This is a genomic window from Sphingorhabdus sp., assembly GCF_050921905.1.
Taxonomy (GTDB): Bacteria; Pseudomonadota; Alphaproteobacteria; order Sphingomonadales; family Sphingomonadaceae; genus Sphingorhabdus_B.
The window spans coordinates 2,601,117-2,656,595 of sequence record NZ_CP050888.1; the positions used below are offsets into that span (position 1 = coordinate 2,601,117).

At 55.8% G+C, this 55,479-nt stretch carries 57 protein-coding genes, 1 tRNA gene, 3 pseudogenes and 1 riboswitch (2 of these 62 running past the window's edge); of the genes and pseudogenes, 34 read left to right on the top strand and 27 right to left on the bottom strand.

Annotation, left to right across the window (positions count from 1 at the left end):
- A protein-coding gene (locus HEQ18_RS12650; RefSeq protein WP_432814979.1) for a TonB-dependent receptor crosses the window boundary here: on the bottom strand, positions 1–82 show its start. 2,549 nt of this gene lie to the left of the window's left edge; 82 of the gene's 2,631 nt are visible here — the first part of the coding sequence; its start codon is at positions 80–82; its stop codon lies beyond the left edge, outside the window.
- A 159-nt stretch (positions 83–241) separates the two neighbouring features.
- On the opposite strand from HEQ18_RS12650, the pseudogene HEQ18_RS12655 reads away from it, so the two are divergent.
- The 5 genes and pseudogenes from HEQ18_RS12655 to HEQ18_RS12675 form a co-directional block, all read left to right on the top strand.
- Positions 242–406: pseudogene (locus HEQ18_RS12655) on the top strand (LacI family DNA-binding transcriptional regulator); the annotation flags it as partial.
- Between the two features lie 48 nt (positions 407–454).
- Complete coding sequence (locus HEQ18_RS12660; RefSeq protein ID WP_397606134.1) at positions 455–1,264, top strand: substrate-binding domain-containing protein; 810 nt, start codon at positions 455–457, stop codon at positions 1,262–1,264.
- Positions 1,264–1,998, top strand: coding sequence for an alpha/beta fold hydrolase (locus HEQ18_RS12665; RefSeq protein WP_397606131.1), 735 nt, complete (start codon positions 1,264–1,266; stop codon positions 1,996–1,998). The genes HEQ18_RS12660 and HEQ18_RS12665 overlap by 1 nt, the downstream gene beginning before the upstream one ends.
- On the top strand, positions 1,998–3,149 hold the full coding sequence (locus HEQ18_RS12670; protein WP_397606130.1) for a cobalamin-independent methionine synthase II family protein: 1,152 nt from the start codon (positions 1,998–2,000) through the stop codon (positions 3,147–3,149). Before HEQ18_RS12665 ends, HEQ18_RS12670 begins: the two co-directional genes overlap by 1 nt.
- Positions 3,146–3,892: an HpcH/HpaI aldolase family protein gene (locus HEQ18_RS12675; protein ID WP_432814980.1), complete on the top strand. Its 747-nt coding sequence runs from the start codon at positions 3,146–3,148 to the stop codon at positions 3,890–3,892. Before HEQ18_RS12670 ends, HEQ18_RS12675 begins: the two co-directional genes overlap by 4 nt.
- Here the strand turns inward: HEQ18_RS12675 and HEQ18_RS12680 are convergent.
- Together HEQ18_RS12680 and HEQ18_RS12685 are read right to left on the bottom strand one after the other, a co-directional pair.
- A pseudogene (locus tag HEQ18_RS12680) lies at positions 3,889–4,068 on the bottom strand (IS630 family transposase); the annotation flags it as partial. The gene HEQ18_RS12675 and the pseudogene HEQ18_RS12680 overlap by 4 nt on opposite strands.
- Positions 4,069–4,142: 74 nt before the next feature.
- Positions 4,143–4,319 (bottom strand): annotated as a pseudogene (locus tag HEQ18_RS12685) (IS3 family transposase); the annotation flags it as partial.
- Positions 4,320–4,477: 158 nt separating this feature from the next.
- Between HEQ18_RS12685 and HEQ18_RS12690 the strand changes: the two are divergent.
- Complete coding sequence (locus tag HEQ18_RS12690) at positions 4,478–5,389, top strand: SDR family oxidoreductase (RefSeq protein ID WP_432814981.1); 912 nt, start codon at positions 4,478–4,480, stop codon at positions 5,387–5,389.
- Positions 5,389–6,426 carry an alkene reductase gene (locus HEQ18_RS12695; protein WP_397606127.1) on the top strand — a complete coding sequence of 346 codons (1,038 nt, stop codon included), beginning with the start codon at positions 5,389–5,391 and terminating at the stop codon, positions 6,424–6,426. Before HEQ18_RS12690 ends, HEQ18_RS12695 begins: the two co-directional genes overlap by 1 nt.
- Before the next feature lie 191 nt (positions 6,427–6,617).
- Here the strand turns inward: HEQ18_RS12695 and dcd are convergent, their stop codons facing one another.
- From dcd to HEQ18_RS12715, 4 genes are all read right to left on the bottom strand, one after another.
- A complete protein-coding gene (dcd, locus tag HEQ18_RS12700; RefSeq protein WP_397606126.1) occupies positions 6,618–7,172 on the bottom strand; it encodes a dCTP deaminase in 555 nt (184 codons plus the stop codon).
- Positions 7,173–7,274: 102 nt separating this feature from the next.
- Complete coding sequence (locus HEQ18_RS12705) at positions 7,275–7,706, bottom strand: cytidine deaminase (protein ID WP_432814982.1); 432 nt, start codon at positions 7,704–7,706, stop codon at positions 7,275–7,277.
- A complete protein-coding gene (locus HEQ18_RS12710) occupies positions 7,703–8,389 on the bottom strand; it encodes a glycoside hydrolase family 25 protein (RefSeq protein ID WP_432814983.1) in 687 nt (228 codons plus the stop codon). The genes HEQ18_RS12705 and HEQ18_RS12710 overlap by 4 nt, the downstream gene beginning before the upstream one ends.
- 86 nt (positions 8,390–8,475) lie before the next feature.
- Complete coding sequence (locus HEQ18_RS12715) at positions 8,476–8,958, bottom strand: UPF0262 family protein (protein ID WP_397579658.1); 483 nt, start codon at positions 8,956–8,958, stop codon at positions 8,476–8,478.
- Between the two features lie 148 nt (positions 8,959–9,106).
- On the opposite strand from HEQ18_RS12715, the gene HEQ18_RS12720 reads away from it, so the two are divergent.
- A complete protein-coding gene (locus HEQ18_RS12720) occupies positions 9,107–10,591 on the top strand; it encodes a replicative DNA helicase (RefSeq protein ID WP_432814984.1) in 1,485 nt (494 codons plus the stop codon).
- Between the two features lie 54 nt (positions 10,592–10,645).
- Here HEQ18_RS12720 and ubiG read toward each other — a convergent pair whose 3' ends face one another.
- On the bottom strand, positions 10,646–11,395 hold the full coding sequence (gene ubiG / locus HEQ18_RS12725; protein ID WP_397606122.1) for a bifunctional 2-polyprenyl-6-hydroxyphenol methylase/3-demethylubiquinol 3-O-methyltransferase UbiG: 750 nt from the start codon (positions 11,393–11,395) through the stop codon (positions 10,646–10,648).
- Positions 11,396–11,449: 54 nt separating this feature from the next.
- On the opposite strand from ubiG, the gene HEQ18_RS12730 reads away from it, so the two are divergent.
- The 4 genes from HEQ18_RS12730 (at position 11,450) to HEQ18_RS12745 (ending at position 16,082) form a co-directional block, all read left to right on the top strand.
- Positions 11,450–12,706 carry an aspartate kinase gene (locus HEQ18_RS12730; protein ID WP_432814985.1) on the top strand — a complete coding sequence of 419 codons (1,257 nt, stop codon included), beginning with the start codon at positions 11,450–11,452 and terminating at the stop codon, positions 12,704–12,706.
- A gap of 123 nt (positions 12,707–12,829) precedes the next feature.
- Entirely contained in the window at positions 12,830–13,828 is a 999-nt protein-coding gene (locus HEQ18_RS12735) for an NAD(P)H-dependent flavin oxidoreductase (RefSeq protein ID WP_397606119.1), read from the top strand.
- A gap of 239 nt (positions 13,829–14,067) precedes the next feature.
- Entirely contained in the window at positions 14,068–14,541 is a 474-nt protein-coding gene (locus HEQ18_RS12740) for a PH domain-containing protein (protein WP_432814986.1), read from the top strand.
- Positions 14,538–16,082, top strand: coding sequence for a PH domain-containing protein (locus tag HEQ18_RS12745; protein ID WP_432814987.1), 1,545 nt, complete (start codon positions 14,538–14,540; stop codon positions 16,080–16,082). The genes HEQ18_RS12740 and HEQ18_RS12745 overlap by 4 nt, the downstream gene beginning before the upstream one ends.
- Before the next feature lie 11 nt (positions 16,083–16,093).
- Here HEQ18_RS12745 and HEQ18_RS12750 read toward each other — a convergent pair whose 3' ends face one another.
- The 5 genes from HEQ18_RS12750 to HEQ18_RS12770 are packed head-to-tail and all read right to left on the bottom strand — an operon-like array spanning position 16,094 to position 21,660.
- Positions 16,094–17,245 carry an alkaline phosphatase D family protein gene (locus HEQ18_RS12750; RefSeq protein ID WP_432814988.1) on the bottom strand — a complete coding sequence of 384 codons (1,152 nt, stop codon included), beginning with the start codon at positions 17,243–17,245 and terminating at the stop codon, positions 16,094–16,096.
- Positions 17,242–18,018, bottom strand: coding sequence for an ABC transporter ATP-binding protein (locus HEQ18_RS12755; protein WP_432814989.1), 777 nt, complete (start codon positions 18,016–18,018; stop codon positions 17,242–17,244). Before HEQ18_RS12755 ends, HEQ18_RS12750 begins: the two co-directional genes overlap by 4 nt.
- A complete protein-coding gene (locus HEQ18_RS12760; RefSeq protein ID WP_432814990.1) occupies positions 18,015–18,980 on the bottom strand; it encodes a FecCD family ABC transporter permease in 966 nt (321 codons plus the stop codon). Before HEQ18_RS12760 ends, HEQ18_RS12755 begins: the two co-directional genes overlap by 4 nt.
- Positions 18,977–19,813: an ABC transporter substrate-binding protein gene (locus tag HEQ18_RS12765; RefSeq protein WP_432814991.1), complete on the bottom strand. Its 837-nt coding sequence runs from the start codon at positions 19,811–19,813 to the stop codon at positions 18,977–18,979. Before HEQ18_RS12765 ends, HEQ18_RS12760 begins: the two co-directional genes overlap by 4 nt.
- Positions 19,813–21,660, bottom strand: coding sequence for a TonB-dependent receptor plug domain-containing protein (locus HEQ18_RS12770; RefSeq protein WP_432814992.1), 1,848 nt, complete (start codon positions 21,658–21,660; stop codon positions 19,813–19,815). The genes HEQ18_RS12765 and HEQ18_RS12770 overlap by 1 nt, the downstream gene beginning before the upstream one ends.
- An 84-nt stretch (positions 21,661–21,744) precedes the next feature.
- A riboswitch (cobalamin riboswitch) is annotated at positions 21,745–21,943 on the bottom strand.
- Positions 21,944–22,190: 247 nt separating this feature from the next.
- Here HEQ18_RS12770 and HEQ18_RS12775 point away from each other — a divergent pair.
- Positions 22,191–22,880: an NYN domain-containing protein gene (locus tag HEQ18_RS12775; RefSeq protein ID WP_432814993.1), complete on the top strand. Its 690-nt coding sequence runs from the start codon at positions 22,191–22,193 to the stop codon at positions 22,878–22,880.
- A 28-nt stretch (positions 22,881–22,908) separates the two neighbouring features.
- Here HEQ18_RS12775 and HEQ18_RS12780 read toward each other — a convergent pair whose 3' ends face one another.
- Genes HEQ18_RS12780 through HEQ18_RS12790 form a run of 3 tightly spaced genes read right to left on the bottom strand, consistent with a single transcriptional unit; the run spans position 22,909 to position 26,233 of the window.
- On the bottom strand, positions 22,909–23,505 hold the full coding sequence (locus HEQ18_RS12780; protein ID WP_432814994.1) for a GNAT family N-acetyltransferase: 597 nt from the start codon (positions 23,503–23,505) through the stop codon (positions 22,909–22,911).
- A 2-nt stretch (positions 23,506–23,507) separates the two neighbouring features.
- Positions 23,508–25,751: a molybdopterin cofactor-binding domain-containing protein gene (locus HEQ18_RS12785; protein WP_432814995.1), complete on the bottom strand. Its 2,244-nt coding sequence runs from the start codon at positions 25,749–25,751 to the stop codon at positions 23,508–23,510.
- Entirely contained in the window at positions 25,751–26,233 is a 483-nt protein-coding gene (locus HEQ18_RS12790; RefSeq protein WP_397606313.1) for a (2Fe-2S)-binding protein, read from the bottom strand. The genes HEQ18_RS12785 and HEQ18_RS12790 overlap by 1 nt, the downstream gene beginning before the upstream one ends.
- A 69-nt stretch (positions 26,234–26,302) precedes the next feature.
- On the opposite strand from HEQ18_RS12790, the gene HEQ18_RS12795 reads away from it, so the two are divergent.
- Positions 26,303–27,241 carry an XdhC family protein gene (locus HEQ18_RS12795; RefSeq protein WP_432814996.1) on the top strand — a complete coding sequence of 313 codons (939 nt, stop codon included), beginning with the start codon at positions 26,303–26,305 and terminating at the stop codon, positions 27,239–27,241.
- Positions 27,214–27,834, top strand: coding sequence for a nucleotidyltransferase family protein (locus tag HEQ18_RS12800; RefSeq protein ID WP_432814997.1), 621 nt, complete (start codon positions 27,214–27,216; stop codon positions 27,832–27,834). Before HEQ18_RS12795 ends, HEQ18_RS12800 begins: the two co-directional genes overlap by 28 nt.
- A 421-nt stretch (positions 27,835–28,255) precedes the next feature.
- On the opposite strand, the gene HEQ18_RS12805 is transcribed toward HEQ18_RS12800, so the two are convergent.
- Both HEQ18_RS12805 and HEQ18_RS12810 read right to left on the bottom strand, forming a co-directional pair.
- Positions 28,256–29,875 (bottom strand): phytoene desaturase family protein, encoded by a 1,620-nt coding sequence (locus HEQ18_RS12805; protein WP_432814998.1) that lies wholly within the window; start codon positions 29,873–29,875, stop codon positions 28,256–28,258.
- Positions 29,872–31,032 (bottom strand): aromatic ring-hydroxylating oxygenase subunit alpha, encoded by a 1,161-nt coding sequence (locus tag HEQ18_RS12810; protein ID WP_432814999.1) that lies wholly within the window; start codon positions 31,030–31,032, stop codon positions 29,872–29,874. The genes HEQ18_RS12805 and HEQ18_RS12810 overlap by 4 nt, the downstream gene beginning before the upstream one ends.
- 36 nt (positions 31,033–31,068) lie before the next feature.
- On the opposite strand from HEQ18_RS12810, the gene HEQ18_RS12815 reads away from it, so the two are divergent.
- From HEQ18_RS12815 to HEQ18_RS12850, 8 genes are all read left to right on the top strand, one after another.
- Positions 31,069–31,665 carry a TetR family transcriptional regulator C-terminal domain-containing protein gene (locus tag HEQ18_RS12815; protein ID WP_432815000.1) on the top strand — a complete coding sequence of 199 codons (597 nt, stop codon included), beginning with the start codon at positions 31,069–31,071 and terminating at the stop codon, positions 31,663–31,665.
- A 17-nt stretch (positions 31,666–31,682) separates the two neighbouring features.
- Positions 31,683–32,492: a tryptophan 2,3-dioxygenase gene (locus tag HEQ18_RS12820; protein WP_397606197.1), complete on the top strand. Its 810-nt coding sequence runs from the start codon at positions 31,683–31,685 to the stop codon at positions 32,490–32,492.
- A 103-nt stretch (positions 32,493–32,595) separates the two neighbouring features.
- A complete protein-coding gene (locus HEQ18_RS12825) occupies positions 32,596–34,221 on the top strand; it encodes an alkaline phosphatase D family protein (RefSeq protein WP_432815001.1) in 1,626 nt (541 codons plus the stop codon).
- A gap of 88 nt (positions 34,222–34,309) precedes the next feature.
- Positions 34,310–35,428: an acyl-CoA dehydrogenase family protein gene (locus tag HEQ18_RS12830; protein ID WP_432815002.1), complete on the top strand. Its 1,119-nt coding sequence runs from the start codon at positions 34,310–34,312 to the stop codon at positions 35,426–35,428.
- A 300-nt stretch (positions 35,429–35,728) separates the two neighbouring features.
- Entirely contained in the window at positions 35,729–36,289 is a 561-nt protein-coding gene (locus HEQ18_RS12835) for a hypothetical protein (RefSeq protein WP_432815003.1), read from the top strand.
- 203 nt (positions 36,290–36,492) lie between these two features.
- The gene (locus tag HEQ18_RS12840) at positions 36,493–36,720 is read left to right on the top strand and encodes a hypothetical protein (RefSeq protein ID WP_432815004.1); all 228 of its coding nucleotides are present in this window, start codon (positions 36,493–36,495) and stop codon (positions 36,718–36,720) included.
- A 30-nt stretch (positions 36,721–36,750) separates the two neighbouring features.
- Positions 36,751–37,287: a heme NO-binding domain-containing protein gene (locus tag HEQ18_RS12845; protein WP_432815005.1), complete on the top strand. Its 537-nt coding sequence runs from the start codon at positions 36,751–36,753 to the stop codon at positions 37,285–37,287.
- A gap of 132 nt (positions 37,288–37,419) precedes the next feature.
- A complete protein-coding gene (locus tag HEQ18_RS12850) occupies positions 37,420–38,850 on the top strand; it encodes an ATP-binding protein (RefSeq protein ID WP_432815006.1) in 1,431 nt (476 codons plus the stop codon).
- Between the two features lie 33 nt (positions 38,851–38,883).
- Here the strand turns inward: HEQ18_RS12850 and HEQ18_RS12855 are convergent, their stop codons facing one another.
- The 4 genes from HEQ18_RS12855 to HEQ18_RS12870 all read right to left on the bottom strand — a co-directional run bounded on the left by HEQ18_RS12855 (position 38,884) and on the right by HEQ18_RS12870 (position 42,854).
- A complete protein-coding gene (locus HEQ18_RS12855; RefSeq protein ID WP_432815007.1) occupies positions 38,884–39,756 on the bottom strand; it encodes a response regulator in 873 nt (290 codons plus the stop codon).
- A 580-nt stretch (positions 39,757–40,336) separates the two neighbouring features.
- Positions 40,337–40,546, bottom strand: coding sequence for an STAS-like domain-containing protein (locus HEQ18_RS12860; RefSeq protein ID WP_432815008.1), 210 nt, complete (start codon positions 40,544–40,546; stop codon positions 40,337–40,339).
- 295 nt (positions 40,547–40,841) lie between these two features.
- Positions 40,842–41,918, bottom strand: a complete 1,077-nt coding sequence (locus tag HEQ18_RS12865) for an IS5 family transposase (RefSeq protein ID WP_432814106.1) — start codon at positions 41,916–41,918, stop codon at positions 40,842–40,844.
- 27 nt (positions 41,919–41,945) lie between these two features.
- Positions 41,946–42,854: a hypothetical protein gene (locus HEQ18_RS12870; RefSeq protein WP_432815009.1), complete on the bottom strand. Its 909-nt coding sequence runs from the start codon at positions 42,852–42,854 to the stop codon at positions 41,946–41,948.
- Between the two features lie 411 nt (positions 42,855–43,265).
- Between HEQ18_RS12870 and HEQ18_RS12875 the strand changes: the two genes are divergently transcribed.
- The 6 genes from HEQ18_RS12875 (at position 43,266) to HEQ18_RS12900 (ending at position 48,135) form a co-directional block, all read left to right on the top strand.
- The gene (locus HEQ18_RS12875; protein WP_432815010.1) at positions 43,266–44,369 is read left to right on the top strand and encodes a sensor histidine kinase; all 1,104 of its coding nucleotides are present in this window, start codon (positions 43,266–43,268) and stop codon (positions 44,367–44,369) included.
- 17 nt (positions 44,370–44,386) lie between these two features.
- Complete coding sequence (locus tag HEQ18_RS12880) at positions 44,387–44,845, top strand: response regulator (protein WP_432815011.1); 459 nt, start codon at positions 44,387–44,389, stop codon at positions 44,843–44,845.
- Between the two features lie 143 nt (positions 44,846–44,988).
- Positions 44,989–45,156, top strand: a complete 168-nt coding sequence (locus tag HEQ18_RS12885) for a hypothetical protein (protein WP_432815012.1) — start codon at positions 44,989–44,991, stop codon at positions 45,154–45,156.
- 21 nt (positions 45,157–45,177) lie between these two features.
- On the top strand, positions 45,178–45,798 hold the full coding sequence (locus HEQ18_RS12890) for a type IV toxin-antitoxin system AbiEi family antitoxin domain-containing protein (protein ID WP_432815013.1): 621 nt from the start codon (positions 45,178–45,180) through the stop codon (positions 45,796–45,798).
- Positions 45,791–46,657 carry a nucleotidyl transferase AbiEii/AbiGii toxin family protein gene (locus HEQ18_RS12895; RefSeq protein ID WP_432815014.1) on the top strand — a complete coding sequence of 289 codons (867 nt, stop codon included), beginning with the start codon at positions 45,791–45,793 and terminating at the stop codon, positions 46,655–46,657. The genes HEQ18_RS12890 and HEQ18_RS12895 overlap by 8 nt, the downstream gene beginning before the upstream one ends.
- Positions 46,658–47,739: 1,082 nt before the next feature.
- Positions 47,740–48,135 (top strand): hypothetical protein, encoded by a 396-nt coding sequence (locus tag HEQ18_RS12900; RefSeq protein WP_432815015.1) that lies wholly within the window; start codon positions 47,740–47,742, stop codon positions 48,133–48,135.
- On the opposite strand, the gene HEQ18_RS12905 is transcribed toward HEQ18_RS12900, so the two are convergent.
- Positions 48,136–49,199 (bottom strand): IS630 family transposase gene (locus HEQ18_RS12905; protein WP_432815016.1). Its coding sequence is split into 2 segments (ribosomal slippage): positions 48,136–48,705 and positions 48,708–49,199, totalling 1,062 coding nucleotides; the frame shifts between segments, so codons are not numbered across the junction.
- Between the two features lie 112 nt (positions 49,200–49,311).
- Between HEQ18_RS12905 and HEQ18_RS12910 the strand changes: the two genes are divergently transcribed.
- Positions 49,312–49,482 carry a hypothetical protein gene (locus HEQ18_RS12910; RefSeq protein WP_432815017.1) on the top strand — a complete coding sequence of 57 codons (171 nt, stop codon included), beginning with the start codon at positions 49,312–49,314 and terminating at the stop codon, positions 49,480–49,482.
- Positions 49,483–49,672: 190 nt separating this feature from the next.
- Here HEQ18_RS12910 and HEQ18_RS12915 read toward each other — a convergent pair.
- Positions 49,673–49,749, bottom strand: a tRNA-Arg gene (locus HEQ18_RS12915).
- Positions 49,750–50,028: 279 nt separating this feature from the next.
- On the opposite strand from HEQ18_RS12915, the gene HEQ18_RS12920 reads away from it, so the two are divergent.
- The 3 genes from HEQ18_RS12920 to HEQ18_RS12930 are packed head-to-tail and all read left to right on the top strand — an operon-like array spanning position 50,029 to position 52,990.
- Positions 50,029–51,174 (top strand): acyl-CoA dehydrogenase family protein, encoded by a 1,146-nt coding sequence (locus tag HEQ18_RS12920; protein WP_432815018.1) that lies wholly within the window; start codon positions 50,029–50,031, stop codon positions 51,172–51,174.
- Entirely contained in the window at positions 51,171–52,220 is a 1,050-nt protein-coding gene (locus HEQ18_RS12925; protein WP_432815019.1) for an enoyl-CoA hydratase/isomerase family protein, read from the top strand. The genes HEQ18_RS12920 and HEQ18_RS12925 overlap by 4 nt, the downstream gene beginning before the upstream one ends.
- The gene (locus HEQ18_RS12930) at positions 52,217–52,990 is read left to right on the top strand and encodes an enoyl-CoA hydratase (protein WP_432815020.1); all 774 of its coding nucleotides are present in this window, start codon (positions 52,217–52,219) and stop codon (positions 52,988–52,990) included. Before HEQ18_RS12925 ends, HEQ18_RS12930 begins: the two co-directional genes overlap by 4 nt.
- 410 nt (positions 52,991–53,400) lie before the next feature.
- Here HEQ18_RS12930 and HEQ18_RS12935 read toward each other — a convergent pair whose 3' ends face one another.
- The 3 genes from HEQ18_RS12935 to dapB are packed head-to-tail and all read right to left on the bottom strand — an operon-like array spanning position 53,401 to position 55,214.
- A complete protein-coding gene (locus HEQ18_RS12935) occupies positions 53,401–53,790 on the bottom strand; it encodes a hypothetical protein (protein WP_397606215.1) in 390 nt (129 codons plus the stop codon).
- Between the two features lie 12 nt (positions 53,791–53,802).
- Entirely contained in the window at positions 53,803–54,492 is a 690-nt protein-coding gene (gene nth, locus HEQ18_RS12940; RefSeq protein ID WP_397606226.1) for an endonuclease III, read from the bottom strand.
- A complete protein-coding gene (gene dapB, locus HEQ18_RS12945; RefSeq protein WP_432815021.1) occupies positions 54,489–55,214 on the bottom strand; it encodes a 4-hydroxy-tetrahydrodipicolinate reductase in 726 nt (241 codons plus the stop codon). Before dapB ends, nth begins: the two co-directional genes overlap by 4 nt.
- Before the next feature lie 81 nt (positions 55,215–55,295).
- Here dapB and HEQ18_RS12950 point away from each other — a divergent pair, with 81 nt between their 5' ends.
- A protein-coding gene (locus tag HEQ18_RS12950) for an NAD-dependent deacylase (RefSeq protein WP_432815022.1) crosses the window boundary here: on the top strand, positions 55,296–55,479 show its beginning. It continues 524 nt past the right edge of the window; 184 of the gene's 708 nt are visible here — the first part of the coding sequence; its start codon is at positions 55,296–55,298; its stop codon lies off the right edge, out of view.

Genomic DNA, 55,479 nt, shown 5'->3' on the forward strand with positions numbered 1-55,479 from the left:
GTTGCGCCATTGCGGGCGCTGGCAAAAGTAGCGCGATCATCGGCGCTGCGGTCAACATCAGGCTGAGCTTGGTCTTGGTCACGGCAATTTCTCCCCATTTTTAATGCTTGTCGTAAAAAACTCTTATTGTTGAACGCGAAGTTGACTGCGAATGCAAGCTGAAAGTGACTGCGAATGCAAAAGTGGACAATGCGATGTAATTAAGCCACAACTGCCTGCAACGGGATTGAGGAACGACCTAATGACCAGCGCGTCGCACGAACGATCAAAGGGCCGAGCTACATCCTATGATGTCGCGCGACATGCAGGCGTTTCGCAGTCAGCGGTATCTCGTTGTTTTAAAAAAGGCGCGTCGGTCGCGCCGCGGACGCGAGAAAAGATATTGGCGTCTGCAAGGGCGCTGAATTACTATCCCAATGCCATAGCGCAGGGGTTGATCACAAAGCGGTCCAACATGGTCGCAATCATTATCTCCAGTCTAACGAACCTCTATTACCCCGAAGTGCTCTCGGAACTTACCCAACGGCTTTCGGTAAAGGGCATCCGCGTGCTGCTGTTTAGTCTGGCTGCGGAGTCCGAGGTGGATGATGTCCTTGACCAAGTCTGGCGTTACCGTGTGGATGGCGCAATAGTGGCCGCACGACTCAATCCAGGCCAGTTGGCCGCCTTTGCAGATCGCGGTGTGCCAGTGGTTCTGTACAACCGGATTGGCGAAGGGCTTCCTGCCGCCAGCGTCTGCTGCGATTCGACCAGTGGAGAACATGCACTTGTCGAGGGACTGGTAGAAGCGGGACATAGGCAGTTCGGGATCATAGCCGGTCCCTCTGACAGCTATGTCGGCGAGGAACGCGTTCAGGCGGCGCAGAAGCGATTGAGTCAACTTGGCCGGGAAGCAGTCATCGTCCGAGGCAATTACGATTATGAAAGTGGCGATACCTGCTTGCGCGAACTGATGAAGATCACGCGTCGAAAGCTTGATGCTCTGATCTGCGCCAATGATCTGATGGCGATAGGCGCAATTGACTGCGCGCGGATCAATTTCGAAATGGATGTCCCTCGGGAACTGTCAATCGTTGGTTTTGACGGTGTCGGCCCGGCCAAATGGCTTGCCTATCAAGTCACAACCGTACGCCAACCCGTGCGACGGATGACCGAAGCAGCGGTTTCCATGCTGATTGAACGGATCGAGCAGCCCGGAATTCTGCCAGAGCAACGGCTATTCGCGGGTGAATTGCTACCCGGACAGTCTGCGCGGTTAGGTTAATGTTACCACAGACTATCCTACTTCCTGGCAATATGTGCGACCTGCGGCTTTGGCGCGGTGGTGACGAAGCCATCATCAAAACATTGGCTGATCACCGGCTGAGTCCTGTTTTTTATGCCGATTTGACGCAGGATAACAATATCGCCGCAATGGCCGAGCGCGCGCTATCCGCAACCCAAGGTCCGTTGCTGCCGATTGGCTTTTCGATGGGCGCTATTGTTGCAGTCGAAATGGCGGTGCGGGCACCCGAAAGGGTCGCCGGGCTTGTGCTGGCGGGCTACAATGCGACAGCTGATTTACCGGAACGTGCCGCACATCGCCCTGTTCAACAGGCCGAGGTACGCGCTGGTGGAATGGAAAGGGTGTTGGTCGAAGAATTGAAACCCAATTATCTTGCCGCACAAAATCGTACCGACGAGGCGCTGCTGGAATTGCTGCGCGACATGGGGATGGGCCTTGGCGCGGATGTATTCATCCGTCAAAGCGAGGCGCTGCGCTTGCGCGAAGATCGGCGCGCTGCGATTGCCGCGTTTGATGTTCCAGTGCTTTATATGTGCGGCGCAGAAGATGCGTTATGCCCACCCGCTTGGCATCGCAACTGGGCGGATCAGACCAGCAATGCCCGTTTTGAAGAAATTTCCGACGCAGGCCATATGGTGCCGCTTGAAGCGCCCACCAAGTTCTCTGAAATACTCGATCATTGGCTCACACAAAATAGAGAGGAATTTGCCTGATGGCTGATCGCATATTAACGACACATGTCGGCTCACTGCCGCGTTCTGCCGCCGTGACAGACCTCGTCTTTGCACAGGAACGCGGAGAGACAGTGGACGCAGCAACTTTCAACAGCGTCATCGGCGCAGCGGTGGATGATGCCGTCAAACGTCAGGTGGAAAGTGGCGTAGACCTTGTTTCTGACGGCGAGATGTCGAAGATCAGCTACGCCACCTATATCAAGGACCGGATTACGGGTTTTGATGGCGACAGCCCGCGCACGCCGCCCAAGGATCTGGAAATGTTCCCAAGCTTTCTGGAGCGGCAGTCGAAAGGCGGGGGAACACCCACCTATCGCCGTCCCAAATGTGTGGGCCCTATTGCCTTAAAAACACTAGCGCCGCTCGAAGATGATTTGGCGCATATGAAGGCGGCTATGGCGGCATATCGACCTGTTGGTGGCTTCATGAACTCCGCTTCGCCAGGCGTTATCGCGCTGTTCCAGCCCAACGAATATTACCCAACACAAGACGCGTATCTGGAAGCATTGGCAGAGGCAATGCGGCCCGAATATGAAGCCATTGTCGCCGCTGGACTCTACCTGCAACTTGACAGTCCTGATTTGGGCCTTGGCCGACACATGATGTATAAGGACCGCAGCGACGCTGAATATCTCAAATTGATCGGTGGGCATGTCGAGGCGCTTAATCACGCGCTGCGCAATGTGCCAGCGGACCGTGTTCGGATGCATGTATGTTGGGGCAATTATGAAGGTCCGCATTGTTGCGATGTGGAGATGGGTGTCATTCTGCCAACGCTGATGGCCGCAAAACCTGCCGCTTTGCTGTTTGAAACATCGAACCCACGCCATGCCGCGGACTGGAATTATTTTGTCGAAATGGCGGACATCATCCCGGACGACAAAGTTTTGGTCCCCGGCGTGATCGACAGCACCACAAATTTTGTAGAGCATCCCCGCGTGGTCGCAGAACGCATCGAGCGTTATGCCAATATTCTCGGCCGCGAGCGCGTCATTGCAGGCACGGATTGTGGCTTTTCGACCTTTGCAGGGTTCGGCGTGGTCGATCCGGAGATTGTCTGGGCCAAGCTGAAGACATTGGCCGAGGGTGCAGAGTTGGCGAGCCGGAAATTATGGAAACAGGCAGCATGAGCTTTCGCGAACGCTTAGTAGACGGCGAACTGCTCAGTGGGACATGGGTGAAGACCCCGCATCCGCATGTGGTGGAGGTGTTGGCGTTCTCACCACTCGACGTGCTGGTGCTTGATGCCGAACATGCGCCGTTTGATCGGGGCGGCCTTGATCAATGCATATTGGCAGCGCGCGCAGGCGGAAAACCTGTTCTTGTGCGCCCGCCATCGTCGGCACATGAGCAAATCTTGAACGCGCTTGATCTTGGTGCAGATGGCGTGATCCTGCCGCATATCCGGACCGCAGAGGAAGCCGCCAACGCCGTCAAAGCCTGCCACTACACCACCGGCGGGCGCGGCTACGCCGGAAGCTCTAGGGCAGCCGGCTACACCACCAAAGGCATGGCCAAACACCGTGCTGATGCAAAACATGTGGTCGTCATCGCGCAGATCGAGGATGTCGAAGGCGTCGACAATATCAATGCCATCGCGGCGGTAGAGGGCATCGACGCCCTGTTCATCGGCCGCGCCGACCTGACTATCGCCTATGCTGCTGAAACCCCTGACGATGCCGTGGTGGTGGAAGCAGTAGACCGCATCGTTGCAGCGGGCAAAGCGGCGGGGCGGACAACCGGAATGTTCCTGGGCCGCGTCGCAGATGTCCCACAGTGGCGGGACAAGGGAGCGAGCTTGTTTATTTTAGGGTCTGACCATGACTTTTTGTTGCAAGGTGCAGCGCGGTTGGCAGAAGCGGTTAAGGCCTAGTCACCTGAATCCGAAGTTCGGCTCATTGTTTTTTGGCAGAAGCGTCTGACGGAGGCGAGGATTTCGTCTGCGGATTTGACCCATTTGTATGGCGTTGGATTTTTGTTGTGTGCCTTGATGAAAGCGCAGATATCCGCCTCCAGTTCCGCCGTGGACCGATGGACACCGCGTTGCACTGAACAAAATGGCCTCAAACCGCGAAGGTGGATTTAAGTGGTCCTGACCCCAGCAGTCTGCGGTGGTTGAACCAGTCTACCTCGGCCTTCTTCATCCACTCGCGTAGTGTCTGGACCGCGCAGCCGATTTTATCAGCAACCGATACAATCGCTGCCCAGCGTGAGGGGTAACCGCTCTCGTGGTCCAAAACCATGCGCACCGCACGACGGGTGCACACCTCCGGTGAAAATTTGCCCATTGTCTTGTTCATATTAAGCCCTTCTGCTGAGCAGTGAGGGCCTCCGACAATCCCGGGGCGGTTCAATCAGGTCAAATGTGAATATGTTTTAAAAATTGATAACGACAATTGTTTGAAATACATTCCTATGTTAGAATTTCAAAATGTAGAATAGTGAGTGGTAGAGAGTTATGAAGCCCAAAAAAATTCTGGTGACCGGCGGAAAGGGAATGCTTGGTAGTTCAGTAGCGAAGATGTCTTCGCTTTTCCCGCGCTTCGAAGTGCGGGCTTTAGGGCGTGACGAATTGGACGTGACAGACGAAGATGCGGTTATGGCACATGCCGACTGGCTTCAAGATGGATGGATTTTTCACTGCGCGGCAAAAGTAACTGTCGAAGGGTGCGCGCGCGATCCGGAAAATGCCCGCGCCGTTATCGTCGGTGGCACTCGCAATGTGGCGAGGCTTGCTGAAAAATCCGGTGCCCGGCTTCTATATCCCCAGTCTTTTCTTGTTTTCGATGCTGCCACTTGCCCCATTCCGGAAGATGCGCAACCAAAGCCACTGTCGTTATATGGGAATCTCAAATATGAAGCGGAGAATATTGTTGCCGCAATGCTCCCCAATCCGCTGATAATTCGCATGGCAGGCTTTTTCGGTGGCGAGGCTGCAGACAAAAATTTTGTAGGCCGCATAATTCCTGTGATGCATCAAGCGATGATGGATGGCCAGAAGAGCTTTGATGTCGGGGATAGGATATGGCAGCCCACATGGACCGATGATTTGGCCTACAACGCCGTCCATATGATGGACCTTAATGCAACTGGGTATTATCAGATGGCCTGCTTGGGGAGCGCGAGCTTCGCTGAACTTGCCCGCGAAATTGTTTCCGCGCTTGGTTGGAATGAGCGGCTTTCTATTAACACGGTAAGCGCTGCTGCGGTGTCCGGCGACGAACTTGGCAAACGGCCGGACGCAGCCATATTGAGTTGCAAAAGACTTGAGGATGACGGCATGAACCTGCAACGGTCATGGAAAGCCAGTCTGCAAGCCTATTTGCGGCACCCTTACTTTGATGCCTATCGTATAGAGAGCAAACTTTAATGTCATCCCTACTTAAAAAACTGGAAAGCGACTACTTCATTCCACTACGCAACAGGGTCGTGATGTCGGCGATGAGTCGTGGCTTCGCTACGCCGGATCATCACGCAACCGATGATATGTGCACCTATTATGCTCGGCGTGCCAAAGGCGGGGCGGGACTTATCCTAACCGAAGGGACAATTATACACAAAAGCGGAGACGGCTGGAACCAAGCGCCGTATATCTCCAGCGATGCCCATGCCGAGAGCTGGAGGCCGATAGTTGATGCGGTACATGAAGCAGGCGGCGCAATTGCTTGCCAGTTATGGCATTGTGGCCGCATTTCGCATTCGGACTACACGGGAGACGCGCCGGTCAGTTCAACCAATCAGGCTGCTGCAGGCATAAACCGCCAGAACGGCAAACCCTATGGTGAACCACGGGCGCTTGAGGCGACTGAAATGCCGACCATTTATGGCTATTATGTTGACGCCGCAAAGCGCTCCATCGATGTGGGGTTTGATGCCGTCGAATTGCACATCGGCCATGGTTATCTGGCTGACCAGTTTTTAGACGCACGGGTCAATGATAGGACCGATGACTATGGGGGCTCTGTTGAAAACCGCTGCCGCTTTGCGCTAGAACTAGTTACCGAGGTTCTCAAAAACGTACCATCGAACCGGGTGCTTGCGCGGATATCACCATCGCGTTTCATGGGTGGCATTTATGAATGGCCTGATATTGATGAAATGCTGGAATATTTTATCCCGCAATTGTGGCATCTGGGTTTGCGCTCCATTGATGTAAGCTGCGCAAATTCAGACTATTTCGAGACATCGGGGAAGATAATTCGCAAAATCCGTCCGAACTGGCCCGGCATCATTATGGGCGGCGCATCCTTGACGCAGGAACAGGCTGAAGCTGAACTAGATGGAGGCTTTCTCGACTTGGTCACTTGGGGACGGCTTTTCATGGCGAACCCCGATCTGGTGGAAAAGATGGAGAGCGGCACGCCTTGGACTCCCTATGAGGACGCCATGCGAGAGGTACTGAGCTAGAGCGGCGCATTGAAAATGTGAATCATGGTATGATTAGGAATCCTTTTTGAATTACGGTGATGTTGTGGACGGCGCACTGTTGAGTTGATTCGGGCTTTCCGAACCTTCAGGGTGTGATTGTCAAAGATCCACCACCCGAGCCATCCACAACATCACCGTAATTCCAACCACCTAAGTCTTTAAACCCCCAATCACAACTTCGGCAATGTTACCCCGCGCTGGCCCATATATTTGCCTGCACGGTCGGCGTAGCTGGTTTCGCAGGGCTGCTCGCCTTTTAGGAACAGGAACTGGCATGCGCCTTCATTGGCGTAGATTTTGGCGGGCAGGGGCGTTGTGTTGCTGAACTCCAGCGTTACATGTCCTTCCCAGCCGGGTTCCAATGGCGTGACGTTGACGATGATGCCGCAGCGGGCATAAGTGCTTTTGCCAAGGCAGATGACCAGAACATCGCGCGGCACGCGGAAATATTCGACGGTGCGGGCCAAGGCAAAGCTGTTGGGCGGAATGATGCAGACATCGGTCTTGCGGTCCACAAAGCTTTTCGGGTCAAAATCCTTGGGGTCAACGACGGAGCTGTCGACATTGGTGAAAATCTTGAATTCATCGGCTACGCGGGCGTCATAACCATAAGAAGACAGGCCATAGCTGATGCAGCCGTCACGGCGCTGCGCCTCCACAAAGGGTTCAATCATGCCGGTCGCTTGGGCCTGTTCGCGGATCCAGATGTCGGACAATATGGACATAATCACTCCCTGTTAACCGAACCGCTTTTGCCAATTTGCGATGCGCGTGCAAGTGTTCGGCACGAAAAAATTGTGCGTATCTCGCGCGCCCCAAAAAGCGGTTTACTTCAAGCTGGCCGGACCAAAGCCGTGCGGCAGTAATTCGGACAAACGATATGTCGCATAGCCCGTCGCGTGGGCGCAGTGCACCGGAATGTCGGTTTGGGTGAGGTCGGCCACTTCCTTGATAATCTGACGACATCGACCGCAGGGCGTGATCGGGTCTGCGCCAGTTCCGACTTGTCCGGCCAAGCCGCCCGCGACGGCAATTTCGCGGATCGCGCGTAACTGGCCGTCGCTATTGGCTTTAGCAATCGCCACGGTTTCGGCGCATAATGTCATGCCATAGCTGGCATTTTCAAAGTTGCTGCCGGTCACAATCTGGCCATTGTCGAGCAGCAACGCCGCGCCCACATGAAAGTTGGAATAAGGCGCATAAGCGGTCTTGGCCGCGTCGATCGCGGCTTGGACCAGGCGCGTGGTGGTCGCGTTCATTTGCGCACCACGACCCAGCGCACCGCGCCGTCGATGCCGCTTACGCGACGTTGGCTATTGGCGGTCCACATGACCCAGGGCCTTGCGGAATAATCGGGCGAAATGCCGTTGCCTTCAAGCCAGATGTTGCGGTCAATCGACTTGCTCACTTGATATTCCTCTTCGAAGTCCGGCGTTAGTAACAGGATTGCCGGGGTGCCGCTATGCGCCTCAATCTGGTTTAAGAAGGTCGCCAATTCCGCCAAAATCAAGGCCCGGTTCGGGCGGCTGTTGCAGCCTTCGGAAAAATCCATTTGCACCGCAGGGGGCAGCGCGCGGTCGTTGCGGGGCACGCTGGTGATAAACATCGTCGCCTGTTCGGACGCCGAACGGCACAGGTCATAATGATGCAGCGCGCCAAAGCGAATGCCCGCCTCCTGCACCGCCGCCAGATTGGCCTGAAACTGCGGATCGCGGCCGCGTGCGCCCTCGACGGCGGTGATATAAGCGAAATCGACGCCCGTTGCGCCCAATTCCGACCATTGGGGTTGGCCGTTGCTTTCGTTCGCGATGATGCCCTGCACGGGATAGCTATTGCGCGATGGTGCCCAGCCGGTGACATAGCTCCACAGCCCAAAGCCCATAAAAGCTATACCCAGCAGGGGCACGCCCCAGCGGATCAATTTGCGATTTCGCCTTGGCATGCAACCCCGTTTAACGCTTTTGATTCGGCTATATTACTAGGCGCTCTGTCCTTGCGAAGTCGAGAGGTGTTGTGATGCGTTGGACGCTACGCCTTGATGTGTAACACGCAGATCAGCGTAAACAGGCGACGGGCGGTGGCAAAATCTACTTCCACCTTACCGTCAAGCCGCTCCATCAACAGCTCGGCCGCCTCATTATGTACCCCGCGCCGTGCCATATCGATGGTCTCAATTTCCGCCGCGCTGGCCTTGCGAATGGCTTGGTAATAGCTGTCGCAAATAGCGAAATAATCCTTAACCGTGCGCCGAAACCGGCCAAGGCCCAACACCAAGGTTTCGTGCGGCGTCCCGTCTTCACGGCGGATATCGAGGATGAGGCGGCCTTCAGCGACGCTGATGCTCAAATGATATGGCCCCGCATAGCCGTCGCCCATATCGCGCAGCGGTTTGAAGAAATTGTCTTCAATCAGGTCGAAAATGGCGACGCGGCGTTCCTGTTCGATATCGGCGTTGCGCCGCAAGATCGTTACTTCGTCCAATTCAACTTTGATGATGCGCGGGTCCGCCATACAGGCTGTGTTAGCTTCAGATATTTTTGGGGCAAGGGGTTAACGAGATACTGGCAAATGCGTTGTGCAAAATATTGTCCACAGCCATATCCCCGCACTTCTTTTTTGCGCCCCTTGCGCACCGGGACGTGGTAAAGGATAGGGAGCCATGGCCGAACTCATCAGACTTGCCGCAGCGAACGAAGCTGAACCCCAACGCTTGCCGCGCAATATTGAGGCGGAGGCCGCGTTTTTGGGCGCCATCCTCATAGATAATCGCGTGATTGAGGATGTCTCGATCAAGCTGCAACCGGACCATTTTTTTGAACCCCTGCACGGACGGATTTTTGAACATATTCTGCGCCTGATTGACCGCAACATGCTGGTCACGCCGGTCACGCTGAAGCCGTTTTTTGAAGCCGACGAATCGATGCGTGAACTGGGCGGGCCGGGTTATTTGATCAAACTCACAGCCGATGGCGCAGGCTTGATTGGCGCGCGCGACTTTGCCCAGCAGATTTACGATTTGGCACTGCTGCGCGAGCTTGTGACGGTGGGCCGGACTTTGGTCGACAATGCGCTGGACACCAGTGAAAGCGTAGATCCCAAGGGGCAGATTGAAGCGGCGGAAAGCGCGCTGTATAAAGTCGCCGAGGGCGAAGGCGAAACTGGCTCAATGAAGAGCTTCCTGACCGCATCGACCGAGGCCATCCGCAATGTCGAAAAGGCGCTTAATTCGGGCGGCAGCCTTTCGGGTATCACCACCGGCCTCAACAGCATCAACACCAAATGCGGCGGCTTGCACAATTCCGACCTTGTGATTTTGGCCGGACGTCCCGGCATGGGTAAGACATCATTGGCTACCAATATTGCGTTCAATGCCGCACGGCGCTGGGTCCGCGAGCGTGAAGATGGCATTGAAGAGTCCAAGGGCTCCGGTGCAAAAGTCGCCTTTTTCAGCCTCGAAATGTCCGCCGACCAGTTGGCAACACGTATCTTGGCCGAACAATCGGGGATTAGTTCTGAATTGCTGCGTATGGGTAAAATTTCCCGTGAAGACTTCCGCGAGCTGTCGCGCGCGTCCCGCGAATTGCAGGAATTACCGCTTTTCATTGACGATACGCCCGCGCTAACGATTGCCGCATTGCGGACCCGGGCCCGGCGGTTGCAGCGGCGGCACGGAATCGGCCTGATCGTTGTGGACTATTTGCAGCTCTTGCAAGGCTCAAGCCGCGCGAACGACAACCGCGTCAATGAAATTTCTGAGATCAGCCGGGGTTTGAAAACACTGGCGAAAGAATTGAGCATACCCGTCGTTGCGCTGTCGCAGCTTAGCCGTGCGGTCGAACAGCGCGAAGACAAGACGCCGATGTTGTCCGATTTGCGCGAGTCCGGTTCAATCGAGCAGGATGCCGATATGGTATGGTTCGTTTACCGCGAAGATTATTATGAGCTGATGAAAAAACCCGATGAGGGCACACCCGCATTTGAGGCCTGGAACGAAAAAATGGAGCGGATTCACGGTATTGCGGAATTGATTATCTCCAAGCAACGCCATGGCTCGACAGGGCGTGTGCGGATGAAGTTCGAAGCCAAGATTACGCGTTTTAGCGACTTGGCCGATGACCAATATGCCGATGCGGGATATGATTGAGGCGCGTTTGGAACGAAGGTTCATCTAAACAAACCACGCCACCCTGAACTTGCTTCAGGGTCTATGTGTCAGCCGCAACCGCGCACTTAAAATATAATTCAACGCCATATTGTCGCTTAAATGCAGACCAGACATGGGCGAAAAGGCGATGCCTTGCATATCGACCACCTCCAGCCCCGCATCGCCAAGCAAAGCGGTCAGTTCTTCGGGCGTCAGGAACTTGTCCCAATCATGCGTGCCGCGCGGGACTTGGCCGAGGCGTTCGGCGGCCTCCACCAGAAATAGGCGCGACGCTGCTGTGCGGTTGGGCGTTGAGAGCAGCAATAGCCCGCCCGGCCTTAGGTGGCGGACCAATTCGTTGATGAATGCCGCCGGGTCCATAACATGTTCAATGACCTCCATGCAGGTCACAACATCAAACTGGCCAAGGCCTTGCGCCGCGATTTCGCCAGCGCAGTAGTGGATCGTAAGACCAGACAAAGCCACATGCGCTTTTGCCGCCGCAATATTTTCAGGCGCGGCATCAACACCGGTGACGTTCCCGCCAAGCCGCGCGAGCGGTTCGCAGAGCAAACCGGCGCCGCACCCAACATCCAGCACGGTTTTGTCCGCCAATGGATATCGCGCCTTCGCGTCGCCACCAAAATGCGTATCTATCGCGGTCCGGATGAAGCGCAATCGCACGGGGTTTAGTCTATGCAGCATCGCAGAGCTGCCCTTTGGGTCCCACCATTCGGCGGCGAGAGCGCCAAAATGTGCCGCTTCCGCAGCGTTAATTGTCGTGGGCAAGCTTGCGTTTGTCATATCCTATCCCTATCAGGACCCGCGATTGTAATATAGCAATTATTGAAGGTTTTCATGGCGCGTATAGTAATGAAATTTGGCGGCACGTCGATGGCCGGCACCGAACGCATCCGCCGTGTTGCCCAATTGGTCAAGCGGCAGGCCGAACGCGGCGACGAAGTGGCCGTCGTCGTCTCCGCCATGGCTGGCGACACGGATCGCCTCGTCAATTTCTGTCGCGAAGCAAATGCGCTTTATGATCCGGCCGAATATGATGTGGTTGTGGCGGCAGGCGAGCAGATTACCGCTGGCCTGTTGGCGATCACGTTGCAAGCGCTTGGCTGCGAAGCGCGCAGTTGGTTGGGATGGCAAATGCCCATCCATACCGATGATGCCCATGCCAAGGCCCGGATTGGGTCGATTGATACCGGCGATTTGCTGGCGTCGATGCAGTCAGGCAATATCGCGGTCATTCCTGGGTTTCAGGGGCTGACCGACGACAATCGCGTTACCACATTGGGCCGTGGCGGGTCGGATACATCGGCCGTTGCCGTGGCCGCCGCGGTCAAGGCCGACCGCTGCGATATTTATACCGATGTGGATGGCGTCTACACCACCGACCCGCGCATCGTTGCCCGCGCGCGCAAGCTGAAAGCGGTCACCTATGAAGAAATGCTTGAGCTGGCCTCGGTTGGCTCCAAAGTATTGCAAACCCGCTCCGTCGGCCTTGCGATGAAGGAAGGCGTGCGGATTCAAGTGCTGTCCTCCTTCGTTGACGACAGTGCACCCGACGCCGACAGCATCCCCGGCACGATGATCGTGACCGACGCAGAATTGGAGAATAGCCAAGTGGAACGCCAACTGATCACCGGCATCGCGCATGACAAAAATGAGGCCAAAATAACGCTCACCCGCGTCCCCGACCGTCCCGGCGCAGTGGCCAATATCTTCGCGCCATTGGCCGATGCCAACATCAACGTCGACATGATCATTCAAAATGTTGGCCGTGATAAGGGGGAAACCGATGTGACCTTCACTTGCCCGCAAGCCGACCTTGCGCGCTGCACCGACATATTGGAAAACCGCCGCGATGCCATTGGCTATAACCGCCTTATTCCGGACACCAAGGTTGCGAAAATCTCGGTGGTGGGCGTGGGTATGAAAAGCCATGCCGGTGTTGCCGCAACGATGTTCAGCAGCCTTGCGGACCGCAAAATCAACATTCAGGCGATTTCGACATCCGAAATCAAGGTGTCGGTGTTGATTGACGAGGACGAAACCGAACTCGCGGTGCGCGTGCTGCATACGGCTTATGGCTTGGATGCGGCGTGAACCTCGACACGTCGTCGTCACCCCCGCGCAGGCGGGGGCCCAACCCCGACGCTTCCATAATATAGCACAGGAGTTGGATTGCCGCCTTCGCGGCAATGACGATCTATGTACAGAAGGCCTGATATGACTAAACTCCAACATCTCATGCAACGCGGTACGGACTTTTTGGGTTGCGACGTCGCGATTATGTGCGGGGCTATGTCTTGGGTGTCGGAGCGCAATCTTGTGTCGGCCATCTCCAATGCGGGTGGCTTTGGTGTGATTGCGTGTGGCGCCATGACGCCCGCGTTGCTCGATACGGAGATTGCCGCGACGAAGGCGCTTACGCCCAAGCCATTCGGCGTGAACCTGATCACCATGCATCCGCAGATTATGGACCTGATTGCGATATGCGCGCGCCATCAGGTGAGCCATGTGGTGCTGGCTGGGGGGCTGCCGCCCAAGGGCAGTATTGAGGCCATTAAGGATTTTGGCGCGAAGGTTATCTGCTTTGCGCCCGCGCTCACACTTGCGAAGAAATTTGCGCGCTCTGGCGTGGATGCGCTGGTGATTGAGGGCAGTGAGGCGGGCGGGCATATTGGGCCAGTGTCGACGTCCGTCTTGGCGCAGGAAATATTGCCGGAACTTGGCGAGCAATTGCCGATTTTCGTCGCTGGCGGCATTGCGCGGGGCGGCGCGGTGGCAAGCTATCTCGAAATGGGGGCAGCAGGGGTGCAGTTGGGCACGCGGTTCGTTTGCGCGCATGAAAGTATCGCGCACCCCAATTTTAAGGCTGCGTTCCTGCGCGCAAATGCCCGCGATGCGGTTGCAAGTGTGCAGATTGACCCGCGCTTGCCCGTCATTCCCGTGCGGGCGTTGAAGAACAAGGGCACCGAAGAGTTCACCAAAAAACAGGTCGAAGTCGCGGCCATGCTTGATCGTGGCGAAATCGACATGGACACCGCGCAGCTTGAGATCGAGAAATATTGGGCCGGGGCGCTGCGCCGCGCGGTGATTGACGGCGATGTCGAATATGGCTCCGTCATGGCTGGGCAGTCGGTTGGCATGGTCCATGTGGAGCGGCCCGTGGTGGATATCATCGCGAAGCTGGTGGATGAGGCCAACGCCGCACTGGCTAGGTGACAAGAATATCCTCCCGATCTCTAGTCGATGGGGAGGATTTATAGTGTTTTTCCGAAAATTTGGTCGTGAAGTTCCCCTCCCGCAGGCGGGAGGGGAGAAGAATGATGTCAAACGGGCGCGCTCCCGCCCGCGGGAGGGGAGATGCATGTTGGCTAACGGGCGCGCTGGATTTCTCCTGCTGACGTGATGGACAGATAAACCGTCTTGCCAATACAACACAGTGTGCGCATATCAGCGGCATGACCGATGACGCCCCGCTGGAACTTACGCCACTTGATCCTGCATTTATAACGACAAGCCGGATAGCCACCGCGCTTGGCTTGCTGCCATTTGTTGTTGGGGCAGGGGTGTTGGAGTTTGCAAAGCTGCTACCGCCCGGCACCTTTCTTGTACCTGTGCTTTTGGCCTATGCGTTCGTTGCATACACGGTGCCAGCCCGCAAATATCGGCATTGGGGCTATGATATGGGAACGGACCGGCTGCGCGTTGTGCGTGGATATATGTTTTATCGCGACACGATTGTCCCCTTCGGACGCATCCAGCATATCGACGTCGATCAAGGCCCCATCGACCGACGCTATGGCCTTGCCAAGCTGACCGTCCACACGGCGGGTAACCACAATAGCAAGGTAACGCTGCCGGGCTTGGCGCATACCGACGCTCTGGCGATGCGGGAGACCATTCGCGCCGCCATTCGGCAAGATATGCTGTGAACCAAGCTACAGACGACCCTATTGATAGGACAGGGCAGGAAGGCGCGCGGTTGCATATTAGCGGCCTGTTCGTCGGTTTTATTTCGGGGCTGCCGCAACTGCTGCTTCCTTTATTTGCAGCCGTTTTTGGCGCGCGCAAATCAGATAATCCTGCGCTCATTCCCGCCGCGATCGGGGCAGTGCTGATTCTTAGTCTATTCTTCCGCTGGCTAATATGGCTGCGGTTTCGCTATCATGTCGGTGCGGATGATATCCGCGTTGAAAAAGGCCTATTGAACCGCACGGCCCGCTCCATTCCGTATGAACGCATCCAGGATGTGAGCATTGAGCAAAAGCCGCTGGCGCGCGTGATGGGGCTCAGCGAGGTCAAGTTTGAAACAGGTGGCGGCGATGGTGATGACGCGACGTTACGCTTCGTCACCTTGGAGGAGGCGAACCGGTTGCGCGCGTTGATCCGGGCACGCAAGGCTGGCGTAGCGGTGGCGCAAGATGTTGCACCGATGGTCGAGGCGGAAGATGCAGAAACGATCTTCGCTATGGACGGTCAACGCGTCTTTATCCTTGGCCTCTATTCCTTTTCACTCATCATATTTGCGGTTCTGGGCGGGCTTGCCCAGCAGTTTAATTTTCTGCTGCCGTTTGATTATTGGGATTTGAAACGCTGGGCTGGCCTCGCCGAAGAAAGCGGCGTGCGCGTCAACACACTCAATGGCGTCGGCATACTGGGGCAATTGATCCTGGCATTTGGTGCGTTCAGCAGTCTGATTTTCATTGGCTTGGCCTCCGGCGTTGTGCGGACATATCTGCGTGAACATGGCTTTCGCCTGACCCAGACGTCAAAGGGGTTCCGGCGGCAGCGCGGGTTGCTGACGCTTACCGATGTCGCGATGCCCACGCATCGGGTGCAGGCGGCTGTCGTGCAAACTGGCCCAATCCGCAAACGGCGCGGCTGGCATAGCCTAAAATTTGTGAGCCTGGCACAGGATAGCAAGGAAGAAAGCAATTATGTCGCCGCGCCATTGGCCACATTGGATGAGGTGTGGCGCATTGCGGCGGCTGCGGGGATTGACGCACCTGATGGCGACGAACGGCTACGCAATGGCGCAGCTTTACACTGGATAATCCAGTTGCTCCTGCTTGTGCCGCCTTTACTGGTCGCGATGGCCGCACTGATGATTTTTGCAGATACGCCCCTTGCAACGACCTTGTTGCTATTGCTGTTGCTGGTCGTTGCCGCATTGCTGTTGTGGTGTGACTGGCGCAGATATCGCTTTGGGTTAGATGATCAACAATTATACCTTCGGCGCGGCTGGTGGCAGCAGCAATTGACGCTTGCACCGCAAGTGAAGGTGCAAAGCATTGAGATTGCGCAAGGGCCATTGGCACGGCGCTTCGGGCTAGCCTCGCTCAAATTCGGGATAGCCGGGGGCACGCTGGAAATGGTTGCCCTGCCGCTGTCTACCGCGCGGGCCATTCGCACGGCGGTTATGGAAAAGGTCGCAGAGGTCGATTATTCAGCGATCAATCAATCGCGAAGGTGATATATATGGGTTCACGGCCTGACCACCTGAGTTTCAATCACGCTGCCATCATCTTTGCGCAGCGTCATTGTCACCTTTTTTGCTGCCCAATCAATGTCGACCTGACCAAAGTTGGGGATGCCCCAGAACCCGCCCGTGCGGCGTGGGTCGGGTTCCCTTTCGCTGCCATCGCCCTTGCCAAAGGCAAAATTGAGCGAGCTGGATGTGAAATCCCATAATGGCTTGGAAAGGCCGGGGGCGTTGGTCTTGTAAAAACCGCCGCTGTGCCGGTCGCCGGTCAGGAAAATGGCGTTGTTCACGCCCTTTTGTCCGAGCAACGCATAGAGGCGCTCGCGTTCCTTGGGAAAATTGGTCCAGCCTTCGAAATTATGCGCGTCGGTAATCACTTGAGTCGATGAAATGATGAAGCGCACCTCGGCTGGCTTTTCGAGTTCCTGCGCCAACCAGTCCCATTGCGCTTGGCCCAATATCGTCGCCTTGGGGTCCATGTTGGGGATATACCAACCCAGCGTCGGGCCGGGGTCGCGATAGGGCATGGTCGCAAGGTCGGAGCGAAAAAAGCGGCCATCAAGCATGATGAACTGCACGCGTTTGCCCTCTGGTCCGACGATGCGGCTTTCATAGACGCCGGGGCGGGACTTTACTTCGTCCGAAGCACCCCAATAGGTTTCATAGACTTTCTCCGCCCATTCCTTGAACGCAAAAGCGCCGCCAGCGTCATTGGCGCCATAATCATGATCGTCCCATGCCGTCATCATCGGCACGCTGCGACGGAAACGGTCGAACTCGACGCGGCTGTTCAGCTTTCTATAGCTTGCGGCCAAGGTCGGGATATCCGCGCCGTTTGTCGGCCTTATGTCGCCATAGACATTGTCACCGATCAACAAAAACGCCTGTGGCTTTTGCGCGGCAATCACGTCCCAGAATTTCATATCGCGGTTTTCGTTCACGCAACTGCCAAAGGCGAAGCGCGTGATGACCGTATCCGCCGCCAGAGCGGGGTTGGGGGCCGCCTTGGGCAAATTGGCGTTCAGGGTCGCGTAATAAGGCCGAAGCGCCTCCTGCGCGCTCTGCGGGGCAACTGGGGCCATATTGGTCGTCGATGTGACGTTCATGGCGCAGCCGGAGAGCAATAGAGCGATAATCGGGAGGGCATATTTCATGATCTGACCTTGCCTTTGATGAATAGCTGGACTGACCATTTCTCGTCCTTGAAGAGATTCGCGTCAATCCCGTAAACATGCGCCAGGTTGGCCGGCGTGATGACGTCTTCGACGCTGCCCTGCGCGAACAATCTGCCTTCATGCAGCAACAATAGATAGTCGGCAAAGCGCACCGCATGGTGTAAGTCGTGCAGCACCGCGACGACGCCTTTTCCGGCTTCGACCTGCCGCCGCAGCAGGTTCAACATGTCGAGTTGAAAGCCCGGATCAAGGTTCGCGAGTGGTTCATCGGCCAATATCCAATCGGGTTCACCCGCCAGCACACGCGCCAGCAGAACGCGGGCGCGTTCGCCGCCCGAAAGCTGCGTGACCGGACGATAAGCGAAGCCTTCGGTGGTGGTCGCCGACATCGCCGCCAATATGGCCCTGCGGTCGTCTGTGGATGTCCCTGCGCCGCGCATATGGGGAATGCGGCCAAGCGCAACCAAGGCCATTGATGTGATCGCCCAATGCGTTTCTGCGCCTTGTGGCAAAAGGCCGATATGGCGGGCGCGTGCGGTCGGGGCCATGCGGGTGATGTCTGCATCATGCAGGCTGGCGGTCCCCGCGTCGGGCTTCAAAAGGCCTGCGAGGCATCCGAGCAAAGTAGATTTGCCAGCGCCATTAGGGCCAAGAATGACGGTGAGCTTCCCGGCCTCAAATGTTGCGTCAATCCCCTCCAATATGGGCCTTTGACCATAAGAAAAACCAAGATTTCGGACGGTCAGGGTCATGCGGCACCCTTGCGATAGCGCAGCAACAGCAGAAGGAAAAACGGCGCGCCAAGCACAGCCATGGCAATGCCCAGCCGCACTTCGCCGGGGCCGGGGACCAACCGGACAAGGCTATCGGCGGTCAGCGTGAGGATTGCGCCGCCCAGTGCCGATGGCAGCAATATCGTCGATGGCCGTTCCCCATAAATGGCGCGGATGAGGTGCGGGACGATCAGTCCGACAAAGCCGACCACACCCGACACCGCGACCGACGCGCCAACGGCAAGTCCAACGCCAAGCACGATAATCCACTGTAGCCGGAACAGGTTGATGCCAAGGCTTTTTGCGCCATTTTCACCCAAGGTCAGCGCATCCAGCGCGCGGCCCGTGGAGAGCAATAAAGCGACGCCCAGCGCCATGAAGGGCAAAGCGGTCCCAACATCGGCCATCAACCGGTCGGTCAGCGCGCCCATCAGCCAGTTGATGATTTCATTGGCGGCAAAGGGGTTGGGCGCAATGCTGATGACAAAGGCGGTCAGCGCGCCCGCCAAAGTCGACAGCACCATGCCGCCCAAGATGAAGCCAACCGACCCGCCGCCACGCGAAATTACCAGCAATAACAATATGCTAAAACCCGCACCCAGCATGGCGCAGGCGAATAAGCCGAAGGGCAGCAGGTTAAGCCCGACGTAAATCGCAACGACACCGCCAAATGCCGCGCTGGCCGAAACCCCCAACACCGTAGGGTCAGCCAGTGGATTGCGCAGATAGCCCTGTAGCACTGCGCCCGAAAGCCCGAGTACCGCGCCGATACAAAGGCCAAGCAGCGCCCTGGGCAAACGCAGTTCGAGGAAAATCCAGCCATCGGCATTGTCCGCCGCCCATGAATTCGGCCAAATCCAGACCTTCCCCGCCATCAACGACAGCAGGAACGCCGCGACCGTGAGAAGCAGGAGGAGCGATGTTAAGGCGCGCGCATTCATGGCGTATCCTGATGGAAAGTAGCGCGTGTCTTCGACAAGATGGACGACACTTTGATGATCGTCGGACCGCCGCAGAATAACAGCCTGTCGGGGAAATCTATTATGCGTGTGCGACCATCCAAATAAGCCAGCAGCTTTTGCCGTGCGCGCATGTCACGGATATCGGAACCGCTTTTATGCTTTGGCATGAAGATCACCTGTGGCGGGTTGCGCATCAGAGTCTCTAACGGCAGCACCCCCCATGAGGATAGGCCATATTGCGCGCTGGCGTTGCGAAAGCCGTGGCGCGCCAGCAATTCGTCCTGCAACGTGCCTTTACCCGCCACAAACCCACCATTTTGCCAGATAATCGCCGACACAGGCGGTCCGGAAAATGGGGTGCTGGGTAGCGATTCCTGAATGTCGGAAATCAGGGCTTCTCCGGCTTCACGCCTGTCGAGTGCGGCGGCGATTGTCCGGATCTGTTGCATGTCGTCGGCGATGGTTGGCGCGACCCCCAATGCCACGGTTTTAATGCCCGTCCGCGCAAGCACCGCGTTGGTGCCCCCGCTGGCCAGATTTCCGGTGAGCACCATATTGGGCCGCGCCAACAACAATTCCTCTGCGCTGATGCCAATGGCGGGCAATTGCCGCGCCCATGCCATTGGTGCGGACGCGCTATCGGGGTCATGCGAATATATGCTGACGGCGCTAACTTGTCCGGGCAATGCAATTTGCGCCAGCACGGCATCAATGCACGGATTGTTCGACACGACGCCATGCGGCGCAATGACGGGCTGGCTGGCGCATCCGGCCAAGGCAAAAGCCCAAAGGAGGCACCAGCCAAAGCGCATCAGAATTTCGCCCGCACGCCAATGGTCGCATTGCGCCCAAAGCTGTTATAGCCAGCGACCACTGTGTAATCGGCGCCCAGCAGATTATCGATGCGGCTATACACCTCCAACGCGTCGGTTAGCGGCATCGACGCCCGAAGCCCGACCAACGCATAGCTATTAAGGCGCAAACTGTTCGCGGCATCGTCGAAGCTGTCGCCGATGAGAAGCAAGCTGCTTCCGACGGACAAGCCGAAAGGCGTCTGCCAATCTGCGGTGAGGCTCATGCTATGCTGCGGGCGTAATGTCTGCCGCTTGCCGAAATTTGCGCCTGCGCTGCGGTTGATGGCGTCGACGCGCGTATAGCTTGCGCGGATATCAAGATGGTCGGTGGGGTTCAGGTTAAACCCAGCCTCAAGCCCTGTTGCTGTCACCTTGTCGATATTCTCCGATTGGAAACTGATCGACGAAAAAGCAATCAGGTCATTGCTGCGGCGGTTGAAATAAGTCGCGAAAACCTGTGCCTTGCCCTCAATGAATTGATGTTCAACGCCCAGATCGAAATTGCGGGCGGTTTCGGGCTTGAGGTCTGGATTGCCATATGGCGGCTGGCCTTCGGTCAAGCTGGGGGCGCGAAACCCCTCGCCATAGGTCGCGCGGAACATGGTCCGCCCGTCATTGGGCGTAAAGGCCGCATTACCGCCAAGGCTCGTCTGCCCGCCATAATCATTATAGGCATCATGCCGCACGCCCGCCGTTAGCGTCAGGCCGGCGACAGGGCGCAGGATGACTTGACCAAAGCCGCTACCCACATTGTTGCGGGCGACATCAGGTGCAGCGCCTTCAAACGCGGTACTGGCAAAGCTGCGTTCATATTCCGCGCCCGCCACTAAAGTCAGCGCATCGTTTACATCAAACGCCGCATGATATTCGGCACGGTCAATTGCGCCGCGCACGTTGAAATTGTTGAAGCTAAACACAACCGGATCCGTGCCAACGCGCTTTATGTCGGTGCGCGTATAGGCAATCCGGTTTTGCAGCCGTCCATCGAGCAGGTCGAAATTCGCACCGACATAGCCCACAAATTGCCGATTGCGCGACACGGGCAAGCCATTGGCACCAACGCCAAAGGCCGAGTCATATTCGACTGTGGCGCGATTGTAATAGCTGCGGAAATCCAGGTCTAAATTGTCAGCGACATGCACCTTCAACCGGGCATTGCCCGTCAGATTGTCATACCCATCGCGTTCGGTTCCACCCACAAGCGCAGAAATGCCGTCGCTGTTCACAAAAGAGCCGCCGACGCTGCCTTCCAACCGGCCGCTGCTGCCCGCAATATTGGCGTTCACCCTTTTGGTATCATAAGCCCCATATTCAGCCCCGAAGCGGCCTTCAAAGCCGTCCACCGGCGCAATCGATTGGACATTGACGACGCCGCCAATGGCTTGGCTGCCCCAAATGACCGAGTTTGGCCCACGCAGTATTTCCACGCGGCCAATGTTGCCCGTCATCAACGCGCCAAAATCGAATGCGCCATTGGGGCTGGTGAGGTCGTTGATCCGGACGCCGTCGATGAGGACTAAGGTCTGCGCGCTGCTGCCGCCGCGCAAGAAGGCACTGCTCTGGCCGCCAAGGCCGCCGCGTGTGGCGATGCTGACGCCCGGAACGGTTTGCAGAGCCTCGTTTATGGTGGCGCTTTGTAATTGGTCAAGCCGGTCGCGATCGACAATGTCGATGGCTTGTCCGGTTTCAGATCGCGGCTGTGCAAAGCCGCTGGCGGTGACGACAATTTCATCCTCTGCCGTTTGCGCAAAGGCCGTGAACGGCAGCATCGCAAGCGCGGCTGCCGTAGTTTTTAACATTGTCATGGCTTTATCTCCTTCGCATGACGTCCAACAGTATGTCGTCACGCGGAGGAAAACCCCGATTGCGCCAGTGTCCCGCAAGCACAAAGGACAAACCGCAATCAGGCAGGTCTCCTGGCTCCCGGGTCACTGCTTTTGCCCCGCCTTCCCAGTTTTACGGTCACCCGTTTTTCCAGTGGCATTTGGAGCAAAAGCTCGCCGGTTACAGTTGCGGGAACAGCGCCGGATTTCCGCCGGCTTCCCTATTATCCACGCTCTCGCGCAGACCTGGTGCGTGCGGCGGGGTTAGGCGGGTTTTGGATGGAAGGCAAGGGGGAAGGGGTAGTGGGTCAATTTGGAATTGATAGCAGTTTTCGGACTATAACTGCTATCGCAAATCAGCCGCCATTCCTAAATGGTTTGCGCAAAGCATGGAGCCCTACAAAAAGCGTGGACCATATAAAAAGAAAGGCTAAAAACAACAAACCCCGGTCACCGAAGTGCCGGGGCTGGCGATACTGAGAACAGTATTGCGTTGTGGGAGGGCCTCTATCTTGAGTGCTGATGATTGTCAACAAGAAACCGCTATGCGCGCCGCATTTTACATCGACGGTTTCAATTTATATCACCCAATCAAAGAAATGGGGAAGCCATACCTAAAGTGGCTTAATCTCTGGCGATTAGGCGAAATTATATGCGAACCGCATGGCGCGAAGCTGGAAAAAGTAGTTTTATGCACTGCTGTTCCCAAGCACCTGCCTGAAGTGAGAGATCGACACAATACGTTCAATGCCGCGCAACGCGCCCATGGTGTCGAAATTGTTCTTGGTCATCACGTCCACGACGGAGAAAAATGGAATGAAAAGCAGTCTGACATCAATGTGGCATTACATCTGATACTTGATGCGGTGGATGATAAATATGATTTGGCGATGTTGCTTAGTGCTGATTCCGATCAAGCGGCAACTGCGAAAATATTCCGTGAACGCTTCCCGCATAAAAAACTTTTAGGCGTTGCGCCGCCCAATAAAGTCGTCCCAACTAAGGTGCAGCCGCACTGTTTCAAACATTTTAGTTTGTCGATTGCTGCCTTGGAGCGATGCGTTATGCCAGAAGCCGTCAGCGGATTGAAAGGCTACATTCAAAGACCAAAGCAATACACTCCGCCCGTTGAATGGATGCACCCAGATAATCGCCCTAAGGGCAAGCCGCCTAAAATTCCTGCCGGGACAAAATGGCAATAACAATCCAAACCCCACCCCCCGCATGCACTCAATGCCGCGTTTTGCCCGGCCTCTGCATGCCCCAAAATTGGGGGCCTTCGGGGACTTGCCAGCTATGTTTGATGGCAAAGCCAAAGCTTTGGTACAAAGGGATATTATGTTCGTCCGCGGTTTCCAGATAGGCGGGCAGGCCGTCTTGATCTGCGCGCTCTAGCCCTGCGCGGATCGCCGCGCCGCCAAATCCTTTGCCCTGATAATCGGGGTCGCAACCGGCAAAATGCAAATACCAGACAGGTTCTTGCGGCAAATGCTTTTCAATCAAATTGGATATTTCAAGCCCGCGCAAAATCGAGAAGCGCAATTGCTGCAAAAAGGGGAACAACAGCCGTGCGGTGTCGAATAGCGTATCGCGCGCTTGGCCGGGGCCGCGCCATAATGTTACCGCTTCTATGCCGTCGGTGCCGAACACCGCGCCTTTGCGATGTTCGTCGCGCAGGAACAGATGGAAAGCCCCCGTCAGCCGCCGTGCGCGCAATTTGGGGTCGGGGATGACATAGCTCCAGCCGGGCTCATTCTGGAACGCGCGCGCTAACGTTTCGGCAATCTCCAGATTGTCTGTGGGCTTGAGTAATTTCGCGTGCGGCAAAACTATCCCTTTGCCTGCGTCATAATCGGCAGATTGCGGATGCGCTTGCCCGTCGCTGCGAACAAGGCGTTGGCCAAGGCGGGCGCGGCTGGCGGAACGCCGGGTTCGCCAATGCCGCCCATCGGTGCGCCGCTGTTCAGGAAGTGGATATCCTGCACTAAGGGTGATTGCGCCATCGTCAGCAACAGATAATCGTTGAGGTTGCTTTGCTGCACTTTGCCTTTTTCAAGCGTGATGGCCTCGCCAATCGCCGACGACAGGCCCATGATCGTGCCGCCCTCTATCTGCGCCATCGCGGCGTCGGGGTTGACGATGCTGCCTGCGTCGACAACAGTGGTGACCTTGTGCAATTTTGGCATGCCATCTTCGCCAACCGATGCCTCCACGACATGCGCGACGATGGTTTTGAAGCTTTCGACCAAAGCAACGCCGCGTCCGCGTCCGGCAGGAAGTGGCGTGTTCCATCCACTGCGCGCTGCGACTTCGTCGAGAACACGCAAATGCCGTGAATCCGCCTTCAAATGGTTGCGACGGAAAATGACGGGATCTTCGCCTGCGGCATGTGCCAGCTCGTCCATGAAGCTTTCATTGTAAAAGCCTTGCTGCGTCGAATTGACCGACCGCCATGCGCCCGTATTCTGGTTCGAAACATGCGCAAAATGCCGACGCGATACAGCGGGCAGGGTGTAGGGGAATACCGTCTCGTCCTCGGCGCTTTCGGGTTGCGCATAATCATTGCGGTAAGCGGCTATGCGTTTCTTTTCAGTCAACGATGCGGTCAGAACAGCCGAACTTTGCGGGCGATATGCGCCTTGCGCGACTTCTTCCTCCCGGCTCCAGATCAGCTTGACCGGATAGGGCAACTGCATGGCAAGCTGCGTCACTTGGCTAACGATTTCCATATACATGGGCAAGCGGCGGCCAAAGCTGCCACCGATGATCATGGGGTGAAAGGTAACATTATCGGCATCAAGGCCCGAAACCTCAACCGCCATCATTTTGGTGGCCAACGGGTCTTGCATCCCGCCCCAAATATCGAGCTTACCGTCCTTAAATTGCGCGGTCAGCGCAAAGGGCTCCATCATCGCATGGTGCAAGAACGGCACCTGATATTTGGCTTCTATGGGCTTATCACCAAGGCCGGCTTGCACGTCGCCTTCGCCTGCTTCGCCGTCGGCCTCTCCTTTGGCAATCAGCGCGTCATGTGCCTTGAAAATCGATGCGGTGGAAATGCCGGCATGGCCACCGTCGCTAAAGCTCGGTGCCAAGGCGCGCAGGCCGGAAATTGCCGGCCAATATCCCTTGGCCACCACGGCGACGGCATCATCGAGCTTGATGACCTTCTCGACACCCTTAATCGCCAAGGCAATTGCGGTGTCGACGGACGTCAGCTTTCCGCCGCGCACGGGTGCTGCCTGAATCGTTGCAACGCGCATGTCGGGGATCGCAAAATCCATGCCATATTGCGCAGTCCCGTCGACCTTAAAGGGAATGTCGAGGCGCTGCATTGATTGCCGCATCAGGCGATATTGGGCTGGGTCTTTCAACTTTGGTTCGTTGTCGAGCGATAAGGTCGCGGCTTGCGCCGCCAGCTCCCCATAACGCAACGACTGACTTGATTTGGCATGAATGACGCGGCTGTCCTGCGTGGTCAGTTCGCCGACGGGGACATTTAACCGCTTGGCGGCGGTTTCGATCAACGCAAGCCGCGTCGCCGCGCCAACCTTTTGAAAAGTCACTTGGCCCGTGAACCGCAAGGCGGTTGAACCGCCGGTAATTTGTAGGTTCATTTGCCGCGCGATGAACGACAGAAAGGATTGCGGAATGCCGTTGATGATTGCTGGCTGCCCAGTCATGTCGGCGATAAATCCGCGACCCAAGCCCACATTGGCAAAGGCGGGTTCGGCGGGTGCCGACACAACACGCACTTGGTCCCATGCCGCATCCAATTCTTCGGCGAGCATTTGCGCAAGGCCCGTGTTTGACCCCTGACCAATGTCGGTGTGCGGCGAATAAATGGTGATGGCGTCATCTTCGCTGATTTTCAGCCAGGTGGCAAAATTATGCTCGCCTTCGCCTGTTATGCGCGCCTTGGCGTCTTTGGCGGCGTTTCTGTCGGCGATTGAGATGCCGAACAGGCCAGCGCCGACGATGGCGACGCCGCCGATCAGAAAGGCACGGCGCTTTACGCCTTTGCGCTTAAAGGGGGCTTCGGGTGCACTATCGGACGTGGGGGTATCGGTCATCAGACGGCTCCCTCAATAGCTTGGGCGGCCTGCCCGGTGGCGGCGCGAATGGCCTTGCGAATACGCGGATAGGTGCCGCAGCGGCAAAGGTTGGTCATCGCCGCGTCAATTTGCGCATCGCTTGGGCGGGCGGTTTTTTCGATAAGCGCGACGGCGGCCATGATTTGTCCGGACTGGCAATAACCGCATTGCGGCACTTGCGCTGCAATCCAGGCTTTTTGGACCGCGTGCAGCGTGCCATCGGCGGATTTCAGACCTTCAATCGTGGTGATCGATTTGCCCGCGACGTCGCTGACGGGCACGCTACACGAACGGGCGGGTTCGCCATCAACATGGACGGTGCACGCCCCGCACGCCGCGATGCCGCACCCAAATTTTGTACCCGTCAGGCCGAGCTCTTCACGGATGACCCACAATAACGGGGTGTCCGGTTCGGCAGACAGCATGACTGCCTTGCCGTTGATTGACGTCTGAATTGCCATATGAAGAAGCTCCCACCCGATATCGCGTTTCATATAGCAACGCTTCTTTCACTTTGCTAGCGGGTAGCCATGCAAACAGGCAGTGCCAACCATGATCGCATCCTTGCCGCCGCGCTTGATTGGGCTGGCGCGCCGATGGCGATTGCGACGGTGGTCGAAACATGGAAGTCTGCACCCTGTCCGACCGGCACGCATATGCTGGTCCATGCCGACGGGCGGTTCGTGGGTTCGGTGTCCGGCGGATGTGTTGAAGCCGACGTTCTGGAACGCGCGCAGATGGTATTGGCTGGCGCGCCAGCGGTGCTCAGGCGGTACGGCGTTGCCGACGACGCGGCGTGGGACGTGGGCCTTCCTTGTGGCGGCGATATTCAGGTGCTGGTGCAGCCGGTGTCGGCGGATGGTTTTCCAGAAAGCCTGTTTGCGGACATCGTGCGTGCGCGCAGCAGCGGAGCAACATTATCCGTCGTGACGAACCTTGCCACTGGCCGCAGCGTTACTTCGCAAGACATGCAGGCCGATGGCTTTATGAATGTCTATTATCCGCCGCGCCGCTTGTTGATTGTCGGCGCGGTCGAGATTGCGGCCGCATTATCGGCGATTGCGGTTTCGCAAGGCATCAATGTTACTTTGTGCGACCCGCGTGGGCGATTTTTGACGGCGGATCGTTTTCCCGGTGTCCGCTTGGATGACCGCTGGCCCGACGAAGCGGTAAAGGCCTTCGCGCCCGATAGCCGCAGCGCGATTGTCACCTTGAGCCATGATCCCAAGATCGACGATCCCGCTTTGATTGCCGCGTTAGCTAGTCCCGCGGCTTATGTGGCGGCTTTGGGTTCATCACGGTCACATCAGGCGCGGCTGTCGCGGCTGTCTGCGGCGGGGGTCAGTGCGGAACAATCCGCGCGGATAGAAGGGCCAGCGGGCGTTGCGATCAACGCGATTAGTGCGCCCGAAATCGCGCTCTCAATTGCGGGCGGCATGATATGCGCGTTCAATATGGGCCTGCGGTGATGGAGGCCAAGCAGGTCGCAATCATTGTCCTGGCCGCTGGCAATGCACGGCGTTTTGGATCGGATAAGTTGATGGCGGATTTGGATGGCGCGCCGTTAGGCTTGCGGGCCGCGCGCAATTTGGCCGGCATTGACGCTGCAGCGCATTTTGCGGTGTGCCAGCCCAAAGCAGTCATCTCGTCGCTTTATGCCGAGGCTGGGTATGCGGTGGTCGAAAACCCGCACGCAGAACTTGGCCTATCGGGGTCGCTGCACCTCGCGGTTGCGGCTGCTGCCAAGACGCAGGCGCAGGCGTTGTTGATTGCGCTGGCCGATATGCCGTTTATCATGGCCTCGCATATCGACGCGCTGATACAGGCGTGCGACGGTGAAATCATTGCGTCATTGGACGGAAACCAATCCATGCCGCCCGCGATATTTCCGCGATCAACTTGGCCATTTTTGCTCGAGACCAAAGGCGATGCTGGCGCGCGGCAAATCCTTGTGCGCGCCCGCAGTTTGGCCGCGCCAGTTGGCAGCTTGCGCGACATCGACACGCCAGATGATTTGGCCGCTTCAAAATGTCTGCCGCTTGGCATAGACCACGACATATGAACCAGCCCTCCGCCCGCCCCGCGTAATCGGTGTGAAATTCTCGCACGATTTTTAATGATTGTTCACATTTCGTAATGAAGAAAACTTCTTGTGCGCAAAGAATAATTGCGGCATAAAATGCGTGTCATAGAGTTTGTCGCCAAAAGCGACAGGGGGAGGAAGCCGGATCTGAAAAGGTCCGGCTTTTTCATGTCGCTGAGGGGCAAGACCAACTAAATTTACCTGAGCGGATTGAGGCCATTTTGTTCAGGACCTTCTCATCCGCTTGCGGCTCCAACGGCAGCGTTGAGATGGCGTCATGACGCAAGGCCCCAACATTTTTTATCACGCAAAGCACCAAAGACATACAGAAGAAGATCAGGTAATTTCTTTATCTTTGCGCCTTCGCGGCTTTGCGTGATAATGTTGTACGTCCCGAACCTCAGGCAAATATGCGTTTGAACACATTGCGGTCGGCGAGCACTTCTGCCGCGCAATTGTGCCCCGGAGCGCCGGTCACGCCGCCACCGGGATGGCTTCCCGCGCCGCACATATACAGGCCCTTTAATGGCCCGCGATAGGCGCCATGGCCCAAAATCGGGCGCGCGGACCATAATTGGTCAAGGCTCATATTGCCGTGCATGATGTCGCCGCTGACCAGTCCGAATTTGCGCTCCAGCCCCTTGGGGCTGAGGATTCGGCGGCCCAAAACCGACGCGCGGAAGCCGGGGGCATAGCCCTCAACGGTGCTGATGATATCATCGGCGGCCTGGCCTTCTTCGGCGTCCCAGTCACGCGGAGAGCCATCCGCATGGGCGGGCAGTTCAGGCGCAAATTGCTGGCAGAACAGACTCGCGACATGCTGTCCTGCGGGCGCGAGGCTGTCGTCGACGGTGGAGGGGATCAGGATTTCAACGATGGGCTTTTGCGACCAGCCATCGCGCTTCGCATCCAAAAAGGCGCGGTCCATATAATCGAGTGTTGGCGCGATGATGATGCCCGATTGATGGTGCTCGCCCGTTTCGGGTAAGCAACTGAATTTGGGCAGTTCGGACAAAGCGACGTTCATGCGGAAGGTGCCGCTGCCCGCCTTAAAGCCCTTCACGCGGCGTTTGAATTCGGGTTTAAGGTCGGCATCGTCAAATAAGCGTTCGTAGAGCAGCTTTGGCCCGACGTTCGAAATCACGCGGTCCGCGATGATTTCTTCGCCGCTTTCTAGGCGCACGCCCGCAACTTTTTCGCCATCCACCAACACGCGGGATACAGGGGCTTCGAGGCTGATTTCGACGCCCAGATCGCGGCATATCTTGGCCATGATCTGCGTAATCGTGCCCATGCCGCCGATGCTGTGGCCCCACGCGCCCTTATGGCCATTCACTTCGCCAAAGACATGGTGCAGCAAGACATACGCGCTGCCCGGCGTATCGGGGCTGGCATAGTTGCCGACGACAGCGTCAAAGCCAAAGGCGGCCTTTACCGCTTCGCTTTCGAACCAGCTATCCAGGAAGCTGCGCGCCGATTTGGTGAACAGTTCCAACACATCACGCTGCTGCGACAGGTTGAGCTTCATCAGCCCGCGTCCCTGCACGGCGGCATCGATAAGGGTCTTTATACCATCGCCGACATTGGGTGGGGAGCGCAACGCAAGGTCGCGCAGGATGTCCGCGACCCCTTCCAACATGTCATAATATTGCGGCAAGACCGCCGCGTCATGTTTTGAAAAACGCGCAAATTCGGCCTGTGTGCGTTCCAGCCCGCCACCGAGTTTCAAATAACCGCCATCTTCTTGGGGCAGGAAGTTGGAGATGGGCCGTTCAATGACGCGGTAGCCATGGTCGACCAGCTTCATATCGGCGATCACCTTGGGCTGAAGCAGGCTGACGGTGTAGCTGGCGACCGAGTTGCGGAAACCGGGGTGGAATTCTTCGGTGACCGCCGCGCCGCCGACGACATCGCGGCGTTCGACAATGCGGACTTTTAGACCAGCGCGCGCAAGATAAAAGGCGCAGACAAGGCCGTTATGGCCAGCGCCGATGATGAGGGCGTCATATTTTTGGGTCATTTTTTGCTCCAGCCCGATGCCGGGCGTTGTTCGAGGCGGGCCTCGGGAATGATGTTGCGGATTTGGCGGCAGAAGCTTTTCAGGCACACTTCCTTGTCGGACAGCGGACCCATCGAAAAACTGCGGCTCGCCATGCCTTGCTGCACGCGGGTGACAAGGACGGTATCCTCGGCATTGACTTGACGGTTGATCCGCCAGTTGAGGTACCGCGCGGCGCGCATTTCGCGGCGGTCATCTTTATGGACGTAACTGATTTCCCGGATCACGCAGCTATCGGGGCCCGTGGGCAGCCATTGCATGAAATCCACCTGATCAGGATAAATGTCGAACGCGACCGAGGGCCATAGCTTGAAATAGAGCCAGCGTTTTTGATTAGCGGCGGGCAAATGCGGGACCGGTGGCAGCAAGCTCTGATAGGCGCGTTCGGACCAATTGGCCGAAGGGCGGTCGACAAGGTCGCCCCACATGCGGTCGACATGCGGCTCCGCCTCAACACCATAGCTTTTGCCAAACAGGCGCGTGAGGCCGGGATGCGCGACAGGGATGTGCAAGCCGTCAGAATAATTGTCGCCGACATTTTTCCAGTTTACATCGCGCGGGCGCATGGTGACGCGGCCTAACGCCCGCAATTCTTCAAATCGATAGGGCGCGACTTGGGTTTCATAAGGCGACATCATTTCGGCCACCGAAGATCCGCCGCTTTCCAGACGGACGAACACGAACCCGCGCCAGATTTCCATGTCAACGGGCACAAGGCCCGCCTTGTCCTTGTCGAGCGTCGGGTAAGATGCGCTGTCGGGCACGCCAGTCAAGCGGCCATCAAGATCATAGGTCCAGGCGTGATAGGGGCAGACCAATTTCTTAGCGCAGCCGCCAGAGCCATCGACCAAGCGGCTGCCCCGGTGGCGGCAGACATTGGTGAATGCGCGCAGCATCTGGTCCGCGCCGCGCACGACAATGACGCCCTCATTAATGTAATAGAGGCTGTGCCAGTCGCCCACATGCGCGACGTCGCTGACATGACACACCACTTGCCATGACGGGCGAAAAATGCGGTCCACCTCAAGCGCCGCAAATTCGGGATCATCATAGGTCCAGGCCGGCAGGCTCCAACCTTCCAAATGATCATGCGCTATAAGTAAACCCGATTCGGACATCTTGCTTCCCTTGTTATACGAGTGTATAACAGTGACATGCAGCCGCGACAAGCCTTCACCCGAAAAAGCGCCGATACGCGCCGCGACGCATTGATTGCGGCAACGGCGCGGTGCCTATCCACGCGGGGTGCACATGGGACGTCGGTGCGCGCGATTTGCCTGGAGGCGGGAGTCTCGGCGGGTTTGCTGCGGCATTATTTCGACGGAATTGATGCGTTGGTTGCCGCAACCTATCGCGCGACAGGGGCACGTGTCGCCGCCGCGTTGCATGCTGCGGTTGAGGCTATTCCCGCCGACAATCCGCGTGGCCGGTTGCTGGCTTTTGTCACAGCAAGTTTCCGTGCACCCATCGCTGATCCGGAGTTGCTGGCGACGTGGCTGGCGTTTTGGAGCCTGTCGCGCACAGTGCCCGCCATTGGCGATATCCATGACGAGATTTACGCCGAAAATCGCCGGGATATGGAGCGCCTCATCCTTGCCTGCCCGAATGCACCAGCCGACGCCCGATTGGCAGCAGTCGCGCTGACGGCTTTGGTCGATGGCCTCTGGCTTGAATTAAGCTTGGGCAATGCGCCCTTTAGCGTCGGCGAGGCGGAGGCTTTGGCGGAAAATTTGCTGGATAGTTTCATTTGAAACATTAAAGTCGGTGTATGACCGATGCTCCTGCCTCCGACGCCACCATGACCTACGCACGCTATCTTGCGCTGGACGCCTTGCTGGATTGCCAGCACCCGCAATCCGATCTGGATGATGAGATGCTGTTCATCATCATTCACCAGACCAAGGAATTATGGTTGAAGCAGATCATCCGCGAGCTTCAATTGGCCCGCGCGCAAATCCGCAATGACGCGCTCGTTCCGGCTTACAAAGCGCTTGCACGGGTAAGCCGTATTCAGGCGGTGATGACTTTAAGCTGGGACGTGCTGTCGACGATGACCCCGTCCGAATATACCCGGTTTCGCCATGTGCTTGGGCCAAGCTCAGGCTTTCAATCGGACCAGTTCCGCACGGTGGAATATCTGCTTGGGTTGAAAGCAGCGGCGTTCCTGAAATATCAGGAGGACCGGCCGCACGCACATGCGGCGATGACCGAGGCGCTTGTCAGCCCAAGCATTTGGGATGATGCTATTGCGGCGTTGGCGCGTGCTGGATTTGACCTGCCGCCTGCTTTGCTTGCGCGCGACTGGAGCAAGCCGCATATATTCTCCCCCGAAGTTGAGGAGGCATTCCTGCACGTATACCGCAATCCCGATCAATATTGGGAACTGTATCAGCTTGCGGAGAAGCTGGTGGACCTTGACGATGCGATGGCGACGTGGCGGCATAAGCATGCCCTGACCGTTGAGCGCATCATCGGGGGAAAGACGGGCACGGGCGGCACGTCCGGCGTCAATTATCTCAGCAGCACGGTCGGTAAGCGCGCATTTCCCGAATTATGGTCGCTACGCACGCAGTTGTGATCGCCTGTCACATGGTTGAAACAGCAATTGATTAGCGCGCATTGCGGAGCATCGTTACGGTGCACCCAATCGATATTTGGGAACAAAAAAGGGGAAGCCGATAATGTCATTTATAATCAATCGTCGTTATGTGCTGGCGACCGCTGGATTTGGTCTTGGCGGGCTGATGCTGCCGGGCGGTGCCGCCATGGCGCAAACGCTTCTTGGGCTCACGGGATTTACGCATAATGTTGCGAGCGGTGAGCCGGGACCCGAGTCGGTACTTTTGTGGACGCGCTATGTGAACCCGACGGGCGGCGCTTCAAAAGTGCGCGTCGAAATTTCCGAAAGTCAGGATTTTGTTAAGATTGCGGGCGGTGGCGAAATGGTCACCGGGCCATGGCGCGACCATACGGTCAAAATTACCGTCGATAACCTTGCGCCTGGCAAATGGCATTGGTTCCGCTTCATCGCGCCCGACGGTAGCATTTCGTCGGTTGGTCGCACCAAGACCCTGCCAGTGGGCAAGGCGGCGAAATTCAACATGGCTATATTCTCCTGCTCCAATCTGGGCTTCGGTGAGTTCAATGCTTATGGTCATGCCGCCGCGCGCGACGACATTGATCTCGTGCTGCACATGGGCGATTATATCTATGAATATGGCCGTGGTGGATATGATGGCGGCGCAAAGTTTGCCGCGCGGATATTCCCGGCCGATGAAATCCTGACGCTTGCGGATTACCGCCTGCGCTATGCCAGCTATCGTTCGGACAAGCAGTTACAGGCGCTGCATGCAAACTTCCCGATGATCGTCAATACCGACGATCATGAAACTGCCAATGACAGTTGGGAAGGCGGCGCGCAAAACCATGGCGTTGACGAAGGCGACTGGAGCGCACGACGCAACGCAGCAATGCAGGTATGGCGCGAATGGTTGCCCGTCGGTGAACAGCCGTGGAAGGAATATCCAATCGGCGACCTTGCGACTTATTATCGCACCGACACGCGCGCGGTAGCCCGTTCCAAGCCTTATGCCTATGGTGACCTTCTTCGATCGGGTGATCCGGCAAAGGCACTTTCCGAATACCGTGATGGCGCGTGGCGCGATCCGTCCATGACGATGCTGGGCAGCGAACAAGAGGCGTGGTTGTCGCGCGCGATTGGCCGCAACAGTTCCACATGGGCGGTACTCGGTTCGGGTACCAATATGGGCTATAACTTCACACCGGAAAGCGCGATGAATTGGTTCCCGGCCAATGCGCCAGAACGCACGCGCAATTATGTGCGTCAGGGGATTGCGGCGGGCAAGGCCGGCTTGCCTTATAATCTCGACAATTGGGGCGGATATCCAGCGGCGCGTTCGCGGCTTTTGGCGGCGGCCCAGCGCGCGGATGCGAACTTAGTGGTGGTAACGGGCGATAGCCATAATGGTTGGGCATTTGATCTGCCAGAGGGCGGCAAACCTGCGGGTGTTGAATTTGGCGGCCATAGCGTGTCGTCACCCGGTTTCGAAAACGCGGCACAAGGCGTTGATCCGTCAGTCATCGCGCGTGGTTTGCTGGAAGGTAGCAAGCAAGAACTGCGCTGGGTCGATGCATCCAACCGTGGCTATATGCATTTGTCGCTCACCCCACAGGCGGCAACCAATGAATGGGTGTTCATGCAGACGGTCAAGGATGTGTCACTCGCTACCAAGACTGGTCACAAAATGAAAGTGCGGCCAGGCCGGAAAATATTGGAGCAAGCATAAGCGGCTTATTTAACCGCCCAGTTAAATCGCCTTGATTTTGTGTCATGCCTCGCGCCATAGGGGAACCTTGGCGTGAGGAGAGAATGACATGCAATTGGCTGGGCTGGGATATAGCGAAGAACAGATCGAGCTTTTGGATGTGGCCGCGAGCTTTTGCCGCGACAAATCGCCTATCGACCGCGTCCGCAAGCTGATCGACAGCGATTTGGGCTATGACGCCGATATTTGGGCCGAAATGGCTGCCTTGGGCTGGACTGCCATTGCGATAGCCGAGGCGCATGGAGGCGTTGGCCTGACGCTGGCTGAGGTGGTTCCGGTGGTGGAACAAATGGGCCGCCACCTGATGGCATCGCCTTTGGTGTCATCGACCTTGGCCGCGCAGGCGCTCATTGTCGGCGGCACTGAAGCACAAATGTCCGAATGGCTGCCCCGGCTTGCCGAGGGGGCAATCGGCACGCTGGCTTTGTCCGAAGCGCATGGCGACTGGGACCTTCAGAATATTATGGCGACGGCAAGGCACGAGGGTGACGTTGTGCATCTGTCTGGTCAAAAGCTTTTTGTCGCATGGGCACAGAGCGCCGATATCGTCATTGCGTCGGTGATGTTGGATGGCAAGCCTGCTCTGGTTTTGCTCACCGCGCAGGACGTTGCGGGTCGCCTTCGCCGCGAAGCGATTATAGACGAAACCAAACGCAGCTTTGCATTGTCGCTTGATGGCTTGGCCGTATCGCCCGCAGCATTGTTTGACATCGGGCGCACGTCATCGACTTTGGCGCATATCGAGCAGGCCGCAAACTTGCTGCAAAGTGCAGAAATGTGCGGCGGGTCGCAAAGCGTGATCGATTATACCATCCGCTATCTGCAAACGCGCAAGCAGTTTGGAAAATTAATCGGTGAATATCAGGCGCTGAAGCACCCAACGGTCGACGCCTATGTCGAATATGAAAAGGCGCGGTCGCATTTGTACAGCGCTGCCAATAGTTTCAGTGACCAAGGCGTTGGCGAAATCGCCGTGCGGATGGCAAAGGCGGCGGCCGATGCAACATATAGCTTTGCCGCAGACCGGGCGATTCAATTTCACGGTGGCTTTGGCTTTACCCATGATTGTGATGCGGGCCTTCACCGCCGTGCCGCGATATTTCATGCGTCGCAATTTGGGGATGCGGCATGGCAACGCGCAAAGCTTGCCCCTTTGCTGCTCGGTTGAGGCGAAAAATGGCGTTTTGCCGATTCGCACATTGTCAAAAAACCATCGATTCTGGACTTTATATTCAGGACGGTAAAAGTTTACACTTTTTTACAAGACGCTCCTAAGCGGCAGTTTTAGCTAAGTTTTGCGACATAGTTTCATATTGGTGGTATTTGCTGCCGTTCCGGCGGCGATATGCCGTGCATTTATGCGCGCCCGGCGTAACGAATTGAATATGACATAAATATGACAAATAAGTTTCGGTTCGCACCGACGCATAGAAAATTCAATTTGCACAAGCCGACAACGAGGCGCCAATTGGCACCAATGTTACGAATTTGTGCCGCTGGGGGGCATATGTTAAATTCACAGAGTGATTCCACCGTAATGGATCAAATTCACACTTTTGACGTACCGATTAAGCTTACGCGCACGCAATTGGAGATAATGTTGCGTGCGGTAGGTACAGAAGGCGATGACGTGACGGTGCAGTCCAGGGCGCCGGCGACGACCAACTCCCTCACCGCTATGGCTGTAAAAAAGGCGGCGGACCTTATCGAGATTACTAGGCGCCGTTCGCGATTGGCGTCGGTTGCAAATCTTTTCGCTGACCCTGCTTGGTTCATAATGCTCGATTTGTTTGTGCGCCAGCATTCCGGACTGCAGACCAGTGTTTCAAGCGCATGCCATGCGTCCTTTTCACCCGTGACGACTGCGCTGCGGCATCTCGCTATTTTAACTGAGCGTAACATCATCGAACGGGAATATGATCCGGTCGATCAACGTCGTGTCTTCGTCAAGCTGACAGAGGAAGCTAGCGCGGAGATTCAGCGCACTTTGTTGACGGATGACTACAAAGATCTAGCCATCGCATCGTAACCAGAAACCTCTCTGGTCCAAATCCTGATTTATTTTGCGATATTGTCGCGAGAATATTGTTTGCGGTATGACGCCGCTTCAGGTACCGCCCGGGTCAAAAGGTCGGGTCGATGCAGACAATATTGCCTATGCAGACAATATTATTGTTCGATTGCGACGTAAAATTTAATTCACAAATTTTGGCAGATGTTTAAGGCGCATTTATGACCAAAATGCACGAAAAAGATGCCAAGATATTGCATGATATTATGCAACCCTTGAACATCATCCGGCTTTCATGTGGGAATATTCGTGCACGAATGGGGAGCTATTCAACCGAGGAAACTGAATATCTGTTAGCTAAGTTGATGCGTATAGAGGAGCAGGTTGTCCGTGCCACCGAACTTTTGCAGGATTTAAAGAAGCACGATGATAATGATGGACTACCCTAGCAGGCCTAATGGGACATCTGCATGTATGGCATGATCCATCGGGCTATGCGGAATATGGTGCATGATGAGTTGGGCGAAGAAGCTTGGCTGGCCCTTGAACAAAAACTGAACATAGGTCCAATGGACTTGCTTACGGGCAAGGCATATGACGACGCACTGACGTTGGGAATTATCACAGAAGCGGCATCGGTGCTTAACCTTTCGGTGGACCAGTGCCTAATCGAATTCGGTCGATATTGGATTCGATATGTCGACCAAGGATCGCTTGCGTCTGTCATGAACTTCACCGGACAGGATTTGGTAACTTTCATTAAGAATCTTGACCGCCTGCACCTTGCTGTGGGGGCTGCTATGCCCGATGCTCGGCTGCCCTCTTTTTCGACGCTCTGTAACGATCCGGGGCATCTTGTGGTTGAATATCGTTCCGAACGGGTTGGCCTGGAGCCATTCGTGCTGGGATTGCTTCAAGGGTTAATGGAGCGTTTCCATAAGCGCGGCGACATCGACGTCGCAAGTAGGGGAGAACAATTCGTCATATTCGACATACGATATCAGGATAGAGACTGACCCGTGCTCTTAACCTTTTCCAACAAGCAGATAGGTGCGCTTCTTCCGGCATTTTTGCACGTCGACGCGTTTTTGAACATCTCCGCCTTTGGACCAGGGATTTCGCGGCACTTGCCACATGTTTGTGTCGGAATGCCATTCGATGAAGCCTTCAGTGTCGTGAATTTCGACACTGCGCAATTTTTCCGTGAGGGTCGTGAGGTTCGACCGGTTAAAGTGATGTCGCGGGTTGGTGATCTGGCTTTAAGCGGCGCTGCTGTATTCCATGAAGCCGGATGTTTGCTCGCAGTTCGATTTGCCCTGTCTGAGGAAATATTCGCCAGTGGTTCGATGGACCTTAGCGACTTTGGCTACGCCGATCCGGGGATACTCAGCACCATGTTAATTGCGCTCCAGAGGGCCATGTTGGAACAATCACAGGCAACCGCCATTGAACTTGCATACGAAAGGCAACGCAGTGCGGAATTGTTAGAACGCACAAGCCGCGTCGCCGGCTATATGGCGCATGATTTCAACAACCTGCTGTCAATAATCCGGCTAAATACGGATCGTCTGTTGCGCCAGTTCGGTCGTGACGAAAAAATTGGGAAGCCTGCCAACATCATTCAGGAAATGGCCGCGCGCGGGTCGGACATAACACAATCGCTGATGAGCCTTTCGCTTCAGCGAACCGATACGCGGCAGCTTCTATCCGTAGATGAAGTGATCAAGGATAATATCGGGATATTAGATAGTTTAGTGGGTTCAAATATTACCCTGAAGGTCGATCTATATGCCGGTAATTGCAAGTGCGTGGTTAGTTATAATGATTTATTGAATGGCCTGATCAATGTGTTGATTAACGCCCGCGAAGCCATGCCTCGCGGCGGTCAAATCGACCTTTCGACGTCGGTCGTCAATGGTCCAATCACACGGGACAGCGACGCTGACGTGGCGGAGCCAAGTTCTTATGTTGCCATTCGGATCGCCGATACCGGTATCGGCATGAGTGAAGCATTGCTTGCACGGGCGTTTGAACCGCAATTTTCGTCAAAGCCCGATGGAACTGGCCTCGGGCTGCCCTCGGTGCGTAATTTTGTTGTCGAAGTGGGCGGCGATGTCTGGCTAGAGTCTAGCCCGGCGGAGGGAACCACAGCCTATCTGCATCTGCCAATCGCGGAGCATGTTGCGCCAACGACAGAAGCCGATTTCGGGTCTGCGCAAAAGGACGCGCCGAAGATATCTGATAAGCAAAAGATATTGCTGGTTGAGGATGAGCCTTATGCACTTGAGGCGTTGGTCGAAATGCTGGAGGCAGAAGGCTATACCGTGACACCATGTGCGTCGGGTGAGGAGGCCTTGATAGCCTTAGAGCAAGATGCATATGATGTCCTGCTAACCGATATTGTTATGCCGGGGCAGAATGGCACCGAGGTTGCGCGCCATGCCTGCATCGCTCAACCGTCTATCAGGGTCATTTTGATGAGCGGTTATGTGCCGGATTCGGCCTCTTTCCAGCCGGAATGGAGATTTTTGCAAAAACCGATGGAAAGCGCGCATTTGCTTCAACTCATTTCGGCCTGACGCGAAATGATCTCCCGGTACGCTGGGTGCTATTTATTCGCTTTGCGGCTGCAATTTCCACGCTGTTTCCAAATAACGCTGCATCGCGGCAACGGCGTGGGGCTCAAGCTCTAGCAAAGTGCGGCGCTTGTCCGTTGGGTCAGTCCATCGACGGACGAGACCTGCATTAACCAGATTATTGACATGACGCAACGCCGTGCTGAGCGGAACATGTGTCGAGGCCGACGCGCTGGAAGCCGGCACCGCCTCGCCGCGCAAAGTGGCGTCCGCAATATCCAGCAATATTTCCCACGACGGGCCGGCGAGCACCGCCGGGTCAAAAAATTTCGACTTATTATGCTGGAATTTTAAAAGCATGCGGGTGAATGCCTGAAGCTCTTCTTCCGTTGGCCTACTGTTCCGTTTTGCGGGGCGGTCGCGCACGACGGGTGGATCAAGCCGCTTGGTCAGGGCCGTGATCTGGAACCGGTTGGCCATCGCAAAATGATAGGCGGACGCCCGGCGAAGCGCTTCGGCCAATTGCTCAATCGACACTGGCTTACTAAGCATATCTGTCGCTTGCGATTGCATGGCCTTGGTCGCAACTTGCACGCTCGAATGCCCCGTCAGCACTAAGGTCACAATGGGTCTGTTCAGTGAGAAGCGGTTGGAAATCTCAGACAATAATGAAATGCCGTCCATGGTGGGCATTTCAACGTCAGTAATGACAACGCCGATGTCTTGCGATTCCGCGATTTGTTTCAATGCGTCAGGTGCGCTGGTGGCGGATTTTACGGTATAACCCAAATTTGCTATCGCATCACAATATTCATCGAGACACGCCGGATCATCGTCGACCACAAGGATTGTACAACCCTTAGATGCCGTTCTAAGTGCCATTTCACTGTCCGGGCCATCGCCGTGCATCGCGTTTCCTTACGCTTGAAATTGATTTCAAGGGACTGCCGACATATACGGCCGATGCGCTTTATCCCTTATTTCGTGTTTAGCGTCAACCGCTTGACGATCACCGCCATTCTTCAAATGTGCATATATTCGTATACCAAATAGGACCCTCCACAAAGGCGCAACGGCAGGGAATGGCTAGATCCCCGAGCCCTTGCAGGGGAGGGGGCGGCGGCGGGGCTTTGTGGCACCCACTCCTACTCCCACCGTCGCCCCAGCGCAGGCTGGGACCTATCGCGCCTGTCGGCCTAGCCAGACACACGTCATGGGCACCAGCCTGCGCTGGGGCGACGGTGTTTTTGCGGAACGGGTTGGTGAAGGGGAGGGGGCATTTGTTGCCGGAAGTCATCAGGGGCATTGATGGGCCCCATTGCCGCCGCGATCCCACGCTGCGCGCGCGTCAGGTTGTTGGTAAAAATACCGCCGGACAAAAGGACGATTGCAGATTTGGTGTGTGTACGCATGCCAACGCCATAGCCGTTGGGTAGGGGCAAACTCGAGACTGTGTTGATGGGGTTGTTGGCGGGGATTCTTTAAGTGCTCAGCCGCTTTTTGATCGCAAAGCTATCGCCCTGTCGATCAAAGCCTCCACTACCGAAGCGGCGTTAGATATTTGTATCATTCGCATGAACTTCATTGGACCTAAATCCAAAAACAGTTTTCCAAATACCTCATCGGCAAAGCTGCTAGAAATTACAGATACATCGCTAAAATCAATAATCACAGCATTTCCGGTCAATGATCTCATCATGTTTTCAATATATACCCTAGCTTCCCTTCCAGATTCCCGGCTTCCAAAGGTTTTGCATATCTCGAAGGCTTGAACTGTAATGTCCTCGCCTCCTGTTTCATGCAGTCTCTCAACGTAGTCGTAGGCAGGGGTATGAGCTTTTCCGTTAAAAATGAAACCTGGGCACCTCCATTAACCGTTGATTTTGGTCAAGCGGCCTCGATATGCGCGTTGCAGGCACCTGATCGGTGCATTTCGGGCTGAGATTGGCTCTATTGCCGCTGTTTTGGCTCCTATTTCTGGATTTTGGACACAATTATCCTGTCGCCGCTCGTCGTTCGTGGAACAGCAGGCGCTGCATATTGTACGCAAGATTGGCGAGCATGATCTTCGTCTCGGCACGCTTGATGCCGATGGTGCGGATGAACAGTCCCATATGCGCCTTTTGCTGCGCAAAGACGTGCTCGACCCTTGCACGTATCTTCGACTTTGTTCGGTTGGCTGCACGAAGCGCTTCTGACCGTGGCTTGCCCTTTGGCTTCTTGCGGTGGATGCGGCTGACCCGGCCATGGGCTGCAAGCCACGCTTCATTGGTCTTGGACCGGTAAGCGGTGTCGCCCCACACATCAGATGCAGTGTTGTTTGTCGTGACCACTTCGCGCAGTTGTGATCCATCATGACGCGCGCCGTGCGTGACCACAGCCTTGCGGATGAACCCGAAGCGCTGATCGATAGCTATATGATTCTTGTAGCCAAAGCTTGGGATCGCAATGTCGATCTGCGGCTTGCCGTTCGCAGCCATGCGCGCTTTGGCAAACTTCACCGTCCAGCGCGCATCTGTGTCTTTCTGCGCAGCCTTGGCGGGTTGGTCGGGCCAGACTTCCTGTGCCGTCTTGCCCGTTTTGATTGCATCCTTCTCGTCTTGCGTATTGCGCTGCTTGGGGGCTGCAATCAGCGTTGCATCGACGATCTGGCCGCCCATTGCCAGATATCCATTGGTTCGCAGCCGGTGGTCAAAGGCGTCAAACAGCACCTGCAAGGTTCCGGCATCGGTCAACTTCTCCCGGAATAGCCGGATCGTGTTGGCATCAGGCGTTGGCGCTCCAAGATCAAAGCCCAGAAAACGCAGCCAGCTCAACCGATCACGGATCAGATACTCCATGCGGGCATCGGCCACATTGTTCTGCGCCGCCAGAATAAGGATCTTGAACATCGATACGCAGTCATAGGGCGGTCTGCCACCCTTCGAACCGTCCGAATAAGCCAGTGCATTGTCCAGGATCACACGAAAGCCTTCAAAATCAACTATCCGCCCCAGCGCCTCAAGCGGATCGCCATTGGCCGAAAGCCGCTTCAAATGATCCGATAAACCGAACAAACCCGCCTGCTTCATAATCGCCTCCCGATGGGGACCGTTGAATCAGATCACACGCTCAAATGCCAGAGGTTTTTGGAGGTGCCCACCTCGTTCAATTAAATCCGGCTGATCACAATCGATTTGGCAAACAACAATTGTTCCGTGAAATGGCACCGTTTCCAGTCTAATACGAGTATCACCGCCCTTACTGACAAAAAAGGCACCGTGCCGACTTTTCAGCATAAATATACCGTTGGAAGCAGAGGCGAGTTTATAACTCCCATATAAGCCGTTACCCTGATTGGTCTGCTTGTTACGTGTCACACCCTCCTGTACGGCCTGTGCGACAGCCTCTGCTTCATCCCTTATGCCGAGCGTTCTAGCTACCCCAACACCGCAGTCTGCCACCGTAATTTCAATAATGTTAGTATTTTTTATTTTGTTGAAAATAGCAAAGCCTCCCACGGGAGACTGTGAGTGATTTATAACATTATCAGTAATTTCACTGACTGCCCATTCGAGGGCTGCTATATGCTGACGGCTTAACTGGGCACTACGTAGGACTGAGTTAATTACTTTGTCCGTCACTGTATCGCATTCGCCGTTAGTCAAAAATTGCATAACACAAGGACTTGATGATTTCAGATTAGGTTTATCGAATCTTCGATAATCAATATAATGACTCATTCCGAGATTTTTTAGTCTTTCCCGCAACGGTCCATTTCGTGGCTGCACAAATGAATAATCAACTTTATGTTGCTGTGTAAGATATCGTAGATAAGATACCAAGGGTGGAATAACACTGTGAGTAATTGATGCAAGATTCTCAAGATCTAGTACGATATCAGGGTATCTCGCGATTACTACCTCTCTATGCAAAGCGGCCGTTAGTTTATCTAAAGAACTTAACCTCAGATCCCCAAACACCTGAATTTCTCCAGCCTGATTATTTACTTTAAAAAATTCATTCAATTTTTGACATCCAATTAAAGGCAACGCTGTAATTTTCGAATGATATAATCTAAATTATTGGTGTGAAAAGCAAGGATATAAAAATTGAACTACGACGGAATTACGGTGACAGGTGCGACGAAGTACCGCGACACGTGCGTCATCCCCAAAATAGAAGAATCACGCTGAAATTACCGTGACAGTGCACTAAATTATTCTGAAGGGTCCGAAAGCCCGAATCAACTCAACAGTGCGCCGTCCGCCTCATTTTCGTAGTAACTGTGCTATATTTCTCAAGGCTGGAACTTTACCCGCAGCCATGCGTTATTGATTGATGCGAGCGCCGTGAGGGGTGTCGACCTGCGCCCTTCGACGATCGCGACATGCCGGCCCCTAGCTCTCTTTTCGCGAGCCTCCGGTTCTCGAAGGCTTATGATGTCCACCGAAAAACATAGTCCTGAAGACATAGCGCTGAGCCTGACTTTGGCTATCGTCAGGTCATCGCCTGCGCCGTTGCTGCTTTTGGACGGGCAACTCAATATCATCGCCGCGAGTATGTCGTTCTGTTCCGTTTTCAGCGTCGATGCGGTGCAGGTGACGGGGCAACCGCTCTATGCCTTGGATGGCGGCACATGGGATAATCCCGAACTGCGATCGTTGTTGGCCGCAACCTTGTCTGGTGAAGGGCAGCCAGCCGACCGAGACATCGACCTGCAACAGCCGCAACGGCCAGTTAGGCATCTGATCGTTCAGGCGAGCCGGCTGACTTATCTTGATCTTGAACAGACTCGTATCCTCGTCGCTATATCGGATGTCACGCATGCGCGGACCGACGCGACGCTGAAAGAAGAATCCGCCCGCGCAAACCAAGTCCTGTTGCAGGAGGTTCGTCATCGGGTCGCTAACAGTCTGCAGATCATCGCCAGCGTATTACTGCACAATGCGCGAACGACTGCGTCGGAAGAGACGCGCGGCCATTTGGAAAATGCACATCATAGGGTGATGTCCGTGGCCGCTCTTGAACGGCTGTTGTCAACGTCCGAAGACGGCGACATCAATGTGCATGCCTATTTCACCCGACTATGTGAAAGCATCTCGGCGTCGATGATTGGCGACGTCGACCAAATTGCGTTGATTGTCGAAGGTGGAGAAGGCGTGGTCGAAGCTCGGGTATCGGTGAGCCTAGGCTTGATCGTCACCGAGCTGGTGATTAACGCGCTCAAGCACGCTTTTCCGAACGGACGGCGGGGAATCATTACCGTCGACTATAACTTCCACGGGCCGAACTGGGTTCTTTGTGTGCGCGACGACGGCGTAGGCATGCCGCTGACCGCGCCGGTCCGACCCGGCCTGGGCACCAGCATCGTTGCGGCGCTGGCCGCGCAACTGCACGCTTCGGTGGAGATAACGGCCGCGCACCCAGGCACACAGGTTTCCATCACACATAGCCGGATCGCTCTGGTGGAAGGTGCGCCAGAAGCGGTGCGCGAGCCGGCCGCAGGAGCGCATCCGGCGTCCAGCGCGATCAAAAGTTAACGAGTAGAGGAATGATTATGACAGCCGCGAAAGATAGCAAGACGAATCAAACTCTGATGATCGTCGAGGATGAGGCGCTCGTGGCGATACTCTTGCGAGACGAGTTGCAGAATGCGGGATACAAGGTCCTGGACCTGACGGATCGTCACGCCGAAGCGCTGGAAGTTGCTAAAGCCGAAAAGCCTGATCTGGCGTTGGTTAACATCCGGCTCGCGGGACGTGACGATGGCATCGAACTTTCAGAGCATCTCAAGGCAATGGAGATACCGGTTTTGCTCATCAGCGGGCAGGTCAGCCGGGCAAGCTCGGCCAAAACCGTGGCGATTGGCTCGATGCCCAAGCCGTATCACGCGGCAGAGATGGTGCTCGCCGTGGCCTATCTTCTCGCCCGCCTAAAAGGGAACAACACTTTGCCAAGGCCGGACCAACTCGAGGTGTTTGACGACGCGAGTTTCGAACTCGACCCGGCAGCATAAAGCTGCGGCTATCGGGGTCTGTCGGCGTTGCGAAAAGCTATACACCCCATCCCAACCCCGTGGAGGGGGACTGGTCCCTCCACGCCTGAAGGGGAGAGGCTTAATTTCGCAACATGCACCGCAGCAAGGCAAAGGCGCGCGTAATGCAGCGCTATTTCGGGGATGACGCATTTGTTGCCGTAATTCTCACCGGAATTCAGGGGAAGGCTCTCCCCTTTCAGAAACAGCCTTTTCGATATTTGCCGACCGAGTCGATTTTGCTTCTGGCGCGCTCGGGAACAGTTTGTTACAAAACCTCTGATGAAAATTGATCTTGTCATAGGATTTGTAACATGTCCGCCGCGAGGCTGAGCCAGCGTGAACAACTGAAGGCCCTCGTATCGGGCAAGTCGATCGTCCGTGCGCAGGAACTGCGGAACGCGGGGATCGCCGGTTCGACGATCCAGCGTGCGCTCGACGATGGCTACATCATTCGGATCGGTCGCGGTCTCTACCAAGATCCGCAAAGCGACGTGGACAGCGAGCAAACGCTAGCCGAAGTTGCGAAACGGATACCCAAAGGCGTGATCGCGATGGTGTCGGCGCTGGCTTATCACGGGCTGACCGACCAGATGCCCCGAAAAACCTGGGTGGCGATCGGGGCGAGCGACTGGTCTCCGGTATCGGGCTATCCGCCGGTCCGCGTCGTGCGCTTTGCCGAAAAATATCTCCAGCAGGGCGTCGAACGGCACACGATCTCTGGGGTCGATGTCTTGGTCTACTCGGTTGCCAAGACGATTGCGGACCTTTTTCGCAACGGTCGGCTGGTTGATCGCTCGGTTGCGGTCGAAGGGCTGCGTGCAGCGCTTGATCAACGCAAGGCCAATCCGGCGCAGATCGCCGACGCCGCGCGCGCAGGAGGTGCATGGCGTGCCATGCGGCCCTATCTGGAGGCGCTGACCTTCAATGGCTGACGCGCCGAAAAATATTGCTGCCTCGGTCAAACAGCGGCTATTCAATATGGCACGCACGCAGGGTCGCGGCTTCGACATATTGCTGGTGCGCTTTGCACTCGAACGGCTGCTATTCCGGTTGTCGCAGTCAGCCCATCGCGAAAATTATATCCTCAAAGGTGGGATGCTGGTCACGCAGTGGCTCGACCATGACAATCGCGAAACGCGCGACGCCGATTTTCTGGGCTTCGGCGAGGCCGACGTCGAAACGATCAAGGCCATCTTTGCCGAAATCATGGCGATTACCAGCGAAGACGGGCTCGACTTCGACATTGGCGCAATCGCGGCGACGACCATCCGCAAGGAAGCGGAATATGACGGCATCAGGCTTAAAACCTTTGCCTACCTCGGACGGACGCGTATTCCGGTAACGCTCGATATCGCCTTCGGCGATGTGCTCGCCGATGCCAGCCAGACCGTAGACTATCCGTCACTCCTCGACATGGAACGGCCCAGCATCCGCACTTATCCGCCCGCACAGGTTATCGCCGAGAAATTTCAGGCCATGGTTGCGCTCGGTCTCGCCAATGGCCGGATGAAGGACTTTTACGATCTGTGGGCGATTCCCAAAGCCCTGCCGATCGACGACCAAGCGCTCGACACCGCCATTGCTGCCACCTTCGAGCGACGGACAACGCCTGTCCCAAAGGAACGGCCAAGCGGGTTGTCGGCAGCGATGGCCGAGGACGCAGCCGCACAGCAACGCTGGCGCGCCTATGTGGAGTCGCTCGAACTCCCGGTGCCGGACTTTACCGACGTCCTCGAAGACATCTGGGCCTTGCTCGCGCCAAGCTGTGTAAGGCTCAATGCGGCCAAATGATACCGTTCGGCCACACTAAAACTTTGCCCTCCGGACAACCGGTCAAACGTCGTTGTGCCAAAGAGGCAATCGTGCCAATTTCGCGAAATTTGGGGGATTATGGCGCACCCAAGAGGATTCGAACCTCTGGCCTCTGCCTTCGGAGGGCATTTAATTATTAAAATAATCTTTATAAATCAATCACTTATGATGTACTTCTGAGTCATGTGCACGATTTGTGCATTTTATAGGTGTGCAAAATTGGGTATATTGTTAATTATTTACAGATAGTTAACTCAATTTTTTGAGCGCTACTTGGATCTGTAGTCATCGATAAATGCTACAATACCTTGAGATGCGTGGGCTGAAACTTCCCGTTCGGTATCCATACACTTTCGTCGTGCCTGTTGGCGAAAACCCACTCAACGATTTCCGCATGGAGCGATGGGTCAAGCTGCTCCAGTCGCCGCATCAAATAAGGGATAGGTGACACACTTAGCCGCCGCATAGATCGGAATTCACGGTCAAGGATTGTTAAAAATTTAACAATAATTTCGATTTCATTCTGGTCCAAAGAATTAGCGATCTGATTATCGAAATTGACGTGGTTTGAATTTATAATGCGCTCTAATTGCAATATTTTTTTTCGAAAATCAGAATTTTTCGAAAAAGACACTACAAGGTCATCTAATCCATATTGCGTCAATTCGGATATTACATTCCGCATGGATTACTCCGCTGCCGCCTCGGCCATGAGCTGCTGAATGCTGCCCTGCAGTGCATCTGCCTCTGAACTCGTTTTAGGGCCCTCGTGCATCGCTTGGATTGCTGCTCGAAAATCACGACACCAGCGTTCTGGGTCCGACAATTTCTCGGAGCGGACGCAAAACATAAGTATCAGATCGTCGTCAGAAAGGCTCAACAGAGATGGAGACATGTTTGTCATAAGATATCCAGCTTTGGGTTGCACAAAAGCGATTATCTTATGATAGCGGCTACAAAGAGTTGCACAAGCGTTGCTCTGGGCGTTGCTGAAAATGCAGTTGCAGGCAGCCCCAAGTTGAGCCGATAACTCCAATTAAGGTTTAACAGAAAGGGGCATTATGGCGCTAATTGCCGAGGAGCTGGTAGAGGAGTGGCTCAACCGAAAGTTTTATTTTACTATAAGAGGGTTGAAGCAGGGGAACCATGAAATGGACCTCCTTGCGATTAGTCATATCGGCGATCAAATTCACAGATGCCATTACGAAGTATCAGTATCTATGCGTCCCGTAGGCTACATTTCGGAACTAACCAAAGAAGGGCAAAGCGAGTTGGGGGTAAAGAGTGCCAAAACCGCAGCCAAGCGCCCCCATCATATCTTGAAGCAATCGGTTGCGTCATGGGTAGAAAAAAAATTCCACCATCCAGTGCGCACTGCGATGCGAGACAAATGCCTGCCAGGTGGTGAGTGGGAATGCACCTTTGTGCATGGAGTGGCTAATACCAACCTGCAATGATCATAACCCACTGGCCCATTTGCGGTGCCCGATGGTCATAATGCGCCAAGGCTGATCTATGAGTTTGTTCCACGCCTCGCAGCAGAGGTCGACGATATTGTCGTGGGAAGTGAACACCCGGTTGGAGAGCCAGTTGTCGCGCATGAACTGCCAGATATTCTCAACCGGGTTGAGTTCAGGACATTTGGCCGGGAGCGCGATGATGCTGATATTGCCGGGAACATCCAGCTTGTCAGTCATATGCCAACCGGCTTGATCCATCAGTATAACAGCGTGAGCGCCAGGAGCGACGGCGAGCGCTATTTCTGTCAGATGGAGCGTCATGGTTTCGGTATTGCAGAACGGCAGCACCAGCCCCGCGCCCTTGCCGTGCTCCGGGCAGATCGCGCCGAAGATATAGACCGATTTAGTTCGCTGATCTTTGGGTGCCGATGGCCGCGTCCCGCGACGGGCCCAGCGCCGCGTGATCTTGTTCTTCTGCCCGATCCGCGCTTCGTCCTGAAACCAGATCTCTATCGGCGTGCCCTTCGGGAGAGATCTTCTGACCTTTGCCAGCTCGGCGGCAAAGCCCCCTTTTTAAAGGCCTCCATCGCAAGCTCGTTTTGCGCGTGGTGGCGAGGCCGTGCCGTTAGTTTGACATAACCCAGTCTCTTCAGTTCACGCCCGACGGTCGTTGTATCAAGCGAGACCGCAAATTCGTCATAAAGCCACCGGGTCAAATCAATCAGTCGCCAGCGAACAACGCCATGGATCGAGGGGATCGGGCCGGACTCGACCATTTCGACAAGCGCACGGCGCTGGGCATCATTGAGCAGCGATTGTCTTCCAGGCGCTTTGCCATCTAGCAGCCCATCAGGACCACGCGCATTAAAGCGAAGCACCCAGTCACGCACAATCTGCAAGCCAACACCGCCGATCCGCGCCGCCGTTGTCCGGCGGCCGCCGTCATAAATCTCAGCCAATGCCAAAAGCCGCCGCGCCTGGTTCGCACTTTTCGACTTCCGCGCCAGTCGCCTCAAGGCAGTGCCGTCAAAATCATCCCGCAAGCTAATCGCTGATCCCATGTCACGTCCTCCAAATGAAGAACAACATAGAATCAGACTTTCCACCGTTTGGGAATCCCAAATCTGAGTCAGCCTCAGCGCAGCTTGGTATAACTACCCGGAAGAACTAGCCATGATACGTGATCATGGCGTCCAAACGCTCAACATAAACACTGTAATTGATGAACTTTTAGGTATGAAAGAGGCGATGGCAACCTCAAGTATTGGGCGAGAGATCATTGATGTAATTCGCATCAGGGAGCAATTAGGCAATAGCGATAGACAGTTGAATTTTGCTCAATGATCCTGCCCCAGATCAAATCCAGCCGCCAGCACGTAGTCGTTTTAACTGGCGCTGGTATCTCAGCCTAACTAGGAAGCTGGCGGATGAACATAGAAATTTGTGCACGATTTGTGCATAGCTAAAAAGCTTTATTTAAGCCGCAACTGGCACATCGCTGCGTTTAAATATTTTTATATATCAATGAGTTAAATGGCGCACCCAAGAGGATTCGAACCTCTGGCCTCTGCCTTCGGAGGGCAGCGCTCTATCCAGCTGAGCTATGGGTGCGGGCCGGGTTCGGTTAGCAGGCATGATGCGGTTGCGCCAAGTTTTTTTTGGGGCCCGTTTTTATTTGCGCGCTTGCTTGCCAGATTAAAGCCATTTTGGCGTCCTTCGGATTTGGCCGATACTGTCTATAACTGCTTTGGCAAAGCTTGACTTAGAACCACTAAGCCTAAGCTTCTGCACCTTGTACTGAACAGTATGGCCTCAAACCGCGACGGTGGATTTAAGTGGTCCTGTCCCTAATGGCTGGATAACTCAAGACGTTGATGCTACGGCGAGCCTATGCAAAACCAGTTTGAACTTACCGACGATCAAGTCGCCATACAGGACATGGCGCGCAAATTCACCGCAGACGCGATTACGCCTTTTGCCGCCGAATGGGATGAAAAGTCGCATTATCCGGTAGATGTGTGGAAAGCCGCAGGCGCACTTGGCTTTGGCGCGATTTACGTGTCCGAAGAATCGGGCGGCACGGGCCTTGGCCGGTTGGAGGCGGCGTTGATCATGGAGGCGATGGCTTATGGCTGCCCCTCCACCAGCGCATTTATTTCCATTCATAATATGGCCGCGTGGATGATCGATTGCTTCGGCAATGCAGAGTTGAAGGCGCGTTATTTGCCTGAGCTTGTGCCGATGGAGAAAATTGCAAGCTATTGCCTTACGGAACCCGGCAGCGGGTCTGATGCAGCGGCGCTGAAAACCAGCGCGCGGCGCGATGGCGATCATTATGTGCTGAATGGCACGAAGCAGTTCATCTCGGGCGCTGGATATAATGACGTCTATGTTGTCATGGTCCGCACGGGCGATGACAAAGCAAAGGGCATTAGTTGCCTTGTCGTCGACAAGGACACAGCAGGGCTTAGCTTTGGCGCGCCGGAGAAAAAGCTTGGCTGGAACGCCTCGCCCACCGCGCAAGTGATTTTCGAAGATTGCCGCGTGCCCGTGGCCAATCGCGTAGGCGCAGAGGGCGATGGCTTCCGCTTTGCGATGATGGGCTTGGACGGCGGACGGTTGAACATTGGCGCTTGTTCGCTGGGCGGCGCGCAGCGGTGTCTGGATGAATCGATAGCATATACCAAAGAGCGTCAGCAATTTGGACAGCCCGTTTCCGAATTTCAAAATACGCAGTTCATGCTTGCTGACATGGCAACCGATTTGGAAGCGGCACGCGCGTTGCTCTACATCGCTGCGGCCAAGGTCACCGCGAATGCCCCTGACAAATCACGCTTTTCGGCGATGGCCAAGCGCCTGTCGACCGACAGCGGCAGCGAGATTGTCAATAAGGCGCTGCAATTATTTGGCGGCTATGGCTATTTGCGTGATTATCCAATCGAGCGTTTCTGGCGCGACCTGCGCGTGCATTCCATCCTTGAAGGCACCAATCAGGTCATGCGCATGATCATTGGCCGGGATTTGCTAAGGCAATGACCGATGATATTTTGGTCCGCGTCGAAGGTCATGCCGGTTCCATCAGCCTGAACCGGCCATCGGCGTTGAATGCGCTGACGCTGCCTATGGTGCATGCAATGACGCAGGCGTTGCTGGCGTGGCGCGACGATGATGCGGTGAAATGTGTCGTTATTGATCATGCAGAGGGACGCGGCTTTTGCGCAGGCGGCGACATTGCTTTCCTGCGCGATTCGGCGATTAACGATCATGGCGAGTCCGGCCGGAAATTCTTTCACGACGAATATCAGTTGAACCATATATTGTTCACTTACCCAAAGCCGGTCGTGGCGTTCATGGACGGCATTACGATGGGCGGGGGCGTTGGGATAAGTCAGCCTGCGCGTTTCCGCGTGGCGACCGAGAACACCAAATTTGCAATGCCCGAAACGGGTATTGGCCTCTTCCCCGATGTTGGTGGTGGTTGGTATCTGTCGCGGCTGGAAGGGCGCGTGGGACAGTTTCTGGCGTTGACCGGGTCGCGGATTGCAGGGCCGGGCTGCCTCGCGCTTGGCCTTGCCACCCATTATGTGCCGAGCAGCGCGCTAGCCGAAACCAAAATGCGGATCGCCAGCGAAGATGTCGAGCGCTTGGACGGCATATTGGGCACCGTGTCCGAAACGCCGCCCGCGTCGAAGATCGTGGACACGCTGTTTCAGATCAATCGCCATTTCGCCTCCAACGCATTTGAGGACATCCTCGCCAGCCTTGAAGGTGATGAGAGCGAATGGGCGATGAAGGAACTGGCGACCTTGCGGACCAAAAGTCCGCAAACCTGTAAAGTTGCATTGCGCCAGCTTGAGAGGAGCGCGCGCCTGACCGACTTTGCCGAGAACATGGCGATGGAATATCGTATCGCCAGCCGCGTGATTGTCCGCCCCGATTTTGCCGAAGGCGTGCGCGCGGTCATCATCGATAAGGATAATGCACCCAAATGGGACCCGACAACGCCCGAAGGCGTGACTGAGGACCTGATCGACGACATCTTTGCCGCCTTGCCGGCGCAGGAAGAATGGAAGCCGCTATGACATACGAAACAATCCTGGTCGAACAACGCGGCGCGGTGACGCTGATGACGCTCAATCGGCCGCAGGCGTTGAACGCGCTGAATAGTCAAATGTTGGCTGATCTTATCGCGGCCTTTGCGGCATTTGATGCCGACGACAGCCAAAGATGCGCGGTCCTAACGGGCGGCGAGAAGGCCTTTGCCGCAGGCGCGGACATTAAAGAAATGTCGTCGCAGTCTTTCGCCGAAATGTTCGGTTCAAACTTCTTTGCAGGCTATGACCGCGTGACCGCCAGCCGCAAGCCTTGGATTGCCGCCGTAAACGGCTTTGCGCTTGGCGGTGGATGCGAATTGGCGATGATGGCCGATTTCATCATCGCGGGCGACAATGCCAAATTTGGTCAGCCGGAAATCAAGCTGGCCGTCACCCCCGGCATGGGCGGCTCACAACGCCTGACCCGCGCGATTGGTAAGGCCAAGGCGATGGAAATGTGCCTGACGGGCCGGATGATGGACGCGGCAGAGGCCGAGCGTTCTGGCTTAGTCGCCAAGGTTGTTCCTGCGGCTGAATTAGTCGAAGAGGCGATCAAAACCGCAACAGCAATCGCCGCGATGGCTCCCTTGGCTGCAATCGCCTGCAAGGAAATGGTCAACGCCGCGTTTGAAACGACGTTGCAGCAAGGCGTACTGTTTGAACGTCGCTTGTTCCATGGGCTGTTTGGTACCGAAGATCAAAAGGAAGGCATGGCAGCTTTTGTCGAGAAGCGGCCCGGTAATTGGACGGGGAAGTAAGGTTGGGCAATTGCGGCACGGTATTCGCGCCGCCGCCTTTGCCTTGCTGCGGTGCGTGGTGAGAAATAAAGCCCCTACCCTTTAGGCGTGGAGGGACCAGTCCCCCGGACTGGTCCGAGAGGCTCCACGGGGTTGGGGTGTGGTATATAGGTTTACGCCACGCCGACAGGCCCCACCCCCTTCCCCTCCCCTGAAGGGGAGGGGTGATTTGGGCAATTCCGGCGGCAAATGCCTTATTTCTTTAACCAAATCTTTCAGCAAAAAACGCCGTCACACCAGCGCAGGATGGGGCGACGAGTGGGGGGGTGAAAATCCTCCCCGTTCCGGGGAGGAGTTACCCCCCATATCCTCCCCGTGCCGGGGAGGAATTAACACATGCTGGGGCGACGGATGCTGCGCTACTTCATCACCTAATTAGCGGCTACCTTCTCCACCATCTGAAACTTGCCAAGGCCGCAGCCTGCGCCTTCGTAAAGCTGCCCGCCTTGGTCGTGCAATACGCGGACGATGTCGACGCTACACAATTGGTTGAGTGACGTTCGATAGGAAAAGCGGTCTTCGAACTTCAATCCGGGGCAGCTTTGGGGCAGGGCATTGCGATAGGTTTTGCCGCCTACCATGCGGAATTCGATGGTACGGCTATCAATGACTTTCGTTGACCGTATGTGCGATATCGTGACGCAATTTTTGGGTTCGCCCACTGCGCGAACGGGTTCAGGTGCGTTCTTGCTTGAAATCGCAACGGCACCGCCGCCTGACAACAATGCAATCGCAGGGATGATTAACAGCAACTTATGCATCGGCCTTCTCCATTATGACGACTCGCCCTTAACCGCTTCTGCCTGAACTTTTGCTGACTTGATTTTGGGCGCGGGCGTTTTCGGTTTGAAGCGGCACAGGTCAGCTACGGGACAGCGCCAGCATTCGGGTGTGCGTGCCTTGCAGATGTAGCGGCCATGCAGGATCAACCAATGGTGCGCGCCAATGCGGAACGGATTTGGCGTGCTTTTCTCCAGCGCTTTTTCGACCGCGACCACGGTTTTTCCCGGCGCAATCCCTGTGCGATTACCGACGCGGAAGATATGGGTGTCGACGGCGAAGGTTTCCGCGCCGAACGCGGTGTTCATCACCACATTGGCGGTCTTGCGCCCCACGCCGGGTAAAGCCTCCAACGCATCACGGTCGGCGGGCACTTCGCCATTATGATCGCGCTCGAGGATTTCGGACAAAGCGATAACGTTCTTTGCCTTGTTATTGTACAACCCAATGGTCTTAATATGCGCTTTCAAACCATCGAGCCCAAGCGCCACCATTTGCGCGGGCGTCTTTACATCCTCGAACAAAGCCTTCGTCGCCTTGTTCACCCCCACATCGGTCGATTGCGCCGAACAGGTTACGGCAACAAGCAACTGATACGCATTGCCATAAGCCAGCTCGGTTTCCGGATCAGGATTGGCCTCCGCCAAGCGCCGGTAAAATTCGAATATATCTGCTTTTTTCAGAGGCCCAAAACCTCTTGCATATTATACCGACCGGCATTTTGCCGTGCCAGCCACTCCGCAGCTTTCACCGCGCCGCTGGCGAATATCGCGCGATTTTCGGCGCGATGGATAAGCTCGATGCGTTCATTGTCGGACGCAAAAATGACGCTGTGATCGCCAGCCACGCTGCCGCCGCGTAAGGATGCAAAGCCGATATGGCCGGGCGTGCGTGTGGCCATAATCCCGTCGCGGCCCCGTTCGCTGTGATCTTTCAAATTGACCGCGCGGCCCTTTGCCGCGGCCTCGCCCAGCAGCAGGGCTGTACCTGATGGCGCGTCCACCTTGTGCCTGTGGTGCATTTCTAGGATTTCGATGTCCCAATCCGCGCCCAACTGCCGCGCGGCTTGTTCTACCAAGGCGGCGAGCATATTCACGCCCAAGGACGTGTTGCCTGTCTGCAAGATGGGAATGTCGCGCGCGGCATCGTCGATCAGGAAATGGTGGCGCTCTTCCAAACCCGTCGTGCCAATGACGATGGGTTTGCCCGCAGCCACGCATGCGTCGAGGCTGGCCTCAAGGCCGTGCGGGCTCGAGAAATCGACCAGAACGTCGGATGCAGCGATTAGCCCCGCAAGATCGCCATCCTTATCGACGCCGCCTGCATGTTCGTGGCCGTCGGCGGCAATCGCATCGACCAAAGCCTGACCCATGCGGCCCGCGCTTCCAATAATTCCAATTTTCATATCTCTTGCCCTGACCTAATATCTGGGTCTTACTATATTAGGCAACTGAAACAAGTTTTGGGTGAAGATGAAGGAAAGCATGTGCGGCAAGACATCAAAAACATCGTGATCCTGACGGGCGCAGGCGTCAGCGCCGAAAGCGGCATTGATACCTTCCGCAGCGCAGGCGGGTTGTGGGAGCAGCATAAGGTGGAGGATGTGGCCACGCCTGAAGCTTTCGCCCGTGATCCCGACCTTGTGCTGCGCTTTTACGATATGCGCCGGG

Excerpts from the sequence above, each read along its gene's own strand:
- HEQ18_RS12910 (WP_432815017.1), top strand. The coding sequence starts at position 49,312 with ATGATACGTGATCATGGCGTCCAAACGCTCAACATAAACACTGTAATT.
- HEQ18_RS12715 (WP_397579658.1), bottom strand. The coding sequence starts at position 8,958 with ATGGCGGACCCGCGCATCATCAAAGTTGAATTGGACGAAGTAACGATC.
- HEQ18_RS12810 (WP_432814999.1), bottom strand. The coding sequence starts at position 31,032 with ATGTCCGAATCGGGTTTACTTATAGCGCATGATCATTTGGAAGGTTGG.
- dapB (WP_432815021.1), bottom strand. The coding sequence starts at position 55,214 with ATGAAAATTGGAATTATTGGAAGCGCGGGCCGCATGGGTCAGGCTTTG.
- HEQ18_RS12790 (WP_397606313.1), bottom strand. The coding sequence starts at position 26,233 with ATGGCAATTCAGACGTCAATCAACGGCAAGGCAGTCATGCTGTCTGCC.
- HEQ18_RS12925 (WP_432815019.1), top strand. The coding sequence starts at position 51,171 with ATGACCGATGATATTTTGGTCCGCGTCGAAGGTCATGCCGGTTCCATC.
- HEQ18_RS12855 (WP_432815007.1), bottom strand. The coding sequence starts at position 39,756 with ATGCACGGCGATGGCCCGGACAGTGAAATGGCACTTAGAACGGCATCT.
- HEQ18_RS12760 (WP_432814990.1), bottom strand. The coding sequence starts at position 18,980 with ATGAATGCGCGCGCCTTAACATCGCTCCTCCTGCTTCTCACGGTCGCG.
- HEQ18_RS12770 (WP_432814992.1), bottom strand. The coding sequence starts at position 21,660 with ATGACAATGTTAAAAACTACGGCAGCCGCGCTTGCGATGCTGCCGTTC.
- HEQ18_RS12840 (WP_432815004.1), top strand. The coding sequence starts at position 36,493 with ATGACCAAAATGCACGAAAAAGATGCCAAGATATTGCATGATATTATG.
- HEQ18_RS12805 (WP_432814998.1), bottom strand. The coding sequence starts at position 29,875 with ATGACCCAAAAATATGACGCCCTCATCATCGGCGCTGGCCATAACGGC.
- HEQ18_RS12660 (WP_397606134.1), top strand. The coding sequence starts at position 455 with ATGGTCGCAATCATTATCTCCAGTCTAACGAACCTCTATTACCCCGAA.
- HEQ18_RS12860 (WP_432815008.1), bottom strand. The coding sequence starts at position 40,546 with ATGATGAGATCATTGACCGGAAATGCTGTGATTATTGATTTTAGCGAT.
- HEQ18_RS12730 (WP_432814985.1), top strand. The coding sequence starts at position 11,450 with ATGGCGCGTATAGTAATGAAATTTGGCGGCACGTCGATGGCCGGCACC.
- ubiG (WP_397606122.1), bottom strand. The coding sequence starts at position 11,395 with ATGACAAACGCAAGCTTGCCCACGACAATTAACGCTGCGGAAGCGGCA.
- HEQ18_RS12865 (WP_432814106.1), bottom strand. The coding sequence starts at position 41,918 with ATGAAGCAGGCGGGTTTGTTCGGTTTATCGGATCATTTGAAGCGGCTT.
- HEQ18_RS12785 (WP_432814995.1), bottom strand. The coding sequence starts at position 25,751 with ATGACCGATACCCCCACGTCCGATAGTGCACCCGAAGCCCCCTTTAAG.
- HEQ18_RS12800 (WP_432814997.1), top strand. The coding sequence starts at position 27,214 with ATGCGCGTTCAATATGGGCCTGCGGTGATGGAGGCCAAGCAGGTCGCA.
- HEQ18_RS12710 (WP_432814983.1), bottom strand. The coding sequence starts at position 8,389 with ATGCCAAGGCGAAATCGCAAATTGATCCGCTGGGGCGTGCCCCTGCTG.
- HEQ18_RS12875 (WP_432815010.1), top strand. The coding sequence starts at position 43,266 with ATGATGTCCACCGAAAAACATAGTCCTGAAGACATAGCGCTGAGCCTG.
- HEQ18_RS12675 (WP_432814980.1), top strand. The coding sequence starts at position 3,146 with ATGAGCTTTCGCGAACGCTTAGTAGACGGCGAACTGCTCAGTGGGACA.
- HEQ18_RS12880 (WP_432815011.1), top strand. The coding sequence starts at position 44,387 with ATGACAGCCGCGAAAGATAGCAAGACGAATCAAACTCTGATGATCGTC.
- HEQ18_RS12735 (WP_397606119.1), top strand. The coding sequence starts at position 12,830 with ATGACTAAACTCCAACATCTCATGCAACGCGGTACGGACTTTTTGGGT.
- HEQ18_RS12920 (WP_432815018.1), top strand. The coding sequence starts at position 50,029 with ATGCAAAACCAGTTTGAACTTACCGACGATCAAGTCGCCATACAGGAC.
- HEQ18_RS12930 (WP_432815020.1), top strand. The coding sequence starts at position 52,217 with ATGACATACGAAACAATCCTGGTCGAACAACGCGGCGCGGTGACGCTG.
- HEQ18_RS12795 (WP_432814996.1), top strand. The coding sequence starts at position 26,303 with ATGCAAACAGGCAGTGCCAACCATGATCGCATCCTTGCCGCCGCGCTT.
- HEQ18_RS12750 (WP_432814988.1), bottom strand. The coding sequence starts at position 17,245 with ATGAAATATGCCCTCCCGATTATCGCTCTATTGCTCTCCGGCTGCGCC.
- HEQ18_RS12705 (WP_432814982.1), bottom strand. The coding sequence starts at position 7,706 with ATGAACGCGACCACCACGCGCCTGGTCCAAGCCGCGATCGACGCGGCC.
- HEQ18_RS12665 (WP_397606131.1), top strand. The coding sequence starts at position 1,264 with ATGTTACCACAGACTATCCTACTTCCTGGCAATATGTGCGACCTGCGG.
- HEQ18_RS12890 (WP_432815013.1), top strand. The coding sequence starts at position 45,178 with ATGTCCGCCGCGAGGCTGAGCCAGCGTGAACAACTGAAGGCCCTCGTA.
- HEQ18_RS12935 (WP_397606215.1), bottom strand. The coding sequence starts at position 53,790 with ATGCATAAGTTGCTGTTAATCATCCCTGCGATTGCATTGTTGTCAGGC.
- HEQ18_RS12820 (WP_397606197.1), top strand. The coding sequence starts at position 31,683 with ATGACCGATGCTCCTGCCTCCGACGCCACCATGACCTACGCACGCTAT.
- HEQ18_RS12825 (WP_432815001.1), top strand. The coding sequence starts at position 32,596 with ATGTCATTTATAATCAATCGTCGTTATGTGCTGGCGACCGCTGGATTT.
- HEQ18_RS12755 (WP_432814989.1), bottom strand. The coding sequence starts at position 18,018 with ATGACCCTGACCGTCCGAAATCTTGGTTTTTCTTATGGTCAAAGGCCC.
- HEQ18_RS12900 (WP_432815015.1), top strand. The coding sequence starts at position 47,740 with ATGGCGCTAATTGCCGAGGAGCTGGTAGAGGAGTGGCTCAACCGAAAG.
- dcd (WP_397606126.1), bottom strand. The coding sequence starts at position 7,172 with ATGTCCATATTGTCCGACATCTGGATCCGCGAACAGGCCCAAGCGACC.
- HEQ18_RS12765 (WP_432814991.1), bottom strand. The coding sequence starts at position 19,813 with ATGCGCTTTGGCTGGTGCCTCCTTTGGGCTTTTGCCTTGGCCGGATGC.
- HEQ18_RS12670 (WP_397606130.1), top strand. The coding sequence starts at position 1,998 with ATGGCTGATCGCATATTAACGACACATGTCGGCTCACTGCCGCGTTCT.
- HEQ18_RS12830 (WP_432815002.1), top strand. The coding sequence starts at position 34,310 with ATGCAATTGGCTGGGCTGGGATATAGCGAAGAACAGATCGAGCTTTTG.
- HEQ18_RS12690 (WP_432814981.1), top strand. The coding sequence starts at position 4,478 with ATGAAGCCCAAAAAAATTCTGGTGACCGGCGGAAAGGGAATGCTTGGT.
- HEQ18_RS12885 (WP_432815012.1), top strand. The coding sequence starts at position 44,989 with ATGCAGCGCTATTTCGGGGATGACGCATTTGTTGCCGTAATTCTCACC.
- HEQ18_RS12720 (WP_432814984.1), top strand. The coding sequence starts at position 9,107 with ATGGCCGAACTCATCAGACTTGCCGCAGCGAACGAAGCTGAACCCCAA.
- HEQ18_RS12845 (WP_432815005.1), top strand. The coding sequence starts at position 36,751 with ATGATCCATCGGGCTATGCGGAATATGGTGCATGATGAGTTGGGCGAA.
- HEQ18_RS12895 (WP_432815014.1), top strand. The coding sequence starts at position 45,791 with ATGGCTGACGCGCCGAAAAATATTGCTGCCTCGGTCAAACAGCGGCTA.
- HEQ18_RS12815 (WP_432815000.1), top strand. The coding sequence starts at position 31,069 with ATGCAGCCGCGACAAGCCTTCACCCGAAAAAGCGCCGATACGCGCCGC.
- HEQ18_RS12695 (WP_397606127.1), top strand. The coding sequence starts at position 5,389 with ATGTCATCCCTACTTAAAAAACTGGAAAGCGACTACTTCATTCCACTA.
- HEQ18_RS12740 (WP_432814986.1), top strand. The coding sequence starts at position 14,068 with ATGACCGATGACGCCCCGCTGGAACTTACGCCACTTGATCCTGCATTT.
- HEQ18_RS12850 (WP_432815006.1), top strand. The coding sequence starts at position 37,420 with ATGCCATTCGATGAAGCCTTCAGTGTCGTGAATTTCGACACTGCGCAA.